Annotated in this window: 45 protein-coding genes, 2 CRISPR repeat arrays and 1 riboswitch (2 of these 48 cut by a window edge); of the genes, 21 read left to right on the top strand and 24 right to left on the bottom strand. The window is 67.2% G+C overall.

Features of this window, described 5'->3' with window-relative positions:
* From FB473_RS11665 to FB473_RS11655, 3 genes are all read right to left on the bottom strand, one after another.
* Positions 1–709 carry the 5' portion of an amidohydrolase gene (locus tag FB473_RS11665; protein ID WP_208390537.1) on the bottom strand. It extends 515 nt beyond the left edge of the window, so 709 of the gene's 1224 nt are visible here — the first part of the coding sequence; the start codon lies at positions 707–709; its stop codon lies off the left edge, out of view.
* Between the two features lie 407 nt (positions 710–1116).
* Positions 1117–2406 carry a citrate synthase gene (locus tag FB473_RS11660; protein WP_341770107.1) on the bottom strand — a complete coding sequence of 430 codons (1290 nt, stop codon included), beginning with the start codon at positions 2404–2406 and terminating at the stop codon, positions 1117–1119.
* Between the two features lie 89 nt (positions 2407–2495).
* Positions 2496–3041, bottom strand: coding sequence for a phosphoribosyltransferase (locus FB473_RS11655; protein ID WP_167167804.1), 546 nt, complete (start codon positions 3039–3041; stop codon positions 2496–2498).
* Positions 3042–3215: 174 nt separating this feature from the next.
* Between FB473_RS11655 and tkt the strand changes: the two genes are divergently transcribed.
* The 3 genes from tkt (at position 3216) to FB473_RS11640 (ending at position 7344) form a co-directional block, all read left to right on the top strand.
* Positions 3216–5288: a transketolase gene (tkt, locus tag FB473_RS11650; protein WP_167167801.1), complete on the top strand. Its 2073-nt coding sequence runs from the start codon at positions 3216–3218 to the stop codon at positions 5286–5288.
* A 251-nt stretch (positions 5289–5539) separates the two neighbouring features.
* Positions 5540–6016 (top strand): MarR family transcriptional regulator, encoded by a 477-nt coding sequence (locus FB473_RS11645; RefSeq protein WP_208390536.1) that lies wholly within the window; start codon positions 5540–5542, stop codon positions 6014–6016.
* Positions 6013–7344: an MFS transporter gene (locus FB473_RS11640; RefSeq protein WP_243863552.1), complete on the top strand. Its 1332-nt coding sequence runs from the start codon at positions 6013–6015 to the stop codon at positions 7342–7344. The genes FB473_RS11645 and FB473_RS11640 overlap by 4 nt, the downstream gene beginning before the upstream one ends.
* 220 nt (positions 7345–7564) lie before the next feature.
* Here the strand turns inward: FB473_RS11640 and FB473_RS11635 are convergent, their stop codons facing one another.
* Genes FB473_RS11635 through FB473_RS11620 form a run of 4 tightly spaced genes read right to left on the bottom strand, consistent with a single transcriptional unit; the run spans position 7565 to position 11511 of the window.
* Positions 7565–8329 carry an AIR synthase related protein gene (locus tag FB473_RS11635; RefSeq protein ID WP_243863550.1) on the bottom strand — a complete coding sequence of 255 codons (765 nt, stop codon included), beginning with the start codon at positions 8327–8329 and terminating at the stop codon, positions 7565–7567.
* Between the two features lie 45 nt (positions 8330–8374).
* Entirely contained in the window at positions 8375–9136 is a 762-nt protein-coding gene (locus tag FB473_RS11630) for an energy-coupling factor transporter transmembrane component T family protein (protein ID WP_167167795.1), read from the bottom strand.
* A complete protein-coding gene (locus tag FB473_RS11625) occupies positions 9133–10980 on the bottom strand; it encodes an ABC transporter ATP-binding protein (RefSeq protein ID WP_167167792.1) in 1848 nt (615 codons plus the stop codon). Before FB473_RS11625 ends, FB473_RS11630 begins: the two co-directional genes overlap by 4 nt.
* Before the next feature lie 6 nt (positions 10981–10986).
* Positions 10987–11511, bottom strand: a complete 525-nt coding sequence (locus tag FB473_RS11620; RefSeq protein WP_167167789.1) for an ECF transporter S component — start codon at positions 11509–11511, stop codon at positions 10987–10989.
* Between the two features lie 174 nt (positions 11512–11685).
* Here FB473_RS11620 and FB473_RS11615 point away from each other — a divergent pair, with 174 nt between their 5' ends.
* The 3 genes from FB473_RS11615 (at position 11686) to FB473_RS11605 (ending at position 15522) form a co-directional block, all read left to right on the top strand.
* Complete coding sequence (locus FB473_RS11615; protein WP_243863548.1) at positions 11686–12774, top strand: phosphodiester glycosidase family protein; 1089 nt, start codon at positions 11686–11688, stop codon at positions 12772–12774.
* 5 nt (positions 12775–12779) lie between these two features.
* On the top strand, positions 12780–14180 hold the full coding sequence (locus tag FB473_RS11610; protein WP_208390535.1) for a glycosyltransferase: 1401 nt from the start codon (positions 12780–12782) through the stop codon (positions 14178–14180).
* A gap of 130 nt (positions 14181–14310) precedes the next feature.
* A complete protein-coding gene (locus FB473_RS11605; RefSeq protein WP_208390534.1) occupies positions 14311–15522 on the top strand; it encodes an aminotransferase class V-fold PLP-dependent enzyme in 1212 nt (403 codons plus the stop codon).
* A 58-nt stretch (positions 15523–15580) separates the two neighbouring features.
* A riboswitch (SAM riboswitch) is annotated at positions 15581–15697 on the top strand.
* 92 nt (positions 15698–15789) lie between these two features.
* Positions 15790–16671: a CRISPR direct-repeat array (repeat unit 28 nt; unit sequence GGATCATCCCCGCCTACGCGGGGAGCAC).
* A gap of 93 nt (positions 16672–16764) precedes the next feature.
* A CRISPR array of direct repeats spans positions 16765–26106; the repeat unit is 28 nt; unit sequence GGATCATCCCCGCCTACGCGGGGAGCAC.
* Positions 26107–26163: 57 nt separating this feature from the next.
* Here FB473_RS11605 and cas2e read toward each other — a convergent pair.
* The 9 genes from cas2e to fumC form a co-directional block, all read right to left on the bottom strand.
* On the bottom strand, positions 26164–26508 hold the full coding sequence (gene cas2e, locus FB473_RS11600; RefSeq protein WP_167167786.1) for a type I-E CRISPR-associated endoribonuclease Cas2e: 345 nt from the start codon (positions 26506–26508) through the stop codon (positions 26164–26166).
* On the bottom strand, positions 26505–27455 hold the full coding sequence (gene cas1e, locus FB473_RS11595) for a type I-E CRISPR-associated endonuclease Cas1e (RefSeq protein WP_376837242.1): 951 nt from the start codon (positions 27453–27455) through the stop codon (positions 26505–26507). Before cas1e ends, cas2e begins: the two co-directional genes overlap by 4 nt.
* 62 nt (positions 27456–27517) lie before the next feature.
* Positions 27518–28177, bottom strand: coding sequence for a type I-E CRISPR-associated protein Cas6/Cse3/CasE (gene cas6e, locus FB473_RS11590; RefSeq protein ID WP_167167780.1), 660 nt, complete (start codon positions 28175–28177; stop codon positions 27518–27520).
* 2 nt (positions 28178–28179) lie between these two features.
* Positions 28180–28878 (bottom strand): type I-E CRISPR-associated protein Cas5/CasD, encoded by a 699-nt coding sequence (gene cas5e / locus FB473_RS11585; RefSeq protein WP_167167777.1) that lies wholly within the window; start codon positions 28876–28878, stop codon positions 28180–28182.
* Complete coding sequence (gene cas7e, locus FB473_RS11580) at positions 28875–29990, bottom strand: type I-E CRISPR-associated protein Cas7/Cse4/CasC (RefSeq protein WP_167167774.1); 1116 nt, start codon at positions 29988–29990, stop codon at positions 28875–28877. Before cas7e ends, cas5e begins: the two co-directional genes overlap by 4 nt.
* Positions 29987–30634, bottom strand: coding sequence for a type I-E CRISPR-associated protein Cse2/CasB (gene casB / locus FB473_RS11575; protein WP_167167771.1), 648 nt, complete (start codon positions 30632–30634; stop codon positions 29987–29989). The genes cas7e and casB overlap by 4 nt, the downstream gene beginning before the upstream one ends.
* Positions 30631–32247 (bottom strand): type I-E CRISPR-associated protein Cse1/CasA, encoded by a 1617-nt coding sequence (gene casA / locus FB473_RS11570; protein ID WP_167167768.1) that lies wholly within the window; start codon positions 32245–32247, stop codon positions 30631–30633. The genes casB and casA overlap by 4 nt, the downstream gene beginning before the upstream one ends.
* Positions 32244–35105, bottom strand: coding sequence for a CRISPR-associated helicase Cas3' (cas3, locus tag FB473_RS11565; protein WP_167167765.1), 2862 nt, complete (start codon positions 35103–35105; stop codon positions 32244–32246). The genes casA and cas3 overlap by 4 nt, the downstream gene beginning before the upstream one ends.
* A 470-nt stretch (positions 35106–35575) precedes the next feature.
* Entirely contained in the window at positions 35576–36982 is a 1407-nt protein-coding gene (fumC, locus tag FB473_RS11560; protein WP_167167762.1) for a class II fumarate hydratase, read from the bottom strand.
* A gap of 344 nt (positions 36983–37326) precedes the next feature.
* Here fumC and FB473_RS11555 point away from each other — a divergent pair, with 344 nt between their 5' ends.
* The 3 genes from FB473_RS11555 to dapC all read left to right on the top strand — a co-directional run bounded on the left by FB473_RS11555 (position 37327) and on the right by dapC (position 40631).
* Positions 37327–39084, top strand: coding sequence for a VanW family protein (locus tag FB473_RS11555; RefSeq protein ID WP_167167761.1), 1758 nt, complete (start codon positions 37327–37329; stop codon positions 39082–39084).
* A gap of 123 nt (positions 39085–39207) precedes the next feature.
* Positions 39208–39528: a ferredoxin gene (gene fdxA, locus FB473_RS11550; protein ID WP_167167758.1), complete on the top strand. Its 321-nt coding sequence runs from the start codon at positions 39208–39210 to the stop codon at positions 39526–39528.
* Positions 39525–40631 (top strand): succinyldiaminopimelate transaminase, encoded by a 1107-nt coding sequence (dapC, locus tag FB473_RS11545; RefSeq protein WP_208390797.1) that lies wholly within the window; start codon positions 39525–39527, stop codon positions 40629–40631. Before fdxA ends, dapC begins: the two co-directional genes overlap by 4 nt.
* 85 nt (positions 40632–40716) lie before the next feature.
* On the opposite strand, the gene FB473_RS18490 is transcribed toward dapC, so the two are convergent.
* Positions 40717–41592 carry a hypothetical protein gene (locus FB473_RS18490; protein ID WP_167167755.1) on the bottom strand — a complete coding sequence of 292 codons (876 nt, stop codon included), beginning with the start codon at positions 41590–41592 and terminating at the stop codon, positions 40717–40719.
* 8 nt (positions 41593–41600) lie between these two features.
* Positions 41601–42569, bottom strand: coding sequence for a 2,3,4,5-tetrahydropyridine-2,6-dicarboxylate N-succinyltransferase (dapD, locus tag FB473_RS11535; protein WP_167167752.1), 969 nt, complete (start codon positions 42567–42569; stop codon positions 41601–41603).
* Between the two features lie 247 nt (positions 42570–42816).
* On the opposite strand from dapD, the gene FB473_RS11530 reads away from it, so the two are divergent.
* The 5 genes from FB473_RS11530 to FB473_RS11510 all read left to right on the top strand — a co-directional run bounded on the left by FB473_RS11530 (position 42817) and on the right by FB473_RS11510 (position 45454).
* A complete protein-coding gene (locus tag FB473_RS11530) occupies positions 42817–43380 on the top strand; it encodes a DUF2975 domain-containing protein (protein WP_167167749.1) in 564 nt (187 codons plus the stop codon).
* Positions 43380–43616 carry a helix-turn-helix domain-containing protein gene (locus FB473_RS11525; protein ID WP_167167746.1) on the top strand — a complete coding sequence of 79 codons (237 nt, stop codon included), beginning with the start codon at positions 43380–43382 and terminating at the stop codon, positions 43614–43616. The genes FB473_RS11530 and FB473_RS11525 overlap by 1 nt, the downstream gene beginning before the upstream one ends.
* Before the next feature lie 10 nt (positions 43617–43626).
* Positions 43627–44712 carry a succinyl-diaminopimelate desuccinylase gene (gene dapE / locus FB473_RS11520; RefSeq protein WP_167167743.1) on the top strand — a complete coding sequence of 362 codons (1086 nt, stop codon included), beginning with the start codon at positions 43627–43629 and terminating at the stop codon, positions 44710–44712.
* A 14-nt stretch (positions 44713–44726) separates the two neighbouring features.
* Positions 44727–45110: a DivIVA domain-containing protein gene (locus tag FB473_RS11515; RefSeq protein ID WP_167167740.1), complete on the top strand. Its 384-nt coding sequence runs from the start codon at positions 44727–44729 to the stop codon at positions 45108–45110.
* 176 nt (positions 45111–45286) lie between these two features.
* On the top strand, positions 45287–45454 hold the full coding sequence (locus tag FB473_RS11510; RefSeq protein ID WP_167167737.1) for a DUF3117 domain-containing protein: 168 nt from the start codon (positions 45287–45289) through the stop codon (positions 45452–45454).
* 78 nt (positions 45455–45532) lie between these two features.
* Here the strand turns inward: FB473_RS11510 and glgA are convergent, their stop codons facing one another.
* Positions 45533–46729, bottom strand: coding sequence for a glycogen synthase (gene glgA / locus FB473_RS11505; protein ID WP_167167734.1), 1197 nt, complete (start codon positions 46727–46729; stop codon positions 45533–45535).
* A 123-nt stretch (positions 46730–46852) separates the two neighbouring features.
* Between glgA and glgC the strand changes: the two genes are divergently transcribed.
* Positions 46853–48079: a glucose-1-phosphate adenylyltransferase gene (glgC, locus tag FB473_RS11500; RefSeq protein ID WP_167167731.1), complete on the top strand. Its 1227-nt coding sequence runs from the start codon at positions 46853–46855 to the stop codon at positions 48077–48079.
* Between the two features lie 73 nt (positions 48080–48152).
* Here the strand turns inward: glgC and FB473_RS11495 are convergent, their stop codons facing one another.
* On the bottom strand, positions 48153–48794 hold the full coding sequence (locus tag FB473_RS11495; RefSeq protein ID WP_167167727.1) for a class I SAM-dependent methyltransferase: 642 nt from the start codon (positions 48792–48794) through the stop codon (positions 48153–48155).
* Between the two features lie 204 nt (positions 48795–48998).
* On the opposite strand from FB473_RS11495, the gene FB473_RS11490 reads away from it, so the two are divergent.
* The 4 genes from FB473_RS11490 to FB473_RS11475 all read left to right on the top strand — a co-directional run bounded on the left by FB473_RS11490 (position 48999) and on the right by FB473_RS11475 (position 51988).
* On the top strand, positions 48999–50042 hold the full coding sequence (locus tag FB473_RS11490) for a hypothetical protein (RefSeq protein ID WP_167167724.1): 1044 nt from the start codon (positions 48999–49001) through the stop codon (positions 50040–50042).
* Between the two features lie 82 nt (positions 50043–50124).
* Entirely contained in the window at positions 50125–51006 is an 882-nt protein-coding gene (gene dapA / locus FB473_RS11485; RefSeq protein WP_167167721.1) for a 4-hydroxy-tetrahydrodipicolinate synthase, read from the top strand.
* Positions 51007–51152: 146 nt separating this feature from the next.
* Positions 51153–51599, top strand: a complete 447-nt coding sequence (locus FB473_RS11480; RefSeq protein ID WP_208390533.1) for a sec-independent translocase — start codon at positions 51153–51155, stop codon at positions 51597–51599.
* Positions 51596–51988: an ACT domain-containing protein gene (locus FB473_RS11475; RefSeq protein WP_167167715.1), complete on the top strand. Its 393-nt coding sequence runs from the start codon at positions 51596–51598 to the stop codon at positions 51986–51988. The genes FB473_RS11480 and FB473_RS11475 overlap by 4 nt, the downstream gene beginning before the upstream one ends.
* Here FB473_RS11475 and FB473_RS11470 read toward each other — a convergent pair.
* The 4 genes from FB473_RS11470 to FB473_RS11455 all read right to left on the bottom strand — a co-directional run bounded on the left by FB473_RS11470 (position 51903) and on the right by FB473_RS11455 (position 56456).
* A complete protein-coding gene (locus FB473_RS11470) occupies positions 51903–53039 on the bottom strand; it encodes a hypothetical protein (RefSeq protein ID WP_167167711.1) in 1137 nt (378 codons plus the stop codon). The genes FB473_RS11475 and FB473_RS11470 overlap by 86 nt on opposite strands.
* Positions 53040–53372: 333 nt before the next feature.
* Positions 53373–54557, bottom strand: a complete 1185-nt coding sequence (locus FB473_RS11465; RefSeq protein ID WP_167167708.1) for a P-loop NTPase — start codon at positions 54555–54557, stop codon at positions 53373–53375.
* A gap of 104 nt (positions 54558–54661) precedes the next feature.
* Positions 54662–55186, bottom strand: coding sequence for a DUF1003 domain-containing protein (locus FB473_RS11460; protein WP_341770106.1), 525 nt, complete (start codon positions 55184–55186; stop codon positions 54662–54664).
* Positions 55179–56456: a magnesium transporter MgtE N-terminal domain-containing protein gene (locus FB473_RS11455; RefSeq protein ID WP_167167705.1), complete on the bottom strand. Its 1278-nt coding sequence runs from the start codon at positions 56454–56456 to the stop codon at positions 55179–55181. Before FB473_RS11455 ends, FB473_RS11460 begins: the two co-directional genes overlap by 8 nt.
* Positions 56457–56554: 98 nt before the next feature.
* Here FB473_RS11455 and FB473_RS11450 point away from each other — a divergent pair, with 98 nt between their 5' ends.
* On the top strand, positions 56555–57487 hold the full coding sequence (locus tag FB473_RS11450) for an aldolase/citrate lyase family protein (RefSeq protein WP_167167687.1): 933 nt from the start codon (positions 56555–56557) through the stop codon (positions 57485–57487).
* A 103-nt stretch (positions 57488–57590) separates the two neighbouring features.
* Positions 57591–57671: the start of a general stress protein gene (locus tag FB473_RS11445; protein WP_208390532.1), read on the top strand. It continues 939 nt past the right edge of the window; only the first 81 of its 1020 coding nucleotides appear in the window; the start codon lies at positions 57591–57593; the stop codon falls past the right edge of the window.

Raw genomic sequence — 57671 nt, 5'->3', positions numbered from 1 at the left:
CGACCTCACGGCTGACGATGGTCTGCAGCCGCAGGGTGATGGCCGCGGTCAGGACGACCGGGTCGATCGTCGTCTCCGGCATCGAGCCGTGGCCGCCGCGTCCGAAGACCTCGATGCGGTAGGTGTCGACCGCTGCGAAGAACGGGCCGGGGTTCACCCACACCTGGCCGGCCGGAATGGGCCAGACATGCTGCCCGTAGACCGCCTCGGCGTGCGGGATCGCGTCCCACAGCCCGGCGTTCAGCATGTTGCGAGCACCCTGGACGATCTCCTCGGCGGGCTGCAGGATCAACTCCAGAGTGCCCGACCATTCGTCCTTGTGGGAGGCGAGCCATTCGGCTGCGGCGATCGCGCAGGTCATGTGGATGTCGTGGCCGCAGGCGTGCATCACCGGGGTCCGGTTGCCGTCGGCGTCCTCCCAGACCGTGCGGGACGCCCACTCGACCCCGGTGTCCTCCGACACGGGCAGGCCGTCGGTGTCAGCCCTGAACGCCACGACCGGGCCGTCGCCGTTGGTGAGCACGGCCGCGACGCCTGTCTCGGCGATGCGCTGGGTCGTGAAACCGAGCGCCTCCAGCCGACGTTCCAACCACGCCGCGGTCTCGAACTCGTGCAGGCTCAACTCGGGGTGGGCGTGCAGGTACCGGTAGTCGGCGAGCAGACGCTCGAACTGGTCACCGGTGGGTTCGAATCGGGAGGGTGGGGTCACGGTGAGTCCTTTCGCCGCAGTGAGGCTTCCTCGGCCCCATGCTAGGCGCGTCGATCGAGCCGAGGCCACGAGCTTCCCGGCTCGGGGTGACGTCGGCGGTGTCGCCGGGAGATTTGGCGGGCAATCTCTGGGCTTGTCGAAGGGCGGTCCCTGAGCTTGTCGAAGGGTGGTCCCTGAGCTTGTCGGATGGCTCAATGAGCGTGTAGGCCCCCTGAGCTTGTCGAAGGGTCGTTTCGACAGGCTCAACGGGCGTGTAGGCCCCCTGAGCTTGTCGAAGGGTCGTTTCGACGGGCTCAACGGTCGTTTCGACGGGCTCAACGGGCGTGTAGGTTCCCTGAGCTTGTCGAAGGGTCGTTTCGACAGGCTCAACGGTCGTTTCGACGGGCTCAACGGGCGTTTCGGTGGGGTCAGTGGGTGCGATCCTCGATCGGCACGTAGGCCCGCTCCGGCTCCCCGACGTAGACCTGACGGGGCCGCCCGATCTTGCGTCCGGGATCGGCTCGCATCTCGCGCCATTGCGCGATCCAGCCCGGCAGGCGCCCGATCGCGAACAGCACGGTGAACATCTCCTTCGGGAACCCCATCGCCTCGTAGATGAGGCCCGAGTAGAAGTCGACGTTCGGGTAGAGCTTGCGCTCCTGGAAGTACGGATCCTCCAGCGCGGTCTGCTCCAGTTCGGTCGCCAGGTTGAGCAGGTCGCGGCGGCCCTCCTTCAGGCGCAGGACGGCGTCCGCGTGTTGCTTGATGATCGCCGCGCGTGGGTCGTAGTTCTTGTAGATGCGGTGGCCGAAACCCATCAGCTTGATGCCGGCCTTCTTGTCCTTGACCTGCTGGACGTAGTCCTTGACGCTGATGCCGGACGCTCGGATCGCCTCCAGCATCTCCAGCACCGCCTGGTTCGCCCCGCCGTGCAGAGGCCCCGACAGTGCGTTGACGCCGCCGGCGATCGACGCGTAGATGTTCGCGCCCGACGAGCCGATGAGGCGCACGGTCGACGAGGAACAGTTCTGCTCGTGGTCGGCGTGCAGGATGAGCAGGACGTCGAGCGCCCGGGTGATCTCGTCGTTGAACTCGTAGGGCTCGGTGGGGTAGCCGAAGCTCATCCGCAGGAAGTTCTCGATGTAGCTCAGCGAGTTGTCGGGGTAGAGCATCGCCTCGCCACGGGAGTTCTTGTAGCCGTAGGCGGCGAGCGTGGGCACCTTGGCCAGGAGCCGCTCGGTGGCCTTCTCGATGCCCTCGGGGGTGTCGTTCAACGAGTCGAAGCTGAACGTCGACAGCATCATCAGGCCGGACGCCAGCACCGGCATCGGGTGGGAACGGCGCGGGAACATGCGGAAGAACTCGCGCATCCGCTCGTCCAGCATCGTCTTGCGCCGGATGCGGTCCTCCCATTCGCTCAGCTGCTGGGCAGAGGGCAGTTCCCCGTAGATCACCAAGTAGGCGGTCTCGAGGAACGTGGACTGCTTCGCCAATTGCTCGATGGGATACCCCCGGAACCGCAGGATCCCCGCGTCGCCGTCGATGAACGTGATCGCGGACTTCGTCGATGCCGTGTTGGCGAATCCGGGATCGTAGGTGACGTTCCCGGTCCTGCCCAGCAGGCGCGAGATGTCGACGCCGGACGGGCCGTCGGTCGCGGCCACCAGAGGTAGGTCGAGCGCGAGTTCGCTGCCTTTCAAGGTCACTGTGTCAGTCACGATGTCGGTCACAATCGAAACCCCTTCCCGCATGCAACGTTGCGTGCTCTCACCCTAACCGGCCCGTCGGCCGCGGGGTGGTTGTCACATCAACTGTGCTCTTGCGGCGCAAATCCCTGGTCGTCCAGCGCGGGGCGGCCGGAGACCGGGGGCTCGGCCGACCAGGGGAAGACGATCCACTTGTCGGTGCGGCGCCACACGAAATCGGGCTCGACGACGGTGGTCGGCTTGGCGTAGAGGACGGCGCTGCGGACCTGGGCTCCGAAGCCGCGCAGGAGTTTGAGGACGAGCGCCAGTGTGCGTCCCGAGTCGGCCACGTCGTCCACCACGAGAAGGCGGCGGCCCTGGATCGACTCGGTGTCGAGCATCGGGGCCAGCAGAATGGGGTCGGGCAGCGTCTGGGACACGTCGGTGTAGAACTCGACGTTGATGGCGTCGGTGAGCTTGATGCCCAGCGCGTAGGTGAGCGCTCCGGCAGGGATCAGGCCGCCGCGGGCGACCCCGATGAGGATCTCGGCCTCGAACCCCGAGCGCGCGACCGACTCGGCGAGTTCGCGCGAGGCTCGTGCGAAACCGTCCCAGGTGAGGATCTCCTTGTCGGCAAGGTTGCTGGAATCCGCGTGATAGGCCGTCATGCGGGAAATAGTACCGATGACCTCCCCGAATGCTATGCACGGTGCGGCGCGTGGAAGGGTCCGCAGGGCGGATGCGCACTGGCTGGCGGCCGACGGCCCGGTACTAGGATTGGGTGCGATACAGACGTCGGCACAACTCGAGGTAGAGGTGCCATTGCACGCAAAGGACGAACCGTGAGTGAACTGACCTGGACCGATCAAGACAAGCGTGCCGTCGACACGGCTCGCATCCTCGCCGCGGACGCGGTGCAGAAAGTCGGGAACGGCCACCCTGGCACCGCGATCTCGCTGGCGCCCATCGCGTATCTGCTCTATCAGAAGGTCATGAACACCGATCCGGCGGACGACAAGTGGATCGGTCGCGACCGCTTCGTCCTGTCGGCGGGTCATGCGTCGATCCTGCAGTACTCGCAGTTGTTCCTGGGCGGTCTCGGGCTCGAACTGTCCGACATCGCCTCGCTGCGCACCTACGGGTCGCTCACCCCGGGCCACCCGGAGTACGGCCACACGAAGTTCATCGAGTGCACCACCGGCCCGCTCGGCGCCGGCATCAGCAACGCGGTCGGCATGGCGATGGCCGCCCGGCGTGAGCGCGGGCTGTACGACCCCGAGGCGGCCGGGCCGTACGGTGCGTCCCCTTTCGATCACTTCGTCTACGCCGTCGCCGGTGACGGCTGCATGCAGGAGGGCGTCCAGTCTGAGGCGTCGTCGCTGGCCGGCACCCAGGAGCTCGGCAACCTCATCGTCATCTACGACGACAACCGCATCACCATCGAGGGCGACACGAAGATCGCGTTCGGCGAGGACGTCTCGAAGCGCTACGAGGCCTACGGCTGGCACGTGCAGCACGTCGACTGGACGAACGGCGGCACCGAGTACGCCGAGGACGTCCAGGCCGTCTACGACGCGATCCTGGAGGCCCAGAAGGTCACCGACAAGCCGTCGCTGATCCACCTGAGCACGATCATCGGCTGGCCGCTGCCGACCCTGCAGGGCAAGGAGAAGATCCACGGCTCGGCGATCGGTGCCGACGAGATCGGCCGCGTCAAGGAACTGCTCGGGTTCACCGACGAGCCCTTCGCGATCGAGGACGACATCGTCGCCTACACCCGCGGTTCGCTGGCAGAGCGTGGCAAGGCCGCCCGTGCCGCATGGGACGAGGCGTTCGCCGCATGGTCGTCCGCCAACCCCGAAGGCAAGACGCTGCTCGACCGCGTGCTCGCCGGCAAGCTTCCGGACGATCTGACCCTGCCCGTCTACGAGGCCGGTTCCAAGGCGACCCGCGCCGCGTCCGGCGAGGTGCTCACGGCGCTCGCTCCCCAGTTGCCCGAGCTGTGGGGCGGCTCGGCCGACCTGGCCGGCTCGAACAACACGACCATGAAGGGCGAGCCGAGCTTCCTGCCCGCCGACCGCACCACCGACGAGTGGCCGGGCGGCCCCTACGGGCGGACGCTGCACTTCGGCGTCCGCGAGCACGCGATGGGTGGCATCGTCAACGGCATCAACCTGAGCGGGCTCACCCGTGCCTACGGCGGCACTTTCTTCGTGTTCGCCGACTACATGCGCCCGCCGGTGCGCCTGGCCTCCCTGTCGCACGTCCCGAGCATCTTCGTGTGGACGCACGACTCGATCGGTGTCGGCGAGGACGGCCCGACGCATCAGCCCGTGGAACACCTGGCCGCATACCGCGCGATCCCGGGGCTGGCCATCGTCCGGCCCTCGGATGCCAACGAGGTCGCGGTGGCCTGGCGCGAGATCCTCACGCAGACCGACGCTCCGGCCGGTCTCATTCTCACCCGGCAGAACACCCGCATCGTCGACCGGACGAGCGGCGAGTTCGCCTCGGCCGAGGGCCTCGTCAAGGGTGCCTACGTGCTCAAGGAGGCCAGTTCCGCGCCGAAGGTGATCCTCATCGGCACCGGCTCCGAGGTCGAGGTCGCCCTGGCCGCGCAGGCTGCGCTCGAGGCCGAGGGTGTGCCCACCCGCGTCGTCTCGATGCCGTGCCAGGAGTGGTTCGACGAGCAGGACGACGTCTACCGCAACGAGGTGCTGCCGCCCGAGGTGAGCGCCCGCGTGAGCGTCGAGGCCGGTATCTCGCTCGGCTGGGCCAAGTACGTCGGGGACAAGGGACGCTCGGTCTCCCTGGATCACTACGGCGCGTCCGGCAAGGGCACGCTGCTGTTCACCGAGTTCGGCATCACCTCCGACGCCGTGGTCGCCGCGGCCAAGGAATCGCTGAACGCCTGAGTCACGTTCTTCGGGGCGGTCCGCTTTGCGCGGGCCGCCCCGTTCGCGTTTCCGGGGAGCGGCGGGTGCGATGCCGGAACAGGCGGCGGCTGACGGGAATCGGGATGCCGTCCGCGGGCCTGCCGGCGTGTCTGGTCGGCACGCCGATGCCGAGTGCAGCGAGATCCCGATTCCCGTCAGCGGAACGATTCGCCCGACGTGCATCGCTAGCTATGTTAATTAGCTTGAGTAATGAGCTAAGCTAACTAGACGTGACGTCGATCGAATCTCCACGAGAACAACCAGCAGCCCACGGCGAGGACGAGGTGAGTGTGCTGGCCAGCGATCTGCGCATGGCCTGCCAGCGCTTGGCCCGGCGGGTGCGGTTCGAGAGCAACAAGGACGTCCCCCCGCATCAGGTCGGTGTGCTCCTGCGCCTGAACCGGATCGGCGCCCAGACCCCCACGCAGCTCGCCGACCATGAGCGCGTGAGCACGCCGAGCATGACCCGGACGGTGAACTGCCTGGCCGAGAAGGGATACGTCGCCCGCACGCCCCACCCGGACGACGGGCGCCAGGTGCTCGTGGATCTCACCCCTAGCGGCCGCGACCTTGCGCGAAGGACGATCGAGGCCCGCGACACGTGGATGCTGAGGCGGCTCGATCCCCTCGACGAGGAACAGCGTGCTCTGCTGCGCCGCGCCACCGACCTGCTGATCGAGTTCGTCGACAGTGAGCCGCGGCGATGACCGCGACGACCGCGCGCATGACTCCCGATCGTCCGAGCGCCGGGTCACGCACCTTCGCGTCCCTGGCGCAGCCCAACTATCGGTGGTACTTCACCGGCGCCCTGGTGAGCAACACCGGCACGTGGATGCAGCGGACGAGCCAGGACTGGCTGGTGCTCACGCAGTTGACCGACCACTCGTCCACCGCGCTCGGTTACGTGTCGGCGCTGCAGTTCCTCGCGATCCCGTTCCTCGCGCCCTTCGCCGGAGCCATCGCCGATCGCTATCCGAAGCGCAGGGTGCTCCTGATCACCCAGACCCTGCTGGGGCTCAACAGCCTGCTGCTGTGGCTGCTCGTCGTCACCAACACGGTCGAGCTGTGGCATGTCTACGCGTTCGCGTTCATGCAGGGCATTGTGGCGAGCTTCGACATGCCGGCGAGGCAGTCGTTCGTCTCCGAGATGGTCTCTGACGAGTTGATCCCGAACGCCGTGGGCCTGAACTCGATGTCGTTCAACGCGGCCCGGCTCATCGGCCCGGGTGCGGCCGGCCTGATCATCGCCGGTTTCGGTGTGGCGCCGGGCATGCTCGTGAACACCCTCAGCTTCGTCGCGATGCTCGTCGCATTGCTCGTCATGGATCCTCGGCGCCTGCATCCCGCACCCCCACGCACGGGACGAGGGTCGGCTCGCGAGGGACTGGTGTACATCGCGCACCGGCCCGACATCGTCATCATCCTCGTGATGGTGTTCATGCTCGGCACCTTCGGCATGAACTTCCAGATCTACAACGCGACGATGGCGACCATGGTCTTCGGACGAGGGGCCTCCGAGTACGGTGCCCTGGGGACGATCATGGCCATCGGCACCTTCGGGGCCGCGATCATCGCCGCCCGGCGCCGGAATCCGCGCGTCACGACCCTGCTCATCGGCCTGATCGGGTTCACCGTGTTCTCCGCGCTGCTCGCTCTGGCGCCCAGCTACGTCATGTACGCGTTCTGGCTCGTGCCGACCGGCCTGTGCATGCTCACCGTGATGACCAGCGCGAACTCGACGATCCAGATGACGACCGAGCCCTCGATGCGCGGCCGTGTGATGGCGGTCTACGCGGCCATCAACATGGGTGGGACGCCGCTGGGCGCACCCATCGTCGGCTGGGTCGGCGACGTCGCGGGCCCCCGGTGGTCGATCCTCATCGGGTGCATCCTCATCGGCCTGACGTGCCTGGCGGTGATGGCGTTCTTCCGCTTCCACCGTGGTGTCCGGCTACGGGTCGAGCGGGGATGGCCGCCGCGCATCCACACTTGGACGCCGTCGGGAGACCCGGAGACCGCCGAACTGCAGCGCTGAGGACGCGTCGTTCGGGCGCAGGTCGTTTCGACAGGCTCAACGACCGGTTGACAGGCTCAATAATCGGTCCCTGAGCTTGTCGAAGGGACGCTCAGCGCGCTACCCGGTGCAGGGGAACCGCCGAGCTGAGGACGCGTCGTTCGGGCGCGGGTCGTTTCGACAGGCTCAACGACCGGTTGACAGGCTCAATAATCGGTCCCTGAGCTTGTCGAAGGGACGCTCAGCGCGCTACCAGGCGCGCGACCCGGTGCAGGGGAACCGCCGCGCCGATGATCGTGCGCAACCGGTCGACGGAGGCCGGGGCGCAGCTGAGGAGCACACAGCTGGAGGGCCCGCCCGAGTCGGTGCGCGAGACCGGGGTGTCGTCCACCCATACGGGACGAAGCCCGGCCGGGTCGGCGAGCTGGGGCACCTCCCAGGCCAGGCCCTTCGATCCCACCGGCACGGCGTCGTGGACGAGCCCGGAAGCGATCGCGGCGCGGACCGAAGCGACCGGTACCTGGGCGGGGTGACCGACGACAATGCGGTCGCGGGGCGCCGAGACCGGCAGGCCGGCGCAGAGCACCACGTCGCCGGGCTGTGACTGTGCCTCGACGCGACTGCCCTCGGGCAGGCGCCCGAGCACGGTGACGCCGATGCCGGTCGCGTTGGTGGCGACGTTCTCCTCGGTGCTGCCTGTCACGGCGTCGGAGGGGACCCCGGCCTCGGCGGCCAGTCTCCTGATCTCCGCCATCATGGGTTCGCCGGTCGGGTGCAGCTCCACGCACAGGTCGTCGATCACCGCGATCGGCTGGGCGCCCACGCAGATGATCTCCAGGAGCGGGACACGCAGGGCGAAGTGGGCGACGGTGACAGGGTCGCTGGCCACCGTGTCGGCGGGTTTGGGCCCGATCCCGCCGATGGAGTCGGTGGCCACGACGATGCCGTCGTCCAGCACCAGCAGATCACGAAACCGGCGAACCGGCTTGTCAAACGGCGATATCATCGCGTCCGTCATCAGCGGCCCCCACCCTGGTCGTGCTGCGCGTCGTCACAGGACCCCGTACCCACGCACGTAGCGTAGCCAGAGGGTCGCTACCAGGAGCACCAGGACGACTGCCAGCACGACGAGGTCGGAGCGCCGGAAGCTCAGATCGCGCAGCTGGGTCATCGACTTCCGCGCCCCGTAGCCGCGGTTGGTCATGGCGACGGCGAGGTTGTCGGCCAGAAGGATCGAGCTCGTGATCAGCGGCACCATGATCGGGACGAGGGCGGCGACCCGGCCCACCGGCCCTCTGCCCCCGGCGCGGGCGCCGCGTGCCCGCTGGGCCTCGACGATGCGATCGAGGACGCGGGTCATCGTGGGGATGAAGGAGATGGCCGTGCTCACCAGGATCGACAGCCACGGCGGTGCGTGCACCTGCGCCATGGCCGCCAGCAGGTCGTCGACGGGCGTGCTGATCGTGAACGCATAGGTGGCGACCACCATCACGAGGATCCGCATCGCGAGGTTCAGGCCCACCAGCAGCCCGCCGACAGTGGCGTGCACGCCACCCACGGCGAAGAGCAGCCGCGAGTACTCGGCGCGTGGGCTGGTCACCATGGTGACCGCGACGATCAACAGGAGCAGGGGCAGGAGTGGCTGAAGCGGTGCCCACAGGCCGCGCAGCGGCGTTCCCGCAGCGGCAAGGGCAAGCAGCATTCCCAGCAGGAGCAGACCGTTGCCCAGGGGATGAGTGATCGCGAACAGCGCCACCATGACCGCGACGAACGACGCGATCTTGACCCGGACGTCCAGGCGCTCCAACCTCATGCCGGGTTGCTTCCCGGTGCACGCTGTTCTGCCTTGTCGCCGCGCATTTCGCCTCGTCCGGCCGAGCTTCGTCCCGTCTCGTTCCCGTCTGGCACGTCCCCGGCCGTCTCGTCTCCGCCGGTCAGTGCGGTGACGAGATGACGGCCGAGATCGGCCTCGTCCAGCAAGGGTGGTGTGCCGGGCCACAGTCGCAGGCACAGCTCCGCGGTCTGGGTGGTGGTGATACCCGCCTCGGCCAGCATGCCGGGCCGGGCGAGGACCTCCGCGGTGGGCCCGTCGGCACGGACGCGCCCGTCGTCCATCACGATCACCCGGCGGGCGTGGTGGGCGACGACGTCCATGTCGTGGGTGATCATGAGGATCGTGGTCCCTCGTGCGTTGAGCCGGTCGATGAGGCCCATCATCGTGCGGACGCCCGCCCAGTCCTGCCCGGTGGTCGGCTCGTCCACCACGAGGACGGGCGGGCGCAAGGCGAGGATCGAGGCCACGGCGACCCGCTGGCGTTCTCCCTTGCCGAGCGAGAGCGGGTGGTCGTCGCGGACACCCGCCAGCCCGGTGAGGCCGAGCACCTCGTCCACCCGGTGGTCGATCTCGGCGGCGGTCAGGCCGGTCGCCCTCAGCCCGTAGCCGATCTCCGAGGCCACCGTGCGGTTGAAGATCTGGTGATCAGGGTTCTGGAAGACGTATCCGACGCGGCGGGCGAGTTCCCAGGGCTGCAGTCGCGCGGCATCGGCGCCGTCGATGAGCACGACGCCCGAGGTCGGGTCGAGGAGGCGGTTCAGGTGCTTGGCCAGGGTCGTCTTGCCGGCGCCGTTGCGCCCGATCAGGGCGACGTACTCACCGCGTCCGATCGACAGGCTCACCCCCGACAGCGCCCGGTGGCCGTCCGGGTAGGCATGGACGACGTCGCGCAACTTGATCGCGGGCTCGGCGGCGGCAGCGCCCGGCGGGGGAGTGCCGGAGGCGGGAGCCGTGGGAGCGGGAATGGGATGGTCGCCCCGCAGCTTCTCGACGATCGCGGCGGCGTCGTCCACGGTCAGCGGCACCTCGTGCGGGCCGATGAGCCCGGCGTCGGCCAGTGCGGCCCCGACCACGGCGACGGGCAGCGGCTTGACCAGATGCTCCCTGGTCAGCCGGGGGTCGCGGAAGAACTCCTCCGGTCGTCCCTGCCAGGCGACGCGTCCCTCGTGCAGGACGATCAGCTGGTCGGCCCGGCCGACCACGTCGGTGGCCTCGTGCTCGGCGACGATGACGGTGGTCCGCCCGTCGCGGCGAATTCGATCGAGGGCCGCGTAGATCTCCGCGCGTCCCTGCGGATCGAGCTCGGACGCGGGCTCGTCCAGGCACAGCACCTGAGGGCCGATCGCCAGGATTCCCGCGATGGCCAGGCGCTGTCTCTGCCCGCCGGAGAGCAGGGCGGTCTTCCTGTCCTCGAAGCCGGTCAGCCCCACCTCGGCCAGGGCGTCGGTGACGCGCCGCCGGATCTCCGCGCGTGGCACCAGGTAGTTGCGAGGGCCGAAGGCCACGTCGTCGGCGACCGTGCGTCCGAGCACCTGCGCGTCGGGGTCCTGGAGCACCAGCCCGACGTGCTCGGTGATGGTCGAGACGCGGTAGTCGGCCAGGTTGGCGTCGTCCAGCAGGACATCACCGTGGACAGTGCCCTCCTTGAGCTGCGGTATGACGCCGTTGAGGGCCATGAGCAGCGTGGACTTTCCCGCGCCCGTCGGGCCCATCACCACGGTGAAGGTGCCCGCCGGGAAGTCGGCGTCCACGCCCCGGAGCGCATCGTCCTCGGCCTTCGGATACCGATAGGTCAGGCCGACGACCTCCAGCGAACCGCGCATGGGTGGTCAGTTCACCAGCCTGGTGTTGCGTACCGCGTAGTAGGCGACCGCGGCGATCACGATGTTCACCACTGCGCCCACCAGCAGCGACGGCACGGATGCGGCGTACATGGCCCAGCCCCCGATGGGCAGGACGATCAGGCCCAGCGCGAAGCTGTTGAGGACGGTGGTGACGACCACGCCGGCGATCATCCAGGCCAGGCCTTTGCGGCCGAACCAGGAGAACACCAGTGCGCAGACGCCCATCCCGGCGGCGATCGCGATGTGCACCGGGAGGGTCAGCGGGAAGCCGACGAGCGCGGAGGTGAGCAGATGCCCGATCGCCGCGACGACGAAGCCGGGCCAGCCCCCGAAGGCGACAGCGGTGAAGAAGCCGGGCGCCGAGTCGAGTGCGACGGTGCCCAGCGGGCTGGGGATCTTGATCAGCGAGCCGACCGCGCTCACGGCGATGAAGATCGCCATGATGGCCAGTTTGCGTGCTGACACGGGCGAACCAGTCGCGCGGTCGGGTCGGCGGTCGGACAGTGACATGTCTGCTCCTTCGAGCGATGGGTGGGGACTTCGGCGATCCGTCTCCGAAGGGTGACGATAGCGGGCCGCCTTCGTGAGGTCGCGGCTGCACCCCTTGGGGACGCGTCCCCGACGCCGCGGACCGGGTGTCGTCGGGCCGGTTGAGCAGGCGCCTCCACAGGAGACTCACAGAGCATGCCTCGGATGCTCACGGGCTGGACGCATTCCATGGCGACCATGAACCCCGATACTTCCTCGTCCGTCACCCCGGCAGACCAGCCGGAGTCGGCCACCCAGGCGACGGCCACCGCGACGCGATCGCGACCCCGGTGGAGGCGCGTCGTGGTCGCGACCGTTCTGGCTGTGCTGCTCCTGCTCGGGGGTGGCGCGGCATGGGCCCTCAACCGCTTCGTCGTCCAGCATGTGGAGATCACCGACGTGACCGCCTACGAGGCCGAGCGTGCGGGGGCCGAGAGCAGCGCGTCGGACGACGACAGCGCGGACGAGGCGGACGACACGGGCACGTCGGGCACGAGCGAGGACGACGCGTCGGCATCTCCGCAGGTGACGATCACCACGCACACCTACGGTGAGGGGGACCAGGCCGCGACCTATTACGTGGCCGACATCGTGGTCTCCGACGTGACGCAGCTGCGTGCGGCCTTCGCCGACAATGCCTTCGGGCAGAACATCGTCGCCAACACGTCGTCCATCGCAGCCGACAACAACGCCCTGCTGGCGATCAACGGCGACTACTACGGCTTCCGCGACACCGGCATCGTCATCCGCAACGGCGTCCTCTACCGCGACGAGGGGGCTCGCGAGGGCCTGGCGATCTACAGCGACGGGACGATGGCCGTCTACGACGAGACCGCCACGAGCGGCGAGCAGCTTCTCGCCGACGGCGTGTGGCAGACGTTGTCGTTCGGGCCCGCGCTCGTGGACGACGGCGAGATCGTCGACGGGATCGACCAGGTGGAGGTCGACACCAACATCGGCAACCACTCCATCCAGGGTGACCAGCCGCGCACGGCGATCGGGATGATCGAGGCCAACCACTTCGTGTTCGTCGTGGTCGACGGCCGTTCGGACGACAGCGCCGGCGTCTCGGTCACCGAACTGGCCGAGATCATGCAGAGCCTGGGCGCGACCGAGGCATACAACCTCGACGGCGGTGGCTCCTCGACCATGGTCTACGAGGACGGGCTGGTCAACGATCCGCTCGGCAAGGGGCAGGAGCGCGGCACCTCCGACATCCTCTACATCGTCGCGGACGAGGGGTGAGCGGCATGCACACCCGACCTGCCCGAGCAGGGGAGATTCCCGCGCAGGCGCGCGTCCGGCAGGACGATCGGCCGGTCGGGGCGAGCGCATGGGTCCTCATCCCGGCCTACGAACCGGACGACCGGCTCGTCGAGCTCGTCGCCGCGCTCCGCGATGTGCCGGACGAGGGCCTTTTCGCAGGGATCGTCGTCGTGGACGACGGCTCGGGGCCGGCATATGTGCTGGTGTTCGACGCGGTGGCGCGGCTCGGGGCGACGGTGCTGACCCATCAGGTCAACCGGGGCAAGGCGGCGGCCCTGCGCACCGGGACACGGTGGATCCTGACCCACGCGCCGGGCAGCGACGTCGTCTGTGCCGACAGTGACGGCCAGCACCGCCCCGACGACATCGCCAGGGTGGCCCGGACGCTGGCCGGGCGGGCCGAGGCCGGCGAGCCTCAGGCCATCGTGCTGGGCAGCAGGCGGTTCGTGGGCGACGTGCCGCTGCGCTCCCGGTTCGGCAACCGGATGACCACGGCCCTGATGGCGCTGGCCACCGGCACATGGATCGGTGACACCCAGACTGGCTTGCGCGGCTACCCGGCCGCCATGCTGCCGTGGGTGGTGGGGGTGCCCGGCGAACGGTTCGCCTACGAACTGCGCGTCCTGCTGGAAGCCATACGCATGGGACGCCCGGTCGTCGAGGTGGGCATCGCCACCGTCTACCTGGACGACAACGCATCGTCCCACTTCCGGCCGGTGGCCGACTCGCTGCGGGTGATGGTGCCCCTGGTGCTGTTCGCAGCTTCGGGACTGGTGGCGTTCGGCGTGGACACGCTGGGAGTGCTCGTCCTCGAAGCCGTGTCGGGAAGCCTGCTGGTGGCGGTCATCGGTGCGCGCATCGTGAGCTCCGCGGTGAACTTCCTCGTCAACCGCCGTGTGGTGTTCGGAGCGCATCGGGAGGGGGAGACCCGTGGGTCTGTCGGCAATGTGGTCCCTGAATCTGTCGATTCGGTCTCTGAGCCTGCCGATGCCGTCCTTGGGTCTGCCGATGTGGTCCCTGGGTCTGTCGATGTGGTCCCTGAGCCTGTCGAAGTGGTCCTTGGGTCTGTCGATGTGGTCCCTGAGCCTGTCGAAGTGGTCCCTGGGTCTGTCGATGTGGTCCCTGAGCCTGTCGAAGGGACCGTTGCGACTCGCGGCGCCCCTTCGAACGACTCAGCCCACGGAACAGGCTTCTCGCCGCCGATCGTGCGTCAGGCCCTGCGGTATGCGGCACTGGCCGTGCCGCTGCTGGCGGCCGGGTATGTGGGGCTGTGGGTGCTCACCGGCGTCGGCGTGCCACTGCTGGCGGCCAAGGTGCTCACCGACGCGACGTTGTGGGTGACCTCGTACGTGGTGCAGCGGCGGTTCGTGTTCGCGCGAGGGTGAGGACGCGGGATGCCGGCGTCCGGGCCGATACACTCGGGCGGCAGGCTCGCCGCATGGCCCTGCCGATGGTGGGGCGCCGCTCGAATCGCGGCGGGCCCATCGGGACGGCGGCGTCCACTAGGAGGCATTCGTGGAAGACATTCCGGCACCACTCCGTCTGCTGGACGGTCGGCTCGCACGGGACATGTGGACGCTCTCGGAGGGGGTCGTCCATCTCAATCACGGGTCGTTCGGGGCTGTGCCCCGAGAGGTGCAGGAACATCAGAATCGCCTGCGGGCTTCGATGGACGCCGACCCGGTGGCGTGGTTCGCCACCCTGCCGCAGCGAATCGGTGCGGCCCGGGAGCATGTCGCCGACCTGCTCGGCGTCGACCGGCGTGCGCTGGCCTTCGTCCCCAATGCGACGGCCGGGGCGAGCGCGGTGTTCCGCAGCCTGCCCGAGTGCCCGGGTGGTGACGTCGTCGTCACCGACCACGGGTACGGGGCGGTGACCTACGGTGCGCAGCGGCTCGCCCAGCGATGGGGCGGGCGCCTGGTGACCGCACACGTCGGCCTGGACGCGGACGCCGGTGCCGCGGCCGATGCCGTCGTCGACGCGCTCACCCCTGCGGCGCGGCTGCTCGTCGTCGACCACATCACCTCGTCCACGGCGCGGTCGTTCCCGGTACGGGAGATCGCCGTTCGCGCCGCCGAGCGGGGCGTGCTCACGCTGGTGGACGGCGCCCACGTGCCGGGCCTGTACAACGACTGGGTCGCCGACGGGCCGTGGGACTACTGGGTCGGCAACCTCCACAAGTTCGCCTGCGCGCCGCGCGGCACAGCTGTCATCGTCGCGAGGGACGACCGGCGCGACGGACTGTATCCGGTGGTCGACAGCTGGGGGACGCCGCTGCCGTTCCCGGAGCGTTTCGACTGGCAGGGGACCCTCGATCTGACCTCGTACCTCACGGCGGCCCACAGCTGGGAACTCCTCGAGCAGACCTGGGGATGGGGTGTGCTCCTCGAGTATCAGCGGCATCTGGCTGACTACGGCGAAAGGATCATCGCGGACGCTTTCGCGGAGGCGACCGGCGAAGATCACCGGGTCGACGTGGGACAGCCGGTCAACGCGATCCGGCTCATCCGGCTGCCCAGCGGAATGGCCACCGACCACGACTCGGCCGATGCGCTGCGCGACCGTTTCGTCGCCGAGACCGATGCCGAGGCCGCCTTCACCAGCTTCGGCGGACGCGGATACCTGCGGATCTCGGTGCACGCCTACAACACCGCAGGCGATCTGGAGGAGTTCGCCGGACGATACGTGCCGCTGCTGGTGCGCTGGGCGCGGGAGGAACACCGCTAGCCGGGCGGTCAAGTCCGGCATCGTGTTGTGTCGTAGGCGTCTGGGAGGATCGTCGGCAGGTCAAGAGAAGCGGTCGTCAACCCTCTGGAGTTGACCGCTCGGCAACCGGACCCGCTCCGGTGCCCTCCAGGGAAGACCCGGCCGTGGGCAACCGCCGCGCGGTCAAGCGGGATCCGGCCCGGGTCCCCGGCCGGAGGGAGCCGCTGTGGCGGTCTACGACGTTGCGACAAGCCGAACTGTTCTGGCAGCGGCTGGGGATGGGAGGCCGGATCATCCCCGCCTACGCGGGGAGCACACCGATCCCGACGAGATTGAGGTCCACGGATTCGGATCATCCCCGCCTACGCGGGGAGCATGTCCCGACCGAACTCGCCCTGTTCCTCGCCCCGGGATCATCCCCGCCTACGCGGGGAGCACCCACCTCGATTACCCGATCCAAGGCGGACATCAGGATCATCCCCGCCTACGCGGGGAGCACGCCCCGGCAAGCGGCACTGACCGCCCGGGACCTGGATCATCCCCGCCTACGCGGGGAGCACCAGTGGCGGGGTGCCGTTCAACTCAGGATCGACGGATCATCCCCGCCTACGCGGGGAGCACCGCATCGACCCGGTCGACGCCGCCCTGATCGCGGGATCATCCCCGCCTACGCGGGGAGCACGAGTACGGGGCGGCCATGAGTGTCGACCGCGACGGATCATCCCCGCCTACGCGGGGAGCACACCGACGACGCCGGCACCTACCGCCTGATCGCGGGATCATCCCCGCCTACGCGGGGAGCACCATCGGCTGCGGCCCGGGTCGCGAACTCGCGGGGGATCATCCCCGCCTACGCGGGGAGCACCCGATCCGCGCCTGGGACGCATTGACCGAGCCAGGATCATCCCCGCCTACGCGGGGAGCACGTCACCGCCGGCGCATGCCTCCGCTAGCCGCTCGGATCATCCCCGCCTACGCGGGGAGCACAGCGCGGCAGCAATGTCCGGTCGGAGTTTCCAGGGATCATCCCCGCCTACGCGGGGAGCACGCCAGCCGAGGACGGCGACGCCCACACCCGCACGGATCATCCCCGCCTACGCGGGGAGCACATGACCTCATCCACGAGGACCACGCAACGCGACGGATCATCCCCGCCTACGCGGGGAGCACTCGAGGCCGCGTGCGATGCCGTGGCTCCCGAGGGGATCATCCCCGCCTACGCGGGAGCACGGGATTGACAAGCTCGGGGGACTCGTTGAAAGAGGGATCATCCCCGCCTACGCGGGGAGCACAGCGGCGAGGATGCTACTGATCTGAAGGCGAAGGGATCATCCCCGCCTACGCGGGGAGCACCTGTGCTCGGACGTGCTGATCGACTCCGCCGCGGGATCATCCCCGCCTACGCGGGGAGCACCCTCCGGACGCGTCACGTCATGCCAGAGCCTGGGGATCATCCCCGCCTACGCGGGGAGCACACGCGTGCGACGCACTCACGTCATGGCGGGAGAGGATCATCCCCGCCTACGCGGGGAGCACAGAAGGAGTGGCCGACGATGGAGGTCCCGCGGAGGATCATCCCCGCCTACGCGGGGAGCACCAACTCGAAAAGCTCGACAAGCTGGCGGCCGTCGGATCATCCCCGCCTACGCGGGGAGCACTAGATGCTGGTCAACGTCATTCAAAACGGCGACGGATCATCCCCGCCTACGCGGGGAGCACTCACGCGCTTGTCCACCTCGCTCCTCTCTGTTGGGATCATCCCCGCCTACGCGGGGAGCACTCGCTTCCGTCCACCCATGTCGTAGGGACGAGGGGATCATCCCCGCCTACGCGGGGAGCACCCAAGCGTCCATGCGTGAGGTTCGCCGTTCTTCGGATCATCCCCGCCTACGCGGGGAGCACGAATTGCTGGACCGCGGCGCCGACGTCCTGCCCGGATCATCCCCGCCTACGCGGGGAGCACCCTACGAGATGCAGGTGCTGCGCGGGTCTGCTGGGATCATCCCCGCCTACGCGGGGAGCACGGCGTCCAGAGATCACTCATCGGCGCATATCGAGGATCATCCCCGCCTACGCGGGGAGCACTTTCCAGGTCCACGGGCTGAGGAGCCAGGGTGAGGATCATCCCCTCCTACGCGGGGAGCACGCACGCCGCGATCGCCTGACGGGATGCCCGCCCGGATCATCCCCGCCTACGCGGGGAGCACGAGGACGACATCTACACGGCCGCGCCGGTCCTCGGATCATCCCCGCCTACGCGGGGAGCACCACTACCGGAGGGGCAGAAAATGCGAACATACGGGATCATCCCCGCCTACGCGGGGAGCACCAGGCCCAGCGCGACGCCGCTATGTCGATCATCGGATCATCCCCGCCTACGCGGGGAGCACTTGACGGCCAGAGTCGTCCCACACGACAGTGACGGATCATCCCCGCCTACGCGGGGAGCACGACGGAGAGACCCTGCGCGTCACGCAGAACGTCGGATCATCCCCGCCTACGCGGGGAGCACATCCGCGAGAAGGTGTCGCTGGAGCCCGAGTTGGGATCATCCCCGCCTACGCGGGGAGCACCAACTCACGCCCCCCCGCTGATGAGCGGGGATCATCCCCGCCTACGCGGGGAGCACCCCAGATCTGGCCGTCCGACGTGTGGCAGGGTGGGATCATCCCCGCCTACGCGGGGAGCACGGGTAATGGTGCTGGTGGGTCTGGTTGAGTGGAGGATCATCCCCGCCTACGCGGGGAGCACACCCCGCGATCATGCCCGACAAGCCCAGACCCAGGATCATCCCCGCCTACGCGGGGAGCACCGTCGCATGATCTGATCGCGGTGCAGCATCTGCGGATCATCCCCGCCTACGCGGGGAGCACGGCATCGTGAGGGCCGCGATGCTGGACAGGTCCGGATCATCCCCGCCTACGCGGGGAGCACGCCGTACCCGAGTTAGTGAGCATCACCTGCGTAGGATCATCCCCGCCTACGCGGGGAGCACCGTGCCGGCGGCCCAGGCGGCACCACGAACTTGGGATCATCCCCGCCTACGCGGGGAGCACGAAGGCGTTCGCCCAGATCCGCGAGCAGGCCGAGGATCATCCCCGCCTACGCGGGGAGCACGAGTTTCGCTGTGTCGGTGGATGACGGGTCGGGGGATCATCCCCGCCTACGCGGGGAGCACGGGCGGGAGCCGGTACCGGCCCAGAGTGTCAGGGGATCATCCCCGCCTACGCGGGGAGCACGGGGCCGATCTCCCGGACTCGCAGCCCAAGGCCGGATCATCCCCGCCTACGCGGGGAGCACAAGGAGGCCAGAGCCCACCGCGCGATCAATGAGGGATCATCCCCGCCTACGCGGGGAGCACGCCGACGAAGTGCACGGGGTTGTCACCCCACCAGGATCATCCCCGCCTACGCGGGGAGCACCCGGGATCGATTCGGCTAGTCGTTATGCAGTCGGGATCATCCCCGCCTACGCGGGGAGCACTCCGTATGCACACTCGCAATATCAGCAGAATTAGGATCATCCCCGCCTACGCGGGGAGCACTCTTGGATCGGTCTTCGGGTGTGCGGGTGGAGAGGATCATCCCCGCCTACGCGGGGAGCACGGCCTGCTCGCGAGCCCGATCGACATCCCGAACGGATCATCCCCGCCTACGCGGGGAGCACGTCATGCTCCAGCCACCCTCATGCTCGGAGTAGGGATCATCCCCGCCTACGCGGGGAGCACGATATCGCGGTGCAGGACATCACCCTGTCCAACGGATCATCCCCGCCTACGCGTGGAGCACGGTTCCGGCGCGTGCTGAGGCGGTGTAGCGATGGGATCATCCCCGCCTACGCGGGGAGCACCCAGCAGACGGCCGGCGGGCGCTCCTACCTTGAGGATCATCCCCGCCTACGCGGGGAGCACGATGCCCGCGAAGGCGCATTCCCGACCGGCGCGGGATCATCCCCGCCTACGCGGGGAGCACGCACTCGGCCTTGAGGTGCGGGACACGGACTGGGGATCATCCCCGCCTACGCGGGGAGCACCCCGTTCCAGTCGTCGAGGAAATGCCGGATCGCGGATCATCCCCGCCTACGCGGGGAGCACTGGGACATGCGGGCGCGGACTCACGCCGCGAGCGGATCATCCCCGCCTACGCGGGGAGCACACTTACGAGTCGGCGGCGCAAGACATCTTCCGGGGATCATCCCCGCCTACGCGGGGAGCACCCGTAGGCGGGTGCGCCGGTCGCGGAGCCCGAGGGATCATCCCCGCCTACGCGGGGAGCACGCTACGAGAGAGAGAGCGGATCATCCCCGCCTACGCGGGGAGCACGATCGACCGCAGTGACGCCGTCACCTGAATCCCGGATCATCCCCGCCTACGCGGGGAGCACGATCGACCGCAGTGACGCCGTCACCTGAATCCCGGATCATCCCCGCCTACGCGGGGAGCACGGGATGGCGAGCTTCGCGCAAGACACAGGGGCAGGATCATCCCCGCCTACGCGGGGAGCACGCACCCGGCATGTCTCGCGGCCACGGCACCGAGGGATCATCCCCGCCTACGCGGGGAGCACGCGAGGAGCCTGCGGGCCTCGGCCTCGGACACGGGATCATCCCCGCCTACGCGGGGAGCACTGGATTGGCCGCCGGACCTGTCGCGTGTGCCGGGGATCATCCCCGCCTACGCGGGGAGCACATCTTCTCCTGAGCCTCAGCCAGCAGGCCCCCAGGATCATCCCCGCCTACGCGGGGAGCACCGTCAGCGGTCAGCTGGGTAAGCGTCTGTGTCAGGATCATCCCCGCCTACGCGGGGAGCACAAGGCGACCGAGGCGCATGGTGCGGTCCGCCCGGGATCATCCCCGCCTACGCGGGGAGCACCGTCAATTTCAATCACGCATTCCCGCATGGAGTGGGATCATCCCCGCCTACGCGGGGAGCACCACAGACCGCAGCCCTACGAGCTGACCACGGACGGATCATCCCCGCCTACGCGGGGAGCACTCAGTGGCCTCCGACGTGACGACGTTTGCCTCAGGATCATCCCCGCCTACGCGGGGAGCACAGTAGGCCTGCGCGCGGGCCATGTAGGCGGCGTGGATCATCCCCGCCTACGCGGGGAGCACGCACCCGGCATGTCTCGCGGCCACGGCACCGAGGGATCATCCCCGCCTACGCGGGGAGCACAACTCGGCCTGATTCGTAAGCTCCTCCGGATCGGGATCATCCCCGCCTACGCGGGGAGCACAGGCGGCGGGGTCCTCGGACAGGTCGCCGACCGGGATCATCCCCGCCTACGCGGGGAGCACGGGGACCTGTGCCAGCCTGGGCAGATCCAGCCGGGATCATCCCCGCCTACGCGGGGAGCACGCCGCCGGATCAAACCCGGTCACCCGCTCGTAGGGATCATCCCCGCCTACGCGGGGAGCACCCCCGCAACGAGAGGACCCCCAACGATGAAGGCGGATCATCCCCGCCTACGCGGGGAGCACGAGCATCTCCTGCCGCGTCGCACGGCCGAGGAAGGATCATCCCCGCCTACGCGGGGAGCACCGCGTGGCGGCCAAATCGGCTAGGAGCTCCCACGGATCATCCCCGCCTACGCGGGGAGCACATTTCTGGTATTACGGTTACGGTCTCGCCGGAGGGATCATCCCCGCCTACGCGGGGAGCACAGCCGCGTCAAAAATCGTTGTAGCGGGCATGGCGGATCATCCCCGCCTACGCGGGGAGCACCCCGGCGACACCCTCAGCGGGATCGCCGCACGCGGATCATCCCCGCCTACGCGGGGAGCACGCACGCATGCGCTACGCGCGGCAGGGATGGCCAGGATCATCCCCGCCTACGCGGGGAGCACCTCATACATGAGGCCACCCTGCGGCCCGAGATGGGATCATCCCCGCCTACGCGGGGAGCACGACGTGACCACATGGCGGCGATAGACGCGATGCGGATCATCCCCGCCTACGCGGGGAGCACTCCCCGTTTGAGACGAGGACGGTGAATGCGCCGGGATCATCCCCGCCTACGCGGGGAGCACATTGAGCGCGTGCGGGGTATGGGGCACGTCGGGGGATCATCCCCGCCTACGCGGGGAGCACGCGCCGGCGATCACGTCGTCTGCGGACGCACGCGGATCATCCCCGCCTACGCGGGGAGCACGCCGCAGATCCCGGCGGCGCAGCTGCTGCAGCAGGATCATCCCCGCCTACGCGGGGAGCACGTGGTTCCGGCAGGCGGCTCGGTGGCCATCTCGGGATCATCCCCGCCTACGCGGGGAGCACGTGTGGATGTGCAGCCGCTGTCGACGTGCCTCAGGATCATCCCCGCCTACGCGGGGAGCACGACCTGGAGACCAAGCAGGCCGCCCCGCACGTGGGATCATCCCCGCCTACGCGGGGAGCACCCAATGATCTCGTTGCCCAGATTCTCAGCGTTAGGATCATCCCCGCCTACGCGGGGAGCACTGCGCGGGGAGTCGTTCCGTGTCGATCGTGAAGGGATCATCCCCGCCTACGCGGGGAGCACGAGGTGGCCGCGAGCGTGGCGGCCCCGGTCGGCGGATCATCCCCGCCTACGCGGGGAGCACCTGTCTGCCGCTAGCTCTGTGACCGCTCGGGGAGGATCATCCCCGCCTACGCGGGGAGCACCGGTGACCGTGCTAGCCGCGTGGGCGTGTCGGCGGATCATCCCCGCCTACGCGGGGAGCACTTGCAGCCAGCCGCGTTGCGCGGCGTCCAGTGCGGATCATCCCCGCCTACGCGGGGAGCACCCGGCCCAGCGGATCGGTGACCGCTCCCGCCCCGGATCATCCCCGCCTACGCGGGGAGCACGAGCTGGCGTCGTCTTCGGGGACGAGCGTACGTGGATCATCCCCGCCTACGCGGGGAGCACGGGTGTGGAGTTGCCGTTGCTGCCTGACGATTGGGATCATCCCCGCCTACGCGGGGAGCACCTGCCTGGCCCGGTCGCTAACCTCCTTGTGCAGGGATCATCCCCGCCTACGCGGGGAGCACGGGCCTAATCTCATGGCGACCACAACGCTCGAAGGATCATCCCCGCCTACGCGGGGAGCACCTGCCAGCGCGGACGAGCGAGTCGTACGAGTAGGGATCATCCCCGCCTACGCGGGGAGCACGTGTGTTCGGCGAGGTTCTGGCCGATGAGGCTCGGATCATCCCCGCCTACGCGGGGAGCACCCCAGGATGGGTGCCGCAGACGGCGTCCCACATGGATCATCCCCGCCTACGCGGGGAGCACCTCAGCAACGTCATCAACGGCCCCGACATCGACGGATCATCCCCGCCTACGCGGGGAGCACACGACTCCGGCGCCGCCGTATGACGTGGGTGACGGATCATCCCCGCCTACGCGGGGAGCACACGGTGTGGCAGTGGGACGGGTCGCAGTGGCGGGGATCATCCCCGCCTACGCGGGGAGCACGCAAGCTTCGCGCAAGACACGGGTGCGTTCCGGGGATCATCCCCGCCTACGCGGGGAGCACTCAGCCAAACGGCCCAACGAGTTCCGGGAATGCGGATCATCCCCGCCTACGCGGGGAGCACCGGATGACCTCGGGGTCGGATGTGCCGGATACCGGATCATCCCCGCCTACGCGGGGAGCACACAGCACGTCGAAAATGTATGAACTTTCACCAAGGATCATCCCCGCCTACGCGGGGAGCACATCGCCCGCATCTACCGGTGGGGCCACGACACAGGATCATCCCCGCCTACGCGGGGAGCACCGTCTGTCCACCCTGGTGCGCCGGGTGACGCTCGGATCATCCCCGCCTACGCGGGGAGCACTCGTGTTGTTCAGCTGACCGGCCGTCGTGTCGGGGATCATCCCCGCCTACGCGGGGAGCACACGGCGAAGGTCAGCGACACGAACGGCAAGGAGGGATCATCCCCGCCTACGCGGGGAGCACCCCACATACGATGTGCCGTTGGTCACCCCTGCAGGATCATCCCCGCCTACGCGGGGAGCACGGAACACGCTTCTGGCGTTGAGTGGATCCGAGAGGATCATCCCCGCCTACGCGGGGAGCACCAGGAGGACGCGCTCGCCGTGCTTGGCGGTGTGGGATCATCCCCGCCTACGCGGGGAGCACCGAACTCTGGATCGCTCATCGCCGACAGGTCGTGGATCATCCCCGCCTACGCGGGGAGCACTGACGCACCGAGCAGACGAAAGCGGCCCCCACCGGATCATCCCCGCCTACGCGGGGAGCACGCAGTCCCGCCACACCAGACGGGCCAGGACGAGGGATCATCCCCGCCTACGCGGGGAGCACGCGGGGAGTCGGCACGGGGCGGATGGTTCATCAGGATCATCCCCGCCTACGCGGGGAGCACGACAAGCCACAGGAGACTGCCATGACCATGCGCGGATCATCCCCGCCTACGCGGGGAGCACGTCTTCGGGTCCCACCACGCCGGTAGCCGCTGCGGATCATCCCCGCCTACGCGGGGAGCACAACACTGCGATCGAGGACACCGCATGCTGCGCCGGATCATCCCCGCCTACGCGGGGAGCACGCCACGGCCGCGAAGGCCGTCACCCTGGCCAACGGATCATCCCCGCCTACGCGGGGAGCACGGAATGCCTAGCCAAGGAGAAACGATGACCATCGGATCATCCCCGCCTACGCGGGGAGCACTCGGGCGTTATGACCTGCTTGCGGCCGAGCAGCGGATCATCCCCGCCTACGCGGGGAGCACGGACTCCTACGACTACGCGCTCCCGTACGGCGGGGATCATCCCCGCCTACGCGGGGAGCACAGTGGCGTCGCCATCGACCCGCGAGATGGACGCGGATCATCCCCGCCTACGCGGGGAGCACCAGTCCCGCCTTGGCAACCCGATCAGCTTCGCGGGATCATCCCCGCCTACGCGGGGAGCACTCGATCCACGCCCCCGTGCCAGCGACAAGGCGGGGATCATCCCCGCCTACGCGGGGAGCACCACACCGTCTCGTCCGGCAGATAGAGGACGCCAGGATCATCCCCGCCTACGCGGGGAGCACCGCTTGTGCCAGTGCTCGGCGTGGATGACGCCGGGATCATCCCCGCCTACGCGGGGAGCACACACCCACAAGGCTGTCGCCGGTGGTGGGGACAGGATCATCCCCGCCTACGCGGGGAGCACCGCGGTGACCCTGGCCTCGGCCTTGGCCCGGTAGGATCATCCCCGCCTACGCGGGGAGCACCTCTGCGACCTCGGATTGCAGGCATTCGGCCCAGGATCATCCCCGCCTACGCGGGGAGCACGTCATCACCATCGACGAGGAGCCCGGATACGTCGGATCATCCCCGCCTACGCGGGGAGCACCCGGGGCGGGATTGTCTGCCCCGGCCCCCACACGGATCATCCCCGCCTACGCGGGGAGCACCACGCCTTGCCTAGCCCTGCCAGGCCGCGAAAGGGATCATCCCCGCCTACGCGGGGAGCACGCCTTCGTCCACGCCCGCGCCCGGAAGGTGTCCGGATCATCCCCGCCTACGCGGGGAGCACTTCGGGATCGGCTCACCGTCTCCACACCATCACGGATCATCCCCGCCTACGCGGGGAGCACGTCGCGTGCCCGCGCAGGACGCCGAGAGCGAGAGGATCATCCCCGCCTACGCGGGGAGCACCTGCGCTCGGTGAGCACTGCGGGAAGCGTCTTCGGATCATCCCCGCCTACGCGGGGAGCACTCCGGATGCCGGGACCGTCCCGTATGCGGTGCAGGATCATCCCCGCCTACGCGGGGAGCACCAGGCGGCGGCCGACGCGCGCACCCCTGACGCGGGATCATCCCCGCCTACGCGGGGAGCACCTGGGGTCCCTCCAAAAGGTCAAGGAGTTCTTGGGATCATCCCCGCCTACGCGGGGAGCACGTACTCGTCGGCCATGTGCTCGTGGATCGCCTCGGATCATCCCCGCCTACGCGGGGAGCACATTGCTCGCAGCCGCAAGCCAGAGGCCAAGCCGGGATCATCCCCGCCTACGCGGGGAGCACAGCGTCTCGGACTGTCCGGCGATCTGGATCGCCGGATCATCCCCGCCTACGCGGGGAGCACGAAAAGCCCGCCACTCGGGCGGGCAACTGTTAAGGATCATCCCCGCCTACGCGGGGAGCACAGCGACTCGTCGACCGACACCTCGCCGATTGCCGGATCATCCCCGCCTACGCGGGGAGCACGATCGACGCGCCGGTCAGGCCCAGTGGTGACGAGGATCATCCCCGCCTACGCGGGGAGCACGATTTCGTGCGGATCGCCTGCGCCTGAGGATTCGGATCATCCCCGCCTACGCGGGGAGCACAAGCGGGCCGAGAAGGCCATCCGCGATCTCGGAGGATCATCCCCGCCTACGCGGGGAGCACGGCACCTCCGTCGAACAGGGACGGAATACCAAGGGATCATCCCCGCCTACGCGGGGAGCACTGGTCGCCGGTGAGCCCCATCTGTGTCGCCGTGGGATCATCCCCGCCTACGCGGGGAGCACGGTTCCGGCTGGATCGGCGGGCGTGGCTTGCCGGGATCATCCCCGCCTACGCGGGGAGCACCCCACCGAATGGCGCTGGTCCTGCACGGTCGAGGGATCATCCCCGCCTACGCGGGGAGCACACTAATTGACTACGGATCATGCGGTCAGCCCTGCTGGTTCTGCTTCACTTCTGATGCTCATGTTCGTCGTCGCCGCATTCGACTGGCGGTACTCCAGTTCGCGCGCACACGGTGCGACGTGACTGCGCTCGTGCTGTTGCGGCGAATAAGCGTGATGCCGTCCATATCAACGGGCTCCCATTCGTTTCGATGTACTCGAAACTCCAGCCGCTGTTCAGACGACGAAGAACTCACCATAATAGCCTTTCCGTCCTTGACAAGCTCACCTATCTGTTCCCAGAGGGCCTCACGGACTCGCTTGCTGATGTGCCCGACGAATACGCCGGGGCTGATCTCAAGCAGCCAGCGCGTGAGTTGGCCCCGTAACCCGACTGGGCAGGCTGTGAGCACGATTACTGTCACCAGTCCACCTCATCGAGATCATCGGGCGAGTAGTTGGCGCCTGCGGCTACCCGACCGACTTTGTCGTCCCAAAGGGTCAAGACGACGGCGTCTTTCTCTTCACCCGTTGTCGGTTCGTCAGGCAGCAGTAGTCGCCGGATGTCATGCGCACACCGGGTCAGAATATGTCCATCGCTTATGGCATCGCGGACTCGGCGACGTGTGTACGACGCGAGATCGTCGATTGGGTCATCTGGCGGAGCAGACGGATCGGCGCTACTCCATGCTCCCTCGAACTCTCCGACGCATCTGAAAGCAATGGGGATAGTGATTTCCGCCTTGTAGAGGTCGGCGATGTCGTAGACAAAGCTCAGTTCGTGGCCCGTATGCACGAAGCCGAGTCCAGGCGAGCAACCAAGAGCGACGATGACAGCGTGCACAACGCCGTACAGGCACGCGTGTGCTGCTGATAGCGCCTGATTGATCGTGTCACTCGCAGCAAAGTCTGTCGGGCTGTATTCACGTCCCGACCACTGGACGCTGTGCTCGCGTGAGGCGTCACGATAGATGGCACGCACTCTGGCTCCCTCACGGCCGCGGAGTTGCTGCATCGTTAGGCTGCTTGTGTCGTCGTCACTTTCAAATCTCATGTCGTACATCGCTCGGGCCACGGCCAGGCGCGTCTGCCTGTTCGATACGAGTTTCGCTTGGGCCTCCACGAGCCTGGATGATCGGGCGAGCGATCGTCCAGATGCGTAGCAACGCACGCCATGCTCACCGACCCAGACCACGGCAGCCCCGCTGTCGGCGAGTAGCACCATGGCTTGATGTGTGAGATTGGTTCCAGGTCCGAGCAGCAGCACTCCCAATGAAGCCGACGGGATGTGTACGATGCCCCGTTCGTCGGTCGCGGTGACTGCATTCGAATCACGGCCGACGACGCAGTGCTCGAGATAGAGGAATGACAACCTGTCTTCCGCGCGGGTAAGCTCCCGTACCCTGCTGGGCCGGACCCCTGGAATTGGCTTTGTCATCGTGGTGCAGGTGAAGCCAGGGTGAGAAGTCCGCAGCCATAGGCTTTAGCTGGCCCGATCCCGTCCACAAGTGTTTTGCAGAGAGCCTCGACGTTGGCCACGACGCCACGTCCATCGAAGGTGGCGATCGTAAGGGTCACCGGACGATGCTGTCGCTGGAAGGTTCGGACTTGCCGATCATGGACGACGACATCCGGGTGGCCGGTCTCGGTGGTGGGTATCTGGAGTCCCATCCGGTTTGCATGCTCAAGTAGCCAGGATCTCTGATATTCAACCGTGACGTGACCAAGCCGACGCTTTCGCCCGTCATCCATAGTGACCACGTGCGTGGGGTTGGCAGTCAACCTGAATGCATAGGCCCGCCCGATCTCAAGGCGTTCCAAGAACGGGTCATAGTCTGCGACCGAAGCCGTGGCACCATCCCAGCCGATGGTTTCACTGAGATCGGCGAGATCGGGTCGCTGGGGACTAACGATGTAGAGACAAACGTTGTCGCCGTCCTCGTCAACTCGCCAAAGAATGCGCCCTCCGCTGCTCGGAGAGGGCTCTTCGCGGGTACATACGCCCATGACCGTGGCGTGCATAGCCTGGGGATTGCCCAATAACCAGCGTGCCTGGCGGCGCATAGGGTTCAGGTCGATGCGCGATAGATACATGCTCACTCCTCAAGCAGGGCAATCGGATCATGTTGGGGCGCTTTGCCAACCGGATTGTCGATCGGCGGCGTGTACTCGTGGACGACATCTCGCCAGCCGTAGTCGCGGTTTCGTGGATCGAACGAGACCGGGACATCATGGACTGTGTCGTGCACAGGATCGCCCGGAAGCGCGTCACGACAAATGGGTAGCCGCACTCCTATTCGGGACTGTTTACGCCTGTACCATGGCGAGGCTAGCCAAGGCTCCGAAACCAACGCATCAAGGAACGAAGTCTCGCGGACGCCGATGACCAATTTCCCATCCGGAGGACAGGCACGGCGTCCCAGGTAGAGCGGGAACGCTGGGTGCGTCAACGTATCCTTCAGTGCTTCGATCAAACTCGAATCACCTTCTAGTGCCGCGAGGAAAGCTGCATCTGCCAAGTAGTGCCGGTGAGTCAGCGGCATGGAGCGGCCCGATCTCCAATCAATTTCGGTCTGGAAATCACGGATCAAAGTTCCCTGTTGATCGGTCCTCACGCCGAATCTCAAAGCCAGCAGGTCTTCAATCGGATCGGTACGCCGTCGTCCATCCGCTGCGGCCAACAGTCCCAGCACGCCACTCTTCGTAGGCTCCTCGCGTGTGCGCCGGTGGTTGAACCGGCTGGAATCGCCCCACGACTGTAACGGGCCCGCGAGTCTCAAGAGCAGCGTGCTCATTGCGCCACCGTTGACAGCCCTGCCACAGTGTCTCGGGCAGAGACGACCAGTCCGTCGAGGTCTGCAAGCTCGATGCCAGCCTCAGTCACCCTTTCGCGGGCTTCGCCGACAGCAAGGGCTTTCCGTAAGACGGGGCTAACGGAAAATGCGATGTCGATCTCCTCAGCCCGGCGTAGGAGTGCTCGAGTGGCGTCAACAACGCGGTTCTCAGACTCGATCGGGTGCTCGAATGCACCCACGAGGTTGACAGGCTGGTCATCGCGGACGATCAGTGCGACGAGGTCCGGCAGCGTCCGGTTGGCGAATGTATTCTGCTTGCCCGTTGGCATCGAGACGATGAACGCGCGAACGAATGCTTCCACTGCGGCTGCAGCAGCCTTCGGTGACCCCAGCACTTTGGCGAGTTGGTCCGCGTTGACTGTGGCGTATCGGTACAACGTGGAGGAGTTGAACTCGACTGTTCCAATCATGCCGGCGCCGGCGTTATCGGCGGGGGCATGATCGTCAACGGCAGTAAAGTAGTCAAATTCGTTGTCAACACCATGGACGCTGATGGCGTGAGCAACCTGAGCGCTGGCATCCACATTGAGATCCGGCGCATCAGCGATCATTCGGCCGAACAGAGCGATGTCGATAGACACGCCGTCTGTCAGGGCTTTCTTAACGTCCTTGGCTGAGATGGAACCATCGAGGTTGGCGATAGCCAGTTCGGCCAACGCGCGCACCTGAGGGTTGCTAACGAACAGCAGGTACCCAGTCTTCGCCTTTTCTGCCGATTCGGTTCCGTCCTTCACCTTGGGGATGGTGACCTTGATCTTTACAGCCTTGAGAACGTTCGTGGCGAGTTCGAGCGAGCGGTCTCGTAGCTCTGGCTTCAACTCGGTTATCACTTCCGCGATGCGTTCGGCGGCGATCAGGGTCCGTTCGCCCAATTCGCTCTCATCAAGGTACTTGCTGAACTCTCGGCGTGTAGCGCGCTTCCATGCTTGGCTAGATACCCTAGCGCGGCGGACTCCGCCGTATATGGCAGTTTTCGGGCTACCTGTGTCATCGCGGTTGATGTTGCTCGGCGGAACGGTTTGGAGAATGTGCAGATCAATGAAGGTGGTCATTCGGAAATCTCCTTTTCGGGACTATTTTCGGTTTGTGGGTCGATTCGGTAAAGGTCACGCGCCCAACGCAATCGGACGTTGTCTGCAGAGGCCGGGCGTTGAAGCCAGTAAAAATCGTCAGCGAGACGCCCGTAGTCAAGGCCGATGCCACCCGCTCGAAACTGCTGGATCAAGCCGCGAGCGTGGTGCAATACCTCGACCAGCGATGTCGCTGTGCCGAGAGCGTGGAAGCGGCGCATCGTCGGAGCCGAGAACGTCTCGGTATCCTCGGGTCGTGATAGCAAGCGGACTGCGCGGCCCAAACCTTGATCCTGGACGTGCATGGGTTTGTCAGCGGATTGCAGATGCACACCGAACAGACAGAGTGCTGCATTTACGGCAAGCTCAGCCGGCGAGGGAGCATCGTTCCGGCCCATCAGCTCGGGCGGAAAATCGCGGAAAATAACATCCCAGGCCGCCGGATCACTCCCGGGACTGCGGCCAACCGCGCGCCGCAGTCGTGCGAGGTCGGCGCGGGCACGCGGATCCTGCGCAAGATAGCGCGACTGAAGCTGGGTCGCACGCCGCCCAACGTACGCTGCGAGCAATTGGCTCGATTCGCCGGGCCGTCGGCGATCCGGAATCGGCGAAGTGACTGTTGTCATGCTGGTTCTCCTTTCGGAACTGCTGGCTGGGGCAGCACCTTCGATACGGCGCTGCGGAACCAGGCAGCTGCTTGCCCGGTGCTTATGACTCGCTCGGTGTTGCTGACGACGGCTGTTCGCCCGACCCACGCTGCCGGGCCTGCCTCGTGCAAGAGTTGGTCACCGAGTTCCAGCACGACTTCCCGCAGAGTCTGCGTCCACTGCGTCAAACCCTGTTCGGTGTCGGAACTGGCGCTGAGGTCCTCGAGCCAGCGTCGGAATGGGGCGTCAATGCGTGCGAAGCCTTGGGCTTGAGCCGTCTCCGACGCTGCCTCGGGACTTCCTCCGGCGGCGCGTTGCAGGTTAGCAGCCAGTTGACCGACGGCGCGCACCGCGTCGTTGGAGCGGTCAGCAGCTGCGTACACGGTTTCCTTGGCGGCGCTGTTGCCTTCGATGGCCAGCAGCACGTTGAAGGCCAGTCGGTCGCTGAACACCTCGTCCCAGGAAGCGGACTGCGGGCCGTACTGGATACCGACAGCCTTGATGCGCGTTCTGCGCTCGGTTGGGAGAGCTTCGGCAAGTGCAAGCTTGGATGACCATCGTATGACTTGGCACGGCTTGAACCTGTCTGGTTTACCAGCTTGCGAGCCCGTAGTAGGCAGTAGTGCTGTCAATCCACGCCACAGTGCCTGTGAGGGATCGAGCGCTCGCGGCATGTACACGGTTTTCTTGAAGTTCTTCGTCTGAGGTTCACTGAAACGCCAGCCGCTCATCAGTTCGTATTCGTCCAGCCATTGGTAGGGAACTGGGTCGCCGTTGCAGATGAGTATCGACGTGACAGTGCCATCCGCCGAGGGAAACAGTCTGATGCGCCGCTGCGGCCAGGTGAGCAGGGCGAGGGGACCGCGCACCACGACCGCAGTTCGGGGTGCCGCTCCGAGTGATGGCTCCTCCCAGATCGGGATGTCAGAGTCGTCGCGTGGTCGATCGAGCACAAGGTTGAGAAGCAGGGTCTCGCGCAGGTTGTCGCCGACAACGGTGAGCCCGCCGAACCAGCCTGCCCAGCCCGTACCAATGGGGTACCCCTTGCCTCCGCTGACGCGTGGATCACCCTTTGCGCCTGTCTTGATCCCAGAACTGTCGTATGCCTGGCAGTGGACGATCCATCTGGTTGCTTCGGCGGGCGACAGGGACTGGTATCCCCTTCGCATGGAGAACAAGCCGCCAGCAGCGGGACAATCGGGCACCAGGAGATCGACCGGACGTGTATCGCCGCTGACCGACTCAAGCCCACCTACCTGGAACCACGGCTGTACCGGGTCGAATAGCTCGAACCGATGACGCCAATGGTCCAAATATGCCTCGATCGGCGAGAGAGGGAGCGTCTCAGCGTTCCACCACTTTGCCCACTGCTCCTCCGGTTCGTCCCACGGCTCGGTATCGAGCGCGCGATAGAGCACAGCGAGCAGTACCCGGAAAACGGCGAAGTCCTGTGAGGGCAGTTCTCCGGCGAGGTCTCTGAACTCGTGGGCGCGGCGAAAAAGATCGCGGATACCCACGGTCTCGGTGTCGCCCCGAACGTTCCTGACGACGATCCACGGATCGTCCACTGCGTTGAAAACTGGGTTAGTCAAGCTTTCTCTCCCTTCTCAATGACCAGACCGAGATGTCGGTCATATCGGAAAACCTGTCCCGCGACCTTTGCCGTCAGGTCAGGGCTGACAACGAGGGCGAGGACGCCCTTCAGCCACGGTGAGTCCTGCCATGTACTGAAGAAGTTGTCCTCGAGCTCTTCGATTATCTGGTCGCCCAGCCGCCCGGATGAGACCCACCCAGGAAGACGCAGGGTGCACCGCGCGATGGCCCGGGCAAGATCGGGTGCAATTTGGGGACCAAGATCGACGTACTCGCTTGCGTGCCTATCAAGCCAGGGCAGAGTCATTGCGCGCCCGTCATTGCCACGCTGGACGAGCACGACCTCGATTGCGTCGTCGGTGTCGCGGACCGCTCGCCTGGCTGTTTGGTCATCCGAGGCATCCGATGCGGAGTCGGACCACCCGAGCAGAGCTCGGGCACCTTTCCTGGGAGATTGGACGCATCCGCTGGATGCGCGCTGGTGCTGTTCGGCCAACCGGGTAGAACGGTCCAGTTCGGCAGCTTGCCACGATTCCTCCCACCCGGATGGGCAAGAGAGTTCGGGATCGTAGGCATCACGCACAAGTAACGCCACATCGTCAGGGCTGGTCAGCGTGCCGCCAGGCCCGATGCGGTTGGCAAGCACCGCAAGCGTGCGAAACAGGAGGGCATTTCCATATACCCGAGAAGAGCCGGTGACGAAGGTGGGAACCGAGTCAGCTGTGCTTAGGCCCGTCACGATCAGTTCCGGCTCAGCCATTCCAGCGGGTCGGTCGGATGAAGGACGATCGTGCCGGTGAAGGCGCCCCAAGCGCTGAATTAGCGAATCGATGGGAGCCAGATCGCTAATCATGAGATCAAAATCGAGATCCAGCGATTGCTCGATCACCTGGGTCGCGACGACAACGAGGCGTTGGGGCCGTTGTTCCCCGGTGGTGAGTGGGCCGAGCTTCTTGCGCAAGGCAGTTTCGAGCGCGAGCCGATCTTCCGTCATAAACCGCGAGTGAAGCAGCACCACGTCGTCGCCTAGTGCCTCACGAAGACGTAGGTAGGTCTGCTGAGCACGGTCGACGGTGTTGTGGATGATCGCGACGCAGCCGCCCGAAGTCGTGCGCTTAATCGCTAGGTCGGCAAGTCCAGCGGGGTCCTCGTCAAAGAGTTCGACTCGGGCAGCGATGGAGCGGCTGGAGCGCTCGGGAGTGATCGATGCGGTGTCGGTGGTTGTGATGATCGGGTATTGGGTGGCCGTCTCGGCAACGGACGCTGTTTGGTTGCGCGTTTCAAGGGCATCACCGCGGCCGCACTGGTAAGCGTTAAGCATGGCCGCACGACGGTGGGGCGGTAGCGTTGCTGACAACGCGATCACCGGCACATTGAGTGCTCCGAGCCACTCGAGGGCACGATCGAGGTAGATCTGCATGTACTCGTCTGCAGCATGGACCTCGTCGAGAATCACTACCTTGCCGCTGAGGCCTAGGTATCTCAGCATCAGGTGGCGTGAGACGAGCGCTGCGAAGAGCACCTGATCGATCGTGCCGACGACAAAGTCGGCTAGTACCGACTTTTTCCGGCCTGACTGCCACCAATGCGCCCGCAGAGCTGGCTGACTGGGAAGCGAGTCGTCGTATACATCCCGGGTGTTGGGGAAGCGAAGGTGCGTGTAGTCCTCGTTGAACTCCGCTTTTCCGTGGCTGAGCGCGACCGACGCGGACTCCTCGGGCGGAACCGTTCGCCTCAGCCAAGCCAAGGTACGCGCGAACAAAGCGTCGCTTGTGGCCTGAGTGGGCAAGGCGATCATCAGCCCACCGCAACCGAATCGTTGGGCAAGGACCTCAGCTGCGGCCAGCGCAGCCTCGGTCTTACCCTCACCTGTCGGCGCTTCGAGGATGAAGAATCCGGGGGTTGTTGCCTTGCGCGCGACATCGAGCATCGCTCGCTGGATGGGTCGGGGGAGAGCTTTCGGCGGCAGATTGAATCGGGCCGCCCACACTTTGTCGGCGTCAGGGGCGTTGGGCCGCCAAGGTTGCGGGAGGTCGAGCTCGTGCAGAGCGCGAAGGGCGCGTTCGGAGGAGTTCTGCAGGTGATGGCCCGTGAACGCGCTGGTGCCTTGGTAGGGGAAAAGGTCGACGTTGGATGCGATCCAGTCGCACTGGATCACAAAGCCGGTTAGAACGAGTTGGCTAGGCTGGTCAAGACCAGTGCTTACGATTTCGTGGAGTTCCTTGTCACTGAGTCGGGCTGTGAGTTGTGCCTTCTCGAGGAGGGATTCCCGCGCCGCATACCATTGCTTGTTTCCGAAACCTCTGCTTGCTACTGTGAGCGCCTGCACCCCTTCCGGTGCGGGGAATACTCCGTGGTGCCCGCCGAGCACAATCGCGATCGACGAGATTATGGGCAGCCGGGCATCAGGGAACTTCTTCTTGAGCCATGACGTGAGATGAATGTGGGACACGAGGGAATGGGGTAGTCGTCTGCGTTCCAACTCGCTGAGGGTCGGAGTGAAGATATACCCCGCCGCTTCCATGCGGTCGCGCTGTGACGGCAGTTGGCCTGCAAACGCGGGTGATGCTTTTCCGATGTCGTGCGCAGAAGCAAGGAACACCGCTAGTTTCTGTGCTAGTTCGGCAGAATCGCCGAGGGCCCGTTCGACGATTCCACGTGTGGCGGGAGCCAAACCCTCGTCCCAGAGGATGCGGGCTACAGCAGCTGCATCGGCGCAGTGTTGCGGCAACGGCATGTAGCTGCCGCTTTGCCGATCGTGCTTGGCCCAAACTGCGAAAACTGTCGGAGGGACCAGATAGAACGGGTCAGTGGCGTTCTCTACTTTAGGCGCCTCGCGACAAGTGATGTCCTTCACATCGGATACCTCCTGAAAGAGAGGCTAGTGCTCCGGTAGCGTTGCCGTCAATCCCCCTCTCTCACCCCCATACCTCCACTCTCACCCCCTCACAACCAAGTTCTAAAGTTGTTCGACAGCGCCCTCCGACCGACAGAGGGAGCGTCCCCCAAGGGGAGTGAAGATGCGGCCCATTACGCCCCGCATAGCGGGGAACACTCTCCGTGTGAGGTTCGTTTGCACTCCCACCCACTGACCACCAACGGATCATCCCCGCACTGCGGGGAGCAGCGACCGATTCCGGCCTGTGCTCCCAGCTTGCCATGTTCCCACGAAGTCTTGTCGGAGCTTTACTGCCTCGTGCCGCGCGGGGCGCTGCCGAAGCAGCTGCCAGTCCTGCAATTCCGTGCGCAAGTCGCGACGCCCGCGGGACACTACAAAGCGGGCCGCCCACCCCATGGCAGACGGCCCGCAAGCTCCAAACTGGCGCTCTACTCAGAGGCGGCACTCGGATGGGTCATGTCGACGGGCACGACCCACTTGTCGAACTCCTCGGCGGTCAGGAAGCCCGTCTCCAGCGCCGACTCCCGCAGGGTCAGCCCCTTGTGGTGGGCGTTCTTCGCGATCGTGGAGGCCTTGTCGTAGCCGATGTGGCGGTTGAGGGCGGTCACCTGCATGAGGTTCGCGTCCAGGTTGGCCTTGATCTTCACAGGGTTCGGCTCGATGCCGACGGCGCAGTGGTCGTTGAACGACACGCAGGCGTCCCCGAGCAACTGGATCGACTCCAGGCAGCACCAGGCCATGACGGGCTTGAACACGTTGAGCTGGAAGTTGCCCTGGCTGCCGGCGAAGCCGACGGTGGCGTCGTTGCCGAACACCTTGGTGGCCACCATGGTCGTGGCCTCGCACTGGGTCGGGTTCACCTTGCCCGGCATGATCGAGCTGCCCGGCTCGTTCTCGGGGATGAGCAGTTCGCCGATGCCGTTGCGGGGGCCGGACGCGTACCAGCGCACGTCGTTGGCGATCTTCATCAGCGCGTCGGCCAGCACGCGCAGTTCGCCCGACACCTGCACCAGCGCGTCGTGGGCCGACAGGGCCGCGAAGAGGTTGGGTGCCTGGACGAACTCGATGCCGGTCTGCTCCGAGATCTTCTTCGCGGTCAGCTTGCCGAACTCCGGGTGGGCGTTGAGGCCCGTGCCCACGGCGGTGCCGCCGATGGCGAGCTCACGCGCCCGCGAGTCGGCGTACCGGATGCCCTCGAGCGCGAAGTCGATCTGGGCGACCCAGCCGCTGATGACCTGGCCGAGGGTCACCGGGGTGGCGTCCTGCAGGTGGGTGCGGCCGACCATCACGACGTCCTTGTAGGCCTCCGCCTTGGCGGCCAGAGTGTCGCGCAGCTTGGTCACGTCGGGGTACAGCTTCTCGTTGATCTGCGTGACCACGGCGATGTGCATGGCCGTCGGGAACGTGTCGTTGGAGCTCTGGCCGCGGTTGACGTGGTCGTTGGGGTGCACGGGCGTCTTCGACCCGAGCTCGCCTCCAGCGATCTCGATGGCGCGGTTGCTGATGACCTCGTTGCTGTTCATGTTCGACTGGGTGCCCGAGCCCGTCTGGAAGACGACCAGCGGGAACTCGGCGTCGAGCTTGCCCTCGATGACCTCGTCGGCCGCCTGGACAATGAGGTCGGCGATGTCGTGGGGCAGCTCACCCAGGTCGGCATTGGCCTGGGCGGCAGACTTCTTGAGCACACCGAGAGCCTTGATCATCGGACGGCCCCAGACGAAGGTCGGACGGCCGATGTCGAAGTTCTGCACGCTGCGCTGAGTCTGTGCGCCCCAGTAGTGATCGGAGGGCACCTCGATGGTGCCCATGGAATCCTTCTCTATGCGGCTGGACATGGCCCAATGCTATCGAGACGCCTCCTGGTTCGACGCGGGGGTGGGGGTGGTGCGAGGGCTCCCTTCGACAGGCTCAGGGGCCGGTCTGGTGGTGCTTGAGGTTGTCGAAGGGAGTGTGGGGGCTTGTGGAGGTCCCTTCGACAGGCTCAGGGACCGGTTAGGTGGGTTCTGGGAGCGGTGGACAGGCTCAGAGAGCGGTTGGGTGGGCTCGGGGAGCGTCTGCAGCCGACGCGTCCGCAAGGCTCGATCCACTTCGCCTGGTCACGTAGAGTTGGGCCGGTCGTGTTCCAGCGCAGATCCGGGGAGGCAACCCCGGGCAGGGGATCGTGCACTGAAGGAGACGGATGCCGGCCACCACATCCACCCACCCCGGCCGATCACGCGGGCGCCGCCCGGTCGTGATCGCGTCGATCATCGCGGGCAGCCTCATCGTCCTGCTGGGAATCGCCTATGTCGTCGCCCACGTCCTCGCGCAGAGCGCGGCCCCGCGCAACGCCAGTGTGAACGGCGTGGCCATCGGCGGCCTGACGAGCGACGAAGCCGTCAGCAAGCTCACAGCCGAGTTGGGCCCGGCCGACTCCGCAGCCTTCACTCTCACCGGCCAGGACGGCCAGAGCGCGACCATCGTCCCGGCCGATGCCGGGCTGACCGTCGACTACCGGGCAACGGTGCGCCACGCCGGCGTCGGTGCCGGCTGGGACCCCCGCGACCTCATTCACGTGCTGACCGGCGGCGGCGAGACCTCGCCGGTGGTCACCGTCGAACAAGACGAGCTCTCCTCGGCGCTCGCCGGCGTCGCGGACGCCTTCGTCCGCGAGCCCGTGGACGCCGGGCTCTCGCTCGCCGGCACCGAGGTCGTCCGCACCCCTGCCGTGCCCGGGACCGCCCTCGACGACGATGCCACCGCGCAGACGGTGGAGGATGCCTGGCGGGCCGCCGTGGATCGTCCGGTGACCGACCCGCGCGAGCCCTTCAGTGTCGGGGCGGAGCTGGCGACGGCTACGCCGCGGATCACCGACGAGGTCGCCGACGAAGTGGCAGCGGATCTCGCAACGACGCTCAGGCCGATCACGGTGACGACCCCGCACGGCCAGGTGACCGTCACGGCGGAGCAGCTGGCGTCCGTCACCGATGTCACGGCGACCGACGGCGCGCTGAGCGCCACCGTCGACCTCGGGAAGCTCTACGACACCGACACCGTCATCACCGACGAGCTCACCGTCGTCGAGCCGCAGGACGCGTCCGTCGAACTCCGCGACGGCGTGCCCACGGTGGTGCCGGCGGTGGACGGCCAGTCGGTGACCAGGGAGGCGTTCGTCCAGGGCCTCGAAGGCGTGTCGGACGATCCCGAGCCGCGCGAGGTCGCGCTCGAAGTGACCGGCGTGCCCGCCGGATTCACGACCCAGGACGCCGAGAACCTCGGCATCCGCGAGGTGGTGGGGGAGTTCACGACCTACTTCCCGGCCTCGCAGTACCGCAACACCAACCTCGGGCTGGCAGCCGCAGGCATCATGAACACCCTCGTGAAACCCGGCGAGACGTTCAGCCTCGCGGAGGCCACAGGCCCGCGCGACGCGTCCACCGGCTATGTCGACGGCGCGGTGCTGGTGGGCGACCACCTGGAGTACGTGGTGGGTGGCGGGGTCTCCCAGGTAGCGACGACGACCTACAACGCGGCGTTCTTCGCGGGCATGACCGACATCGAGCATCACCCGCACACGCAGTACTTCAGCCGCTACCCCGCGGGACGCGAGGCCACCGTCTACGAGGGCGTCCTCGACCTGCAGTTCCGCAACGACACGCCCTACGGCGTCCTCATGGAGGCGTGGATCACACCGTCCATACCCGGTGAGGGCTCGATCACCGTCCGCGTGTGGTCGACCCAGTACTACGACTCGGTGACGGCGACCACGCCCGAGACGTGGAACTACGTCAACGGCACCACCAAGACCTCCGACAGTGCCGAATGCGTCCCCCAGAGCGCCGCGCCGGGCTTCGACGTCAGTTACCAGCGAATTCTGGTGCTGGGAGGGCAACAAAGCACCGAGGACTACTTCTGGCGCTACTCGCCGATCGACCAGATCACGTGTACGGCATCCTGAAGTGCGCTTCAGAGTTGTTCCAACGGGCGACCACTCGTACACGGGCCGTAAAACGAGAGCGCTAGAGTGCATGCCAATCCCCGGGTGGACGGGGGTCCAGGCCAATGACTTCAGGAGCCCGAGATGACGTATGTCATTACTTTGCCCTGCGTAGACGTGAAGGATCGCGCCTGCGTGGACGAATGTCCAGTGCAGTGCATCTACGAGGGAGACCGCACCCTCTACATTCATCCGGACGAGTGCGTCGACTGCGGCGCATGTGAGCCGGTGTGCCCCACCGAGGCCATCTACTACGAGGACGACCTGCCCTCCGAGATGCGTGATTGGCGCGATATCAACGCCAAGTTCTTCACCGATCTCGGCTCTCCCGGTGGTGCCGCCCAGCTCGGCCCGACCGGATCCGACGAGCCACGGGTCGCGGCGCTGCCGCCCCAGGGCGAGTGACCAGCCGCTGGACGAGGGTCTCGGCGAAACTACCGGTCTTCCCCTGGGACACTCTCGCAGGGGCGAAGACAACCGCTGCGGCGCATCCCGACGGATTGGTGGACCTGTCCGTCGGGACGCCCGTGGATCCCACCCCGGCGATCGCACGAGAAGCCCTGGCATCCGCGTCCGATGCCCCCGGGTACCCGGCGACCTGGGGAACCCCCGAGTTGCGTACCGCGATCGCCTCGTACATGACGAATCGCTGGGGCTCGGTCGACCTGCCCGATCGCAGCGTGCTGCCCGTGATCGGGACGAAGGAGGTCGTGGCCTGGCTGCCCAGCCAACTCGGTCTCGGCCCCGACGACCTGGTCGTCATCCCCACCGTCGCCTACCCGACCTATGACGTCGGCGCCCGCATCGCCGGATGCCGCGTCCAACTGTGCGACGACCCCGACGAGGTCGAGGGCCGAGCGTCCCTGATCTGGATCAACTACCCCAGCAATCCCCATGGGGCTATGGCGGACGACACTCTGCTCGCGCGTTGGATCGCCCGCGCCCGCGCCGACGGCGCACTGCTGGCCAGTGACGAGTGCTACGCCGAGTTCGGTTGGGACGCGGAGCCGTCGTCCGTGCTCCGCGCCGACCTGTGCGAGGGCTCACCCGAGGGGCTCCTGGTGGTCGGCTCGCTGTCGAAGCGGTCCAACCTCGCCGGCTACCGCGCCGGATACGTGGTCGGTGACGGCGACGCGGTCTCCGAGCTGCTCGAGGTGCGGCGCAACTCCGGGCTGATGGTGCCGACGCCGGTGCAGGCCGCGATGGTCGCCGTCCTCGGCGACCAAACTCACGTGGAGGAGCAGCGCGCCCGTTACCTGCGCCGACGCCAGGTGCTTGGGGAAGCGCTTTCCACCGCCGGATTCCGAATCGACCGTTCAGAGGGTTCGCTCTACCTGTGGGCGACGCGCGGCGAGGACTGCCGCGCCAGCGTCCAATGGCTCGCGGAACGCGGCATTCTCGTGGCGGCCGGTGACTTCTACGGCCCGTCCGGCACGCAGCACGTGCGCGTGGCCCTGACGGCGACCGACGAGCGCGTCGATGCCGCCGCCGACCGGCTCAAGGGCTGACGGCAAAGGCTCTCACAGACATTGGGGTGGATCGTGGGTCGTAGTCGACCTACGATCCACCCCAATGATTTCCGAAGGGCCGGGCTCAACCCCGCAAGGTGATGACGACGGACGCGACGGCGGGCTCGACCGTCTGCCACATGGTGTACTCACCGTCCGCGTTGATCCACATCATGTCGGCGACCTGCACGGTCTCCACGCCCGCCAGAGCCCCGCGGAGCATGGCCAGGTGCGCGACCGACCAGGTGATCGGGTCTCCCGGCGTGGTCAGCTGCAAGGTGAGGCCGTCCAGCGTCCAGGTGACGGCCTCACCGTAGACGCGCGCGAGGAAGTCCGTGATCTCCGAGGCGGCGGCCGGCGTCTCCGACCGGTCGATGCAACTGACCGACGCGGGGGAGTAGCCGGTGAGGGCGCTGGCCCACGCGCGTCCCTTGGTCTCGTGCTGGGCGTAGGCGTCCGGATGTCCCGACAACTGCACCGCCTGGGCGACGTCGTTGATGACGCCGGTGTCCCAGTCGGGCACCTTGACCAGGGCTTCGTAGAACTTCCCCGCGGCGTACCAGGGATCCATGATCTCCTCGACGGTGCCCCAGCCCTGCGACGGCCGCTGCTGGAACAAGCCGATGGAGTCGCGGTCACCGTAGTCGAGGTTGTGGAGGTCGGACTCCTGGTAAGCGGTTACCAGTGCGATCGTCGCCGCCCGGGCCGGCAGCCCGCGCCGGATCGACTCACCGACGATGATGGAGGCGTTGGCGGCCTGTTCCTGGTTGAGGAACGTCGTGAAGCCGTCGACGGTGACCTGGCAGCCCTGCTCCGGCAGGAAGGGAGTGGTCTGTGTCTGGTTGCTCGCCATGCGCGTGACGATAGTGGCGATGATCGCGGCCAGCGCGACGAAGAACGCGACCGTCGCGAGCCCCGACCACCTGCTGAAGGAGGTCGTGCCGCGGCGCTGGCTGCTCATCGTCGCCGCTAGTTGCTGTGCAACGCGTCGTTCAGGACGATCCCCTGCCCCTGGCGTGGCCTGACGACCACAGCTCCGGACTGGGAATCGCGCAGGAACAGGAGATTCGGGACGCCGCTGAGCTCACGAGCCTTGACGACGACACCGTCGGGCAACCCCACCTTCGTCCCGGCCGTCACATACAGCCCGGCCTCGACCACACAGTTGTCGCCGAGCGAGATGCCCAGGCCCGATTCCGCGCCGAGCAGGCAGTCCCGCCCGATCGTCACCATCTCCCTGCCGCCGCCGCTGAGCGTCCCCATGATGGACGCGCCGCCGCCGATGTCGGTGCCCTCGCCGACGACGACACCCTGGCTGATGCGTCCCTCGACCATCGAGCGTCCGAGCGTGCCCGCGTTGTAGTTGCAGAATCCCTCGTGCATGACGGTGGTGCCCTCGGCCAGATGCGCACCGAGCCGGACGCGGGCCCCGTCGGCGACACGTACACCACCAGGGACGACGTAGTCGAGCATGCGGGGGAACTTGTCGACCGACAACACCGTCAGGCCGCCGCGGTGGCCCCGCAGGGTGGCGCGGACGGTCTCGAAGGTCTCCGCGTGGCAGGGGCCGGCTGTCGTCCACACCACGTTGGGCAGGGCGCCGAAGATGCCGTCGAGGTTGATGCTGCGCGGCTTGCGCAGACGATGGCTGAGCAGATGAAGACGCAGGTAGGCGTCCACGGTGTCGGCCGGCGGCGCGTCCAACTCGATGACCTTCTCGATGACCTGGGTGGTCACCTCGCGCGACTGGTCGAAGCTCCGATGGGCCCGCAGCATCGCGGGCGGCTCCGAGCCGGCATCGGGGCGTCCGAGCCGGGGCTCGGGAAACCATGTGTCGAGCACCTGCCCCGACGTGTGGACGCTGGCCAGCCCCCATCCCCAAGCGGTCGTTCCGGATGCGGTCGTGGGGTCGTCCTGCGTTTCGTCGAGCTCGCTCATGGGGCCAACTCTATCGAGACTTGGCGAATCAGTGCGGCGTATTGATTGACGATATTATCGAAAATCGATAGTATCGAAAGTCGATACGCATGTCGGAAGCCGCGGGCGGCACGAGGGGATGGGTATGGCCGGGGAGCGAGGAATAGGTGTCGGGCGACTCCGGCGCACTGTCGACCAAACGCGTGAGGAGTGCTCATGGTTGTTCCGGGGCTATCGGACAGGTGAGTCGGACTACTGGAAGTTGAGCATGTGGGTGATCCTGGTCGTCGCCACTTGGCCCCTGTATAGGTTGGTCGTGGGAATCGGCGAGTGGATCGGCGGCGAACCTCTGCGGTTCACCACCTACGCTCTCGTCGACGCGCCTGCGATGGACGATCCGATGCTCGGTCCCGGTACCACTGCCGTCTATACGGGCGAGGCGATCTTCACAGTCACCGACCCTTCGGTGCTGCAGCGGCTAGCATATCTCGGCCCGAAGGCGATCTCGTGGGTAGTGCTGGCGGTGATCGCCGTGCTCGTCCTGCGGCTTCTGCGCCGCGCGGAAGACGGTCAGCCGTTCACCCGCAGGTCGCTGGTCGACGCGCGATGGACCGGAATCATGCTTGTGGTCTACGGATTGGTCCTACCGGTTGTCCGGTTCTGGTTCTTGATCGTCCTTCTCGGGCAGACACGTAAGGAGTTCGCGGTCGCATTCAGCTTCCGTGACATCACAGTGTGGCCGATGGTGCTCGGGGCAGTCGTCCTCGCCCTGGCACAGGCGATCTACGCTCGCGGGCTCGAACTGACCGAGGACGCGGAGGGGCTCGTCTGATGCCGGTGGAGACCGGGGGCCGGGTGCATTGTCGCCTGGACGAACTGCTGGCCGAGCGCGGCCTGACCCTGACCGCGCTCGCGGACATGGTGGGCATCACTGTGGTCAACCTGTCGATCCTGAAGAACGACCGTGCTCGGGCCATCAAGTTCTCGACCCTGACCGCCATCTGCGAGGCCCTGGGATGCGAGGTCGGGGATCTGCTGGTGGTCAGCCCGGCGCCCCGGCCTGCGTAGGCTGTCGGTCATGGCATTGCCCACCGACAACCTGCTCGCCCTGTTCCGGGCCGTCGTCGACATCGAATCGGTCAGCCGGGACGAGGCGAGGCTCGCCGACGAGGTCGAGGCCACACTCGGAGGGCTCGACCACCTCGAGGTGCTCCGCGACGGCAACGCGGTCGTGGCCCGTACGAACCTCGGACGTCCCGAGCGCGTGATCATCGCCGGGCACCTCGACACGGTGCCCGTGGCAGGCAACCTGCCCAGTCAGGTCTCCGACGGACCCGGCGGGGTGATCGTCCACGGCCGCGGGACCGCCGACATGAAGGGCGGGGTGACGGTCATGCTCTGGCTCGCCCGCCGCCTGGACGCGCCCGCCCGCGACGTGACCTGGATCTTCTACGACTGCGAGGAGATCGACGTCGCGTCCAACGGGCTGGGACGCCTCGTCGCCCATCACCCCGATTGGGTGGCGGGCGCGAGCCTGGCCGTGCTCATGGAGCCGACCAGTGCGCTGATCGAGGGTGGCTGTCAGGGCACGATGCGCTTCGACATCACCACGACCGGCCTTGCCGCGCACAGCGCGCGCTCGTGGCTCGGGCACAACGCCATCCACGACATGGCCGAGGTCATCGACCGGGTACGGGAGTTCGATTGCGGCGAGGTCGAGGTCGACGGGCTCGTCTTCCGGGAGGGGCTCAACGCCACGATGATCCAGGGCGGATTGGCCGGCAACGTGATTCCCGACTCGTGCGAGGTGCAGATCAACTACCGCTTCGCCCCCGACAAGACCGCCGACGAGGCGCTCGCGCTCATGACGCGGTGGTTCGACCGCTGGACGCTGAACGTGCTCGACCTGTCGCCCGCCGCCCGTCCGGGGCTGGACGAGCCCGCTGCGGCCGACTTCGTCGCGGCGGTCGGCGGCGAGCCGCGGCCCAAGTACGGCTGGACGGATGTGGCCAGGTTCTCGTCCCTCGGGATTCCGGCGGTGAATTTCGGCCCGGCGGACTCGGGCAAGGCACACGCGGTGGACGAGTTCTGCCCGGTGTCCGATCTCGACGCCTGTGCCGCGGCTCTCGCGCGCTGGCTCGCCCCGGCGCACAGGCTTGTGTGACACGATTGGGAGTCATGGGTTGGGTCTTCGCCGCGCTGATCGTGGTCGTCATCGGTCTGGCGTTCGTCGCCTCCGCGGGCCGGTTGGGTGAGATGCCCGCCCAGGTGGACGATCGGCCGGTGCCCGCGCTGCCTCAGGATCGCCCACTGCGCGCCGACGACCTCGACGACCTGCGGTTCGCGGTGGTCACACGTGGATACTCCATGGATCAGGTCGATGCCTTCGTGGCCCGCCTGCGCGACGAGATGACCGGCCGAACACCCGATGAGAACACCGAGGCGGACGCCCCCTCCGACGAGGGCGGAGCGGCGACCGAGTTCTCGGCGCCGCGCCGCGCCCAGTCGGGGGCCGACGACACGCCCCGGTGGGACGATCCGGACGACATTCCCGGCGACTGAACGCGTGCGGCCGAACAACGTGGAAAGTTGTGGTTCGAGTACGCACCACAACTTTCCACGTTGATGCCGGTGGCCCGCGGCGGCACCGGGGACCGGGTTTCGAGCCTGCCGCCTGTGCTCGAAATGCGGAATAATGGAATCCGTACGTTCGTCGGACGACAGAAACGAGGATGGTAATGGCCGCGATGAAGCCGCGTACGGGCGACGGACCGATGGAAGTCACCAAAGAGGGCCGCGGGATCGTCATGCGCGTGCCCGTCGATGGCGGCGGCCGGTTGGTGGTCGAGCTCAACGCCGAAGAGGCTGCTTCGCTGCTGGAATGCCTGAAAGGCGTAGTCGGCTGAAGCGGATCTTCCCCACGATCGGCCTTGGCGGGCGGGACCACTCAGGTTGGTCCCGCCCGCCGTGTTATCCGGCGGGGCTCAGTGGCCGGGACGGTCGTGGTATCGGGCGATGGCCGCCTCGTACACCTCGACCGTCTGCTTGGCGATCTTCTCCCAGCTGAACTCGTCGATGCAGCGCTGCCGGCCGGCTCTGCCCATGGCCGCCGCGCGCTGCGGATCGCGGGTCAACTCGTTGATGCGGTCGGCGAACTCCTCCTCGAACCGCGCCACGTAGTCGGCGTCGTCGGCCTGCGCCGGGTCGTAACCGACGAGCAGCCCGGTCTTCCCGTCGGCCACGACCTCGGGGATGCCGCCCACCGCCGAGGCCACGACCGGGGTCTGCGCCGCCATGGCCTCCAGGTTCACGATGCCCAGTGGCTCGTAGATCGATGGGCAGGCGAAGACGGTCGCGTGGCTGAGCACCTGACGAACCCCTTCGCGGGGGGTCATCTCGCTCACCCAGATGGCGTCGTCCCCCTTGACCTGTTTCAGCCGGTCGAATGCCGTCGCGAACTCCTGCTTGATCTCCTCGGTGTCGGGGGAACTGGCCATCAGCACGACCTGGGTACCCTCGTCCAGCCGGGTGGCGGCTCTCACCAGATGCACGAGCCCTTTCTGGCGGGTGATGCGCCCGACGAACACGACCGAGGGACGATCGAGGTCGATCCCGAACCGATCGCAGAAATCGTGTGCCTCGTCCAGGTAGAACTCGGTGGTGTCGATGCCGTTGAGGACGACGTGCACTTTGCCCGGGTCGAGTTGCGGGTAGCAGCGCAGGATGTCGTCCCGCATCGCGGAGCTCACGCCGATGATCGCGTCGGCCTGCTCGTAGGCGGTGCGCTCGGCCCAGCTCGACAGCTCGTACCCGCCACCCAGCTGCTCGCGCTTCCAGGGGCGCAACGGCTCCAGCGAGTGCGCCGTGATGACGTGCGGCACCGACTTGTAGACCCCGCCCAGCAGGCCGGCCAGGTTCGCGTACCACGTGTGTGAGTGGACGACGTCGACGTCGGGCAGAGACGCCACCATCGACAGGTCGGCGCCGAAGACCTTCAGCGCATTGTTGGCGCCGGGCGGGTACTCCTCGCGGTGGGCAGTCGCGCCGGGCCTGTCGTCGCCCATGCACTGCACGTCGACATCGACGAGCTGTGCGAGCCGGGGGACGAGCTGCCCCACATGGACACCGGCGCCGCCATAGATGGAAGGAGGGTATTCGCGGGTGAGGACGGAAACGCGCATGCCTCGATGCTCGCACACCGTGCGCACCCGATGGAATCAGCCTCACCCGGCACGTTGGCTCCGGAGTCTTGGCAATTTGCGCATTCGCTTGTGGTCCCAGCCTCAACCCCCTAGGTTCGTGCCATGGCCACGCCCAAGATCCTGTCCATCATCCTGGCCGGCGGTGAGGGGAAGCGCCTGATGCCCCTCACTGCAGACCGGGCCAAGCCCGCAGTCCCTTTCGGGGGCACCTACCGGCTCATCGATTTCGCCTTGTCGAACATGGTCAACTCCAACCTGACCAAGGTCGCGGTCCTCACCCAGTACAAGTCGCATTCGCTCGACCGACACATCTCGATCGCCTGGCGCATGTCGAACATGCTCGGTAACTACATCACGCCGGTTCCGGCCCAGCAGCGTCGCGGGCCCCACTGGTTCCAGGGAAGTGCCGATGCGATCTACCAGTCGATGAACCTGATCAACGACGAGGACCCCGACTACATCGTGGTCGTCGGGGCCGACAACATCTACCGCATGGACTTCATGCAGATGGTCCATGCCCATATCGACTCCGGCCTGGACGCGACGGTCGCCGCCATCCGCGTCCCGCGCTCCGAGGCGTCCGCGTTCGGCATCATCGACTCCGGCGCCGACCGGGTCATCGAGCGCTTCCTGGAGAAGCCGTCCGACCCGCCGGGCCTGGTCGACTCGCCCGACGAGTCGTTCGCGTCCATGGGTAACTACGTGTTCACCCGCAAAGCCCTGGTCGACATGCTCGAGTTCGATGCGCACAACCAGGAGTCCAAGCACGACATGGGCGGCAACATCATTCCCGCCTTCGTCACGAAGGGGGACTGCGGCGTCTACGACTTCACCGACAACGAGGTACCGGGCGCCACGGAGAAGGACCGCAACTACTGGCGCGACGTCGGCACCATCGACGCATTCTTCGACGCGCACATGGACCTCATCTCGGTCGTGCCGGAGTTCAACCTCTACAACAACGACTGGCCGATCCTGACCTCGCAGATGCAACTGCCCGGTGCCAAGTTCACCCTGCACGGCACCGCCGAGAGCTCGATCGTCACCAGCGGCTGCATCATCTCGGGTGGGGACGTCGACCACAGCGTCCTGAGCCCGGGGGTGAGGGTCGAGGACCACGCGTCCCTCGATCGCTGCATCGTGATGAGCCAGGCGCGCATCGGCCGCAACTGCATCCTGCGCAATGTCATCCTCGACAAACACGTCGTGGTGGCCGACGGGGTGCACATCGGGATCGACCGGGAGGCGGACGAGGCCCGCGGCTTCCACGTGTCGCCCAACGGGGTGACCGTGGTGCCCAAGAACGCCGAGGTCACCCTCGCGGGATAGGCCCATCGGGGACGCACAACGATGAACGGCGCCGACCCTCTTGTGGGGGCCGGCGCCGTTCGCCCGGTGGTGGTCAGTTCCTGACGGCTGCGAGCAGGCCCTCACCCAGGGGCAGCAACACAGGGGTGAAGGCGTCGTTGCCGGTGACGGCCGCGAGCGCCTCGCGGATGATGACGGACTCGTCGGACTCGTCGGTGGGGTCGGCCACGAGGTTGTGCCACAGTGCGTCGTTGGCGACGACAACCCCGCCGCGGCGCAGCAGGCGCTCGGCCTGGGCGATGTACTCGACGTATTCGAGCTTGTCGCCGTTGATGAGGACGAGATCGTAAGCGCTGTCGCGCAGGTTGTTGAGCACGTCGAGCGGCGAACCCGGGATGAGCCGGAACCGCCGCGTGGCGATGCCCTGGGCGCCGAACGCCTGCTTGGCCGACAACTGCCAATCGGCCTCCGAGTCGATGCTGGTGAGGACGCCGTCGGGATTCATGCCGGCGAACATCGCCAGGCCCGAGGTGCCGGTGCCGGTGCCGACCTCGACGACGGCCTTCGCGTCGAGCACGCGGCACAGGAACGTCAGCGCGGTGGTCACCCCGTTGGACGGAGTCGGTGCACCGGCGGCGAGAGCTTCGTCGCGTGCGGAGCGCACCGGCTCCGGTGCGGGCACGAAGTCCTCGGCGGTGGCCAGCGAACGCTCGTTGAGCAGAAAGATCTCACTCACGCGGCCAGCCTAGCCGTACCTCGGCGCGGAGTTGGCTTCCGCCGGACCGGTCGCTAATATCCGGCGTGAACCCTGTTCCATGACGCAACGCATCGGCTGTTGTGCAACGCATGGATTGTTGTGCAACGCTTCGGGCGAGGCGCGATGGATTAGGCGGTAGCGGCACGTCTGGTCTGATACAACCGACCCCCAGGGGTACGACCCATGCATCATCGCCCGTACACCGATGTCCACTTGCGTTTTCACAGCCGCAAGCCCGATCCCGACGAGTTCGTCGAGCGCTACCTGGCGCCGTTGCACGAGATGAACGCGATGTACGGAGAGGTGGTATGGCTGGTCTTCCGGGGTATGACCGTGCCCGCCGCGTTGATCGACGAGATGTGCATGTGGGAGCAGTACCTGCTGGAGGCCAGGCCGGTGAGCGGGGAACTCATACGCCGCATCGAGAACGTGCCGGCCGACTCGGAGGATCTGCGGAACCGTCGTCTCGGGCAGTTCTTCTTCGTGCAACTCAGCCAGGAGCAGCTATGGGCCTTCGACGTCCTCGTTCAGTGGCACACGCAGGTCATGACGCGGCGCCCCACGAGCGCCGATTGGCGGAGCGCCTGGACGGAGACGGCGCTCAGGGCCGCGAAGTTCGCTGACATCCAGCGTGACGCGTCGAATCACCCCGAGTACTTCTCGAAGGAGAGCGAGGGCGTCCGCGGCTTCCGGCAGGGCCTGCTGACGGAGTTCGACACCATCATCTCGCTCCAGTACATGTGCATGAAGCATCCCGAGTATCTCGTCATGGCGGCCCCGGCGCAGTTCGAGGACTGGAACGCCAAGTACAACGTCGACTTCCTCGTCCTTCGCATGACGGACGGCCAGGTCATCGGCGTCCAGGCCAAGAGCGTGGTGAGAGACGAGCACGTCGCGAGATACGACAAGAAGAGGGTGCTTCTGTGGGACGCCCGCAACGACATGGAGGAGACCGAATGGCGCCAGACCAGTCCGAAGTGGGCCACCATGCGTGAGGTGGTGCAGCCGGGATTGGTCTCGACGAGCGCCGCGGCCTCGATCACCTGGAAGTACCTTCTCGCTCGTTACGGGATGAAGATCGACCCGGAGACCAGCCGCCGCCTCACCCTCGCCAAGCAACAGACCAAACGGCCCGGGCACATGCTCGAGGTCGCGGCCCGGCACGCCTACGCGCGGATCGAGGACAAGCTCGGACCGGTTCGCACCCATCGCGGATCGGCCTCATAGCGCGTGCCGGTGCGCCCGATCGCTTCCCGGGCCGGAGTGGACGAGGAACGGGCGATGGTGGTGAATGCCTAGCATGGTTCCCATGAGCGAACCGATACTTGGTCGGCTGATGACCGCCATGGTGACGCCCCTCGATGGCGACGGGGCCGTCGACCTCAAGCGGGCGCAGCAACTGGCGAGCAGGCTGGTGGACGAACAGCGCAACGACTGCGTCCTGGTGAACGGGACGACGGGGGAGGCCCCGACGACGTCGGACGAGGAGAAGGCCGCGCTGGTTTCGGCGGTGAAGGAGGCCATCGGCGATCGGGCGAAGGTGCTCGCCGGTGTCGGTACGTTCGACACGGCGCACTCGGTGGAACTCTGCAGGCAGGCAGCGATGGCCGGGGCCGACGGCCTGCTGGCGGTCACCCCGTACTACTCGCTGCCCCCGCAGGACGCGCTGGTGGCGCACTTCCAGACCCTCGCCGGTGCGACCGACCTGCCCATGGTGCTCTACGACATTCCCCACCGCGCCGGGCGTCCCATCGAGACCGCCTCGCTGCTGGAACTCGCCCGGCACCGCAACATCGTCGGCGTCAAGGACGCCAAGAACGACATCGTCGCGTCCGCCCAGGTGATGGCGCAGACCGACCTGGCCTACTACGCCGGGGACGACGCCAAGGTGCTGCCGCTGCTCGCGGTCGGCGCCGTGGGCGTCGTCGGCACGTCGACCCACTTCACCGGACGCCGCACCCGGCAGTTGCTCGACGCCTGGCTGGCAGGCGACAGGGACGAGGCCCTGCGCGTCTACCGCGCTCTGCTGCCGGTGTACACCGGGGTGTTCGCGACCCAGGGCGTGATGCTGGTCAAGGCCGGGCTGGCGCACCAGGGCTTCCCGGTGGGCGGGCTGCGCGAGCCGTTGCGTCCCGCGTCGGACGAGCAGGCCGCGGCGTTCGCCGCCGTCCTGGACGCCGCCGACCTCTGAGCGCCGGATCGGGGAGATCAGCGTCAACGTGGAAAGTTGTGGTGCGTAGTCGAACCACAACTTTCCACGTTGACGATGCCGGGCCGCGTCGGTGGCCCTTCTTGGCCAGGTTCGGTCTGCCGGGCTAGCCTGTCAGAGTGGTTCCGATGGAGATCTTTGGCATCGGCAGCGCCGAGTTCGTGCTGCTGCTGGTGCTCGCGGTCATCATGTTCGGGCCCGAGAAGCTTCCCGAGGTATCACGGAGGGCGGCGCGGATCGTCCACTTCGTGCGGGCTTTCGCCAACCAGGCCACCAACCAGTTGAAGGACGAGTTGGGGCCCGAGTACAAGGATCTCAAGCCGTCCGACCTCAACCCCAAGACGTTGGTGAGCAAGCTGCTGCTGGCCGACGTGGAGAACGACCTCAACGACATCAAACGCGAGCTCGACGGGGTCAAGGCCGACCTCAACGGCTCGGCCGCCGACGTCGGCCAGGCGAGGTCCGAGGTGAAGACCATCGTCGGCTCCACCACACAATCGCAGGCGACAGGCAGTGAACCGGCCGCACCTGCCACGGTGACACCGCTGGTGGCCTGGGACTCGGAGGCAACATGAGCGACACACGCGGAATCACCGACCTGGGCGTCCTGCTGCGCGACATGACCCCCGTGCTGTCACCCGATCCGATGGTGTACGCCGTGACGGACGATGTGCCGAGCGGATGCCTACCGTTCGCGACGGTTCGCGAGCCCGAGGGGCTGACACTCGTGCTGACCAGGGACGAGGCGGATGCCCTCGGCTTCGCCCACGACTACGTGGCCGCGCTCATCACCCTTCAGGTGCATTCCGCACTCGAGGCGGTCGGGCTGACCGCGGCCGTCGCCACGGCCCTGGCAGAGGCGGGCATCAGTTGCAACGTCATCGCGGGGGCGTTCCATGATCACCTGCTCGTCGGCTGGGACCAGCGGGAAGACGCGGTGGCGGTGCTGCGCGGCCTGGGCTGAGCCCCAGCACGTCACGCAGTCCCGCGGCCGTGACCGGCCCCGTGTCCCCGGCGTCGAGGGCCGCGTCCAGGGCGAGTTCGAGCGGTCGCAGCACGTCGAGGCGGATGCTGCCCGAACCCTGACGGTAGTACTCGAAGAGTTCCTGTAGCGCGTCCGCGGTCACCACGGTGGTGCGATCGTGGCCCGGGCTCAGCTCGAACCCGATCCGCCGGTCGAGGACGCGTCCGAGCCCGGAGGCATCCGGGACACGTGGCAGGACGATGGGCCGCACGACGTCGCGGGCTGGTTCGAACGTCTCGTCCAGGGCATCGGGCTGGACGGCGAGAACGGCGGCGACCGACAGCGATTCGGCGAGAATGCGCGGCACCTGGCGCCAGAACCGCGTCCGGGCGTCCCGGGCCTCGCCACCGCTGCCCAGCCACTGGTCGAGGTCGTCGAACACGAGCACCGGTTCGAGCCCGCGATCGCGGACGAGTTGCAGCACGCCCCGAAGCTCCGCGAGCCGGTCGCGGCTCGACGGACGATCGCCGGACAGCGCGTCGACGACCTCGCGGGCAAGTTCCAGCCGTAGCTGGAGCCCGGTCGTCGGGTCGATCACCGAGGGTGCCACGATCGTCTTGCGGGACGAACGGCTCCGCGTCCGCGGCTTGGGACGGGTGAACGTGCGGTCGCCCGCGAAGTTGCGCTGGGCCGCGTCCCGGATGACATCACCGAGCTGCTCGACGAACTCGCCCGGGTCGGTGAGCAACGCCATGCGTTCGTCACGGACGGGGAAGACGATCGGCAGGAAGACGCGGGAGTTCTCGTTGGCCGACCCCTCGCCCTCGGGGCCGAGCACGTACTCGATGACGCTGGTCTTCCCCGACCCCATCGCCCCGACCAGCGCCACCTGCCGTTGCCGCAGCAGATCACGGCGGAGCCGGGCCTCGACGCCGCGCTTTCCCGTGAGCGCGTCGAAAGTCACGTGGTAGAAGCCGAGGAGCGCGGGGGTCGCCGGACGCGGCCGCAACGCCTTCGCTGATTCCAGCCGGGCCAGGTCGGAGGCGGTCATGGCGACATTCTCGCATCAGCATCCGGTCGTCCGGCCCGAGACGCTGGTCGAGTTGTGCCGGCCGTGGGCCGTTGAGCTTGTCGAAAAGCGACGGATGCCCGGCGGGTTGTCGTCCGGATCGGGCTTCCCGCTCTGGCCGTGGGTCGTTGAGCTTGTCGAAACGACGGATGCGGGGGAGGTGGCGACCCCTTCGACAGGCTCAGGGATCGTGTGGGGGTGGGTGGTGATCCCTTCGACAGGCTCAGGGGTCGTCCCTTCGACAGGCTCAGGGGTCGTGTGGAGCAGGCTCAGGGATCGTCCCTTCGACAGGCTCAGGGGTCGTGGTGGGCGGCATCAGGAGGTCATCAGGTTGAGCGGGCGACCCACCAGTGAGGGACGGGCGGCGGCGATCCGCTCGGCCAGCGAGCCGATCGCCTGCGCGGCGGGCAGGTCGGGGAAGGCGACGACTATCGGGGCCTGATGTTCGGTGTCGGCGCCCATGGCGGTGTCCATCGGGATCTGCGCGAGCAGCGGCACCTCACGGGCGAGGCGGTCGGTGAGCGCGTCCGCGGTCTGCTGGCCGCCACCGGCCCCGAACAACTCGATGCGATGCTGCTTGCCGCAGTGGGGGCAGGTCGTCTCGTACCAGCTCATGTTCTCGACGACGCCGATGACGTTCTGGTGCACCATCGAGCCCATCGTCCCGGCCCGCTCCGAGACCACGGCGACGCTGGGCTGCGGGGTGGTGACGACGATCATGTCGCTGCCCGGGAGCTTCTGGCCGATGGACAGGGCGACGTCACCCGTGCCCGGGGGCAGGTCGATAAGGAAGAAGTCCAGGTCTCCCCAGAACACGTCGCTGAGCAGTTGGGTGAGAGCGCGGTCGAGGATCGGGCCACGCCAGGCGATCACCTGGTCGCGGGACTCCTTCAGCATGCCCATGCTGATGACCTTGAGCACCGCGGTCTTGCCGTCGGCCGACACGAACTCCACCGGCACGGGCAGGATCATCGAGTCGACGACGGTCGGGCGCGCGTCCTCGGACAGACCGAGCAGGTCGGGCACCGAATGGCCGTAGATGTCCGCGTCCAGCAGACCCACCGAGTGCCCGAGCCGGGCGAGGGCGAGGGCGAGGTTGACGGTGACCGAACTCTTCCCGACCCCGCCCTTGCCGGACGCGATGGCGATGACCTTCGTCAGGCTGCCGGGCTGCGCGAACGCGATCACGGGCTCGGGGTGCCCGCCGCGCAGTTTGGCGGTGAGCTGTGCGCGCTGTTCGGCGTTCATCGACCCGATCTGCAACTGCACCCCGGCAACGCCATCGACCTTCGCCAACGCCGTCTGTACGTCACGTTCGATCGTGCTGCGCAGCGGGCACCCCGACACGGTCAGCAGCACGGACAGGTGGACGACACCCTCGCCGTCGATCTCCAGTTCGTCGACCATGCCCAGGTCGGTGATGGGACGGCGGATCTCGGGATCGATGACGGTCTCGAGCGCGGCCATCACGGCGGGGCGCAGCGGGTGTTCGTGGGTCACGCCCACATGACTACGCCAACCCGGGCGCCGATTTCAAGTTGTTGCCCATCGGCGTCACGTCGTGTTCCGGACCCGGCGTGACGCTCCGTCCGGGGTCGGGCGAGCTAGTGCTCGTCCGGCGGCTCGTCGGCCCGTTCCAGCTCCTCCAGCAGGTCGCGCAGTTGGTCACGGATCTCGGATCGGATGAAGTCGCGCGTCGCGAGCTCGCCGACACCGCTGCGCAGGGACGCGATCTCGCGCGCGAGGTAGTCCATGTCTGCCCGGCTCTGGGCCGAGATGCGCCGGTCCTCGTCCAGGCTCATCCGGTCGCGGTCCTCCTGCCGGTTCTGCGCGAGCAGGATCAGCGGAGCCGAGTAGGCCGCCTCGATCGACAGCATGAGGGTCAGGAGGATGAACGGGTTCTCGTCGAACCGGATCGAGGCCGGGGCGACGGCGTTGAACACGATCCAGGCGGCGATGAACACCGTCATCCACATGATGAACGCCGGGCTGCCCATGTAGCGGGCGATCCACTCGGCGAAGCGTCCGAACGACTCCTGATCGAATCGCATCCGGCGCGGCCACTGGAAGCCCGAGCGGGGCCCGGGCGTGCTCAGGCGGTCGTCGTCCGCCCACTTGTCGTCAGCCACCGTTCACCTCCCCGGCCATGGCGCCGTCCTGCCCGTCCATCTGTTCACCGCGCCAGTCGGGGGGCAACATGTGGTCGAGCACATCGTCCACCGTCACGGCACCCACCAGCTGGCCCTGAGGGTTCACCACCGGCGCGATGACGAGGTTGTACGTGGCGAAGAAGCGACTCACCCGGTACAGATCGGCGTCGGGGGGCAGCGGCTCCAGGTCGGCGTCGACGAGGGAGCCCAGCAGCAGGCTGGGCGGCTCTCTCAAGAGACGCTGGACGTGGACGGCGCCGATATATCGGCCCGAAGGCGTGTCGTGGGGCGGGCGGGTGATGAACACCATGGACGCCAGTGCCGGTGTCAGTTCCGGGTTGCGGAGCCGCGACAGGGCGTCGGCCACCGTGGCGTCGGCGCCGGTGACCACCGGCTCGGGAGTCATCATGCCGCCCGCGGTCAGCTCCTCGTACATCAGAAGATTGCGGACGTCGGCGGCCTCCTCGGGCTCCATGCGGCTGAGGAGTTCCTCGGCCAGCTCGTCGGGCAGGTCGTGGATGAGGTCGGCGGCGTCGTCCGGGTCCATCTCGTCGAGCACGTCGGCGGCGCGTTCCACTTCGAGAGCCCGCAACAGGTTGACCTGCTCGTCCTCGGGCAGCTCCTGGAAGGCGTCGGCCAGCTGCTGGTCGTCCAGGGCACTGGCCACCTCGGCGCGGCGCTCGGGCTCCATGTCGTGGAGCTCGCGGGCGACGTCGGCGGGCTTCATGTCGACGAGTTGGGCGAGCTTGGTGTCGTTGGCCTGCTCGGCGCCCTGCACCAGGTCGCCGACCTCTGCCCAGCCGACGATCACCATCGGCCCCTTGGCGCCGATGCGCAGGCGCCGTCCGGTCGGCACCTCACGCAGAGCCACCTCGTGGAGCTCCCACTCGCGGTTGCGCACCTGGTGGATGGACACGTCGAAGATCGTCGACTTCTTGCCGCTGCGCACCACCTCGCGGTCGAACAGGTCGTCGATCACCAGCACCTCGCTGGAGCGACGCTGGAACCGGCGCGTGTCGACCTGGCCGGTGATGGTCACCTGCGCGGCGTCGATGGCATGCACCCGGAGCATGGGGACGAAGATCCGGCGTTGCGCGAACAGTTCGATGGTCAGTCCCCGCACTCGTGGCCGGGCCCCCAGCCTGGGCTGTACGACCACGTCGCGCACCTTGCCGACGGGGTCGCCAGCGGCATCCATGACCTGCATTCCCTGCAGCCGGCTGATGAAGACCGAAGACGCGCTGTTCACGAGGCAAGCCTAGCGACGCGCGCCCGCGATGGGCTTCGGCCGACGCCCTGCGCGCCCCGGTCGGACGCCGGTTGCCCCGGCGCCCCTAGACTGATCGGGTGACAAGCCAACGATCGCCTCGTCAGTTCCGTGCCAGGCGCACCGTCCTCGCGGTGCCCGGCAGCTCCGACAGGTTCATCGCGAAGTCCCGGGGGCTCGACGTCGACGCGCTGTTCCTCGACCTGGAGGACGCCGTGGCGCCGGCCGCCAAGCAGGAGGCGCGGGCCCGGATCATCCGTGAGCTCAACGCGGGCGGCTGGCGATGCCCGACCCTGACCGTCCGCGTCAACGACTGGGGCACGCCGTGGACGACGGCCGACGTGCTCGAGGTCGTCGCGGGCGCGGGCCGGCACATCGACGCGATCGTGCTGCCCAAGGTGCAGTCGGCTGCCCAGGTGGTCGCGCTCGACCTCGTGCTCGGGCAGGCTGAGGCCTCCGCGGGCCTGCCGGTGGGTGACATCGGCATCGAGGTGCAGATCGAGGACGCGCTGGGCCTGCGGGAGGCGGACGCGATCGCCGCGTCGAGCCCGCGTCTCGAATCGCTGGTGTTCGGCCCCGGCGATTTCATGGCGTCCATGGGCATGCGGGGCCTGTCGGTGGGCAGCCGGCTCGACGGGTACGACGCCGATGCCTTCCACTACGTGCTGTCGCGGATCCTCGTGGCCGCGCGGGCCTGCGGCCTGCAGGCCATCGACGGGCCGTACGTGTCGATTCGCGACGCCGAGGGGTTCCGTACGTCGGCCGCCCGGGCTGCGGCGCTCGGCTACGACGGCAAGTGGGTGTTGCATCCCGACCAGGTGGCCGCGGGCAACGAGATCTTCACGCCGGACGAGGCCCAGGTGGTCCGCGCCCGGCGCATCATCGAGGCCTATGCACGGGCCACCGACGTCGCCGGTGGGGCGGTGGGTGCGATCGTCGTGGACGACGAGATGGTCGACGAGGCGGGCGTCAGGCTCGCTCGCGCCATCCTGGCGAAGGGCGGCAGGGACTGACGACCGGGCCGCGTTCGCGCAACGCACAGAGATTCCACATCTACGGACTCCACGGGGGTCCGAACCCGCCGCGTAGGCTGGATAAGAACACGGAGGTCCGCCCATGTCGATGAATCAGGCATCATCTCTTCCTTCCGCGAGCGATGTGCTCAAGCTGAGGCGCCCGATGTCGGTCGCCATCTAC

This window comes from Brooklawnia cerclae (genome assembly GCF_011758645.1).
GTDB lineage: Bacteria > Actinomycetota > Actinomycetes > Propionibacteriales > Propionibacteriaceae > Brooklawnia > Brooklawnia cerclae.
This window is presented reverse-complemented; position numbering and strand designations above follow the sequence as displayed.

Excerpts from the sequence above, each read along its gene's own strand:
- FB473_RS11655 (WP_167167804.1), bottom strand. The coding sequence starts at position 3,041 with ATGACGGCCTATCACGCGGATTCCAGCAACCTTGCCGACAAGGAGATC.
- FB473_RS11640 (WP_243863552.1), top strand. The coding sequence starts at position 6,013 with ATGACCGCGACGACCGCGCGCATGACTCCCGATCGTCCGAGCGCCGGG.
- FB473_RS11635 (WP_243863550.1), bottom strand. The coding sequence starts at position 8,329 with ATGATATCGCCGTTTGACAAGCCGGTTCGCCGGTTTCGTGATCTGCTG.
- FB473_RS11630 (WP_167167795.1), bottom strand. The coding sequence starts at position 9,136 with ATGAGGTTGGAGCGCCTGGACGTCCGGGTCAAGATCGCGTCGTTCGTC.
- FB473_RS11625 (WP_167167792.1), bottom strand. The coding sequence starts at position 10,980 with ATGCGCGGTTCGCTGGAGGTCGTCGGCCTGACCTATCGGTATCCGAAG.
- FB473_RS11620 (WP_167167789.1), bottom strand. The coding sequence starts at position 11,511 with ATGTCACTGTCCGACCGCCGACCCGACCGCGCGACTGGTTCGCCCGTG.
- FB473_RS11615 (WP_243863548.1), top strand. The coding sequence starts at position 11,686 with ATGCCTCGGATGCTCACGGGCTGGACGCATTCCATGGCGACCATGAAC.
- FB473_RS11610 (WP_208390535.1), top strand. The coding sequence starts at position 12,780 with ATGCACACCCGACCTGCCCGAGCAGGGGAGATTCCCGCGCAGGCGCGC.
- cas6e (WP_167167780.1), bottom strand. The coding sequence starts at position 28,177 with ATGTATCTATCGCGCATCGACCTGAACCCTATGCGCCGCCAGGCACGC.
- cas5e (WP_167167777.1), bottom strand. The coding sequence starts at position 28,878 with ATGAGCACGCTGCTCTTGAGACTCGCGGGCCCGTTACAGTCGTGGGGC.
- cas7e (WP_167167774.1), bottom strand. The coding sequence starts at position 29,990 with ATGACCACCTTCATTGATCTGCACATTCTCCAAACCGTTCCGCCGAGC.
- casB (WP_167167771.1), bottom strand. The coding sequence starts at position 30,634 with ATGACAACAGTCACTTCGCCGATTCCGGATCGCCGACGGCCCGGCGAA.
- fumC (WP_167167762.1), bottom strand. The coding sequence starts at position 36,982 with ATGTCCAGCCGCATAGAGAAGGATTCCATGGGCACCATCGAGGTGCCC.
- FB473_RS11555 (WP_167167761.1), top strand. The coding sequence starts at position 37,327 with ATGCCGGCCACCACATCCACCCACCCCGGCCGATCACGCGGGCGCCGC.
- fdxA (WP_167167758.1), top strand. The coding sequence starts at position 39,208 with ATGACGTATGTCATTACTTTGCCCTGCGTAGACGTGAAGGATCGCGCC.
- FB473_RS18490 (WP_167167755.1), bottom strand. The coding sequence starts at position 41,592 with ATGAGCAGCCAGCGCCGCGGCACGACCTCCTTCAGCAGGTGGTCGGGG.
- dapD (WP_167167752.1), bottom strand. The coding sequence starts at position 42,569 with ATGAGCGAGCTCGACGAAACGCAGGACGACCCCACGACCGCATCCGGA.
- FB473_RS11530 (WP_167167749.1), top strand. The coding sequence starts at position 42,817 with ATGTGGGTGATCCTGGTCGTCGCCACTTGGCCCCTGTATAGGTTGGTC.
- FB473_RS11525 (WP_167167746.1), top strand. The coding sequence starts at position 43,380 with ATGCCGGTGGAGACCGGGGGCCGGGTGCATTGTCGCCTGGACGAACTG.
- dapE (WP_167167743.1), top strand. The coding sequence starts at position 43,627 with ATGGCATTGCCCACCGACAACCTGCTCGCCCTGTTCCGGGCCGTCGTC.
- FB473_RS11515 (WP_167167740.1), top strand. The coding sequence starts at position 44,727 with ATGGGTTGGGTCTTCGCCGCGCTGATCGTGGTCGTCATCGGTCTGGCG.
- FB473_RS11510 (WP_167167737.1), top strand. The coding sequence starts at position 45,287 with ATGGCCGCGATGAAGCCGCGTACGGGCGACGGACCGATGGAAGTCACC.
- glgA (WP_167167734.1), bottom strand. The coding sequence starts at position 46,729 with ATGCGCGTTTCCGTCCTCACCCGCGAATACCCTCCTTCCATCTATGGC.
- glgC (WP_167167731.1), top strand. The coding sequence starts at position 46,853 with ATGGCCACGCCCAAGATCCTGTCCATCATCCTGGCCGGCGGTGAGGGG.
- FB473_RS11490 (WP_167167724.1), top strand. The coding sequence starts at position 48,999 with ATGCATCATCGCCCGTACACCGATGTCCACTTGCGTTTTCACAGCCGC.
- dapA (WP_167167721.1), top strand. The coding sequence starts at position 50,125 with ATGAGCGAACCGATACTTGGTCGGCTGATGACCGCCATGGTGACGCCC.
- FB473_RS11480 (WP_208390533.1), top strand. The coding sequence starts at position 51,153 with ATGGAGATCTTTGGCATCGGCAGCGCCGAGTTCGTGCTGCTGCTGGTG.
- FB473_RS11475 (WP_167167715.1), top strand. The coding sequence starts at position 51,596 with ATGAGCGACACACGCGGAATCACCGACCTGGGCGTCCTGCTGCGCGAC.
- FB473_RS11470 (WP_167167711.1), bottom strand. The coding sequence starts at position 53,039 with ATGACCGCCTCCGACCTGGCCCGGCTGGAATCAGCGAAGGCGTTGCGG.